The organism is Paenibacillus sp. 19GGS1-52 (assembly GCF_022369515.1).
Classification (GTDB): Bacteria; Bacillota; Bacilli; order Paenibacillales; family Paenibacillaceae; genus Paenibacillus_AQ.
On record NZ_CP059724.1, the window covers coordinates 6,112,824 to 6,170,494 of the forward strand.

A 57,671-nucleotide genomic window follows, 5' to 3' on the forward strand; every position below is an offset into this window, starting at 1 on the left:
GTGTTCTTTATTTTCACAACTTCGGATTCATTGCTGACTCCAGCTTAACTTGTTGTCCTATTCTTCATAGATCACTACGGACTGCGTTTCTGGTTCCCATTTAACAGTAGCCTTCAGAGACTCACTCACAACCCTAACGGGTACAACCGTACTGCCGTTTATAATCGTAGGGGGCACCAGAAGTATGACCTGTTGACCATTAACATAAGCTATCTTTTTATCGATAAAGAGCTTCACTGTAATTCCGTCACGGGTTACGGTAACAGAACGCTCCTCTTTATTCCAGACCACCTCTGCTTGCAAGGCCTCGGAAATTGCCCGGAACGGTACTAAAGTACTGCCGTTCGTGAGGATTGGGGCGACTTCATAGGAAGGCTCTTCACCATTTACGTATAGCTTCACGCCATTATCACCCATTTTTTCATACAGCTTGCCCAGTTTTTTGTAAGAATCCAGATTCTTTACATTCGCTTTGATAGCTTCCTTTTCTACATAAACCGCATCGGTAACGCTTCCATTTTTGTCCAGCATATCCGCAAGTGCTGACAGAGCTGCATCCTTCTCCACGATCGCCTCAAGCTCTGCTTTCATTTCAGCAGTAAGTTGAGTATTATATTGAGTCAACAGAAGCTCGGCAATAACGGCACCAGCTGGTTTATCCTTAACATTCTCAATCGCATTCAAGAGCCCCTTGTATCCATTGTGACCATTATTATATGTAGCGTTGGTTACTGTTTCTTTTCCCTTATCTTTTTCTTTTCCCTTATCTTTCTCGTCTGCTGGTGTGGATACAGTGACCGACTGCTTACCTGTCATAGTTTCCTTCTTACCTTGTCCGTTATCGGACTTTGCCAATACCGCTCCCGACATAAGGGTAATTGACAGCATGCAGCTTGCAAGAATTACAAAACTTTTTCTCATTTCTTATGTGCCTCCCCAGTAGTTGTGTATATCTAACCTTTACTATCGGATGTAAGCGCAAGCTTACTTATAGAAGAACATATTTTCGGTACTTATAGCTCGGGGCAAAGATGGCAACGCTACTATAGTCCTAGTCGATTGCTCAAATCGAGCCTACTCCTTTTTAAGAACGGAAATTACGCTATGCTTTTAGGCGGCGTTTATGCTAGAATAGGTGTGCAATCGCTTCCACAGAGAACCAATAGCTATTTTTGAGCAAACGTTTGCACCTTAGATGAGGCCTACAGCAGTGCTGCATTTCAATCTAATCCGCGATTAGGAGGCTTACCCCAGTGAACCAGAAAAAATTACCGTCAGTAGCCTATTTCAGTATGGAGTTTGGGCTTCATTCCGATTTCAAAATGTATGCCGGAGGTCTTGGGATTCTGGCAGGAGACTACATCAAAGGTGCCAAAGATATTAACGCACCCATTATCCCCATCGGGCTGAAGTGGAAGCAAGGTTATACTGATCAGAAGATTGATGCAAGCGGCAATCCATATGACTCCTACTATAATTATGTTTATGACTTCCTTGAAGATACAGGGGTGAAGGTTACCGTTAAAGTCAGAAAGACGGATGTGGTCTGCAAAGTCTGGAAGACGGATCACTTTGGCAACAACCCATTATATTTATTGGATACAGACATTCCCGAGAATGCGGATGCCTGGATTACGGGGCAGCTGTACGGCTGGTTCGGAGAGGAACGGATTGCGCAGGAAATTGTGCTTGGCATTGGCGGTGTTAAGGCCATGCGAGCTTTAGGAATCCCGATCGACGTCTATCATTTCAACGAGGGCCACGCAGCGCTGGCAGCAACCGAGCTAATCCGCGAGAAAATGTCGAGTGGAGACACCTTTGAAGAAGCCTGGAAAGCGACGCGGGAAGAAGTGGTATTCACTACACATACGCCGATAAAAGAAGGCAACGAAACCCACCCGCTCGATCGGCTTGAGTATATGAGCGCTTTTAATGGTTTAACTCGTGATCAAATGGAGCGGCTTGGTGGGGAACCGTTCAATATGACGGTTGCTGGGTTGCGCCTTTCCCGCATCTCCAATGCAGTTGCCCAGTTGCACGCAGATACAGCTAATAAAATGTGGAAAGAAGTAGCCGGCAGATCGAGTATTATCGGCATTACTAACGCCATTCATACCCCGACCTGGGTGGATGAACGGATGACCCGGGCCTTCGAGGAAGACGGCGACCTTTGGGCAACGCATAAGGAAATCAAAGGAGAATTGATTAGCTTCATCAAAGAGCGTTCCGGCATTTCCTTAAATGTCGACAATCTGCTCATCGGCTTCTCACGCAGAGCCGCTCCATACAAACGCAGTGACTTGATTTTCTCCCAACCGGAGATTATCGAACCTTACCTGGAAACCGGCAAAGTACAAATCGTCTTCTCCGGTAAAGCACATCCGCTCGATGATAACGGCAAGAAAATCGTCAGCAACCTTGTAGCAATGATGAAAAAATACCCCAAGAGTGTTGTCTTCCTGGAAAATTACGATATGACCATTGGAGCACAGCTGACACGCGGCTCCGACATCTGGCTCAACAATCCGCGTAGACCTCTTGAAGCTAGTGGGACCTCCGGCATGAAAGCAGCCATGAACGGCGTCCTAAACTGCTCTATCCTTGATGGATGGTGGCCAGAAGCCTGTATAGATGGCGAGAATGGCTGGCAGATTGGGGATGGATTCGAAACTGCCGATTTTGCGGTTTTGGACCAGCATGACAGCGATGCACTGTACGATACCCTTTTGAAGCGTGTAGTTCCAACCTTCTATGAGAACCAAGAGAAATGGGTGCAGATGATGAAGAAGAGCATCGAAACGACCCGTATTGAATTTGCTACTAAACGTATGCTCGAGGAATACTATAATAGAATGTACATTAAGAACTAAGCGCAGCTTATCCTTTCTCCTGAATTCACCTGCCTCCTTCTATCCCGTCCGCTACTGTGGACGGGATTTTGGGCTGTTCATACTGAATAGACCATTGCGTCCGTTCGCCTTTGCTGAATAAAGTGCCTCATCTGCCATTTTCATCAGCTCAGCAAATTGCTCAGGATCGCTAACTAGACCGGTAGCCGTTCCCAAGCTAACCGTAACATATGGACTAACCGCCGAATATTCATGACTTAATCTCAACTCCAGTATCCGAGATCTGATCCTTTCGCCTAACTGGATTGCCTCCTGCTCATCGGTATTAAACGCTGCAAATACGAACTCTTCACCTCCCATACGGGCGGCGATATCCAAAAAGCTACGCGTTGCCGCATGAATCGTTTGGGCAATTTTTGTAATAACATCATCCCCCTCCGCATGGCCGTAATTATCATTAAACAGCTTGAAGAAATCGATATCCAGCATAATGATTGAGATGACCGATGGTGCAGAATCCGGAGCACTAAGCAATGCCTGCACCCTTTGATCAAAAGCCCGCCGGTTCGGAATCTCCGTCAACGCATCCACAAGCGATATTCTTTGCAGCTCCTCATTCGCTAACTCAAGTTCCTCATGGACACTTAGGTTCGCTTTTATCTCATCCTCCAGCCTTTGGTTACTCTGCTTCAGCAGAATTCTGCTATAGAAATTGCTGCAATAAGTCACATACAGAATTCTTGAAGCCACCCAGGAGAAGAATAGAAAGATTGTCAGGTTAACATAATGGCCGATCAGCACCTCACTGGAGTGTTGAACAAACGGCAGCCCTATAAACAATACGAATGTAGAAATACAATAAAGGAATAGCACTCTCCTGTTATTAAAGTAGAAAATTACCGAGATACTCATGACGTTAACAACAAATGCCATCAATTGCCCATAAAGCCGCTGGTCTGCCAACGTAACAACGCTCCCCCATACCATAAATAAAATCGAATAGAGGAAAAAAGCAGTCTCATATGTACGCAAGTTATGATCTGTACGTTCCTTCCTTCTGTCATATCTGGCCCCTCCCCATAGAACGCAAATATTCAGGAGAATCATGAACAGGTACATCGCAAAATAGAAGCTGAACTGAAAGCTCGCATGCGCTTTTGACAAAGAGCCCACAATATCGGCTGATGCAAGCGTCACTTCAATTCCGATCGTTATCTTCGCAAACAATTTTCCACGGGCAATATTTTCTTCAAGTGTCGCCTTCTGCAACTGCCTTTGCTCTTCAATATTCAGGGTAAACGGTAATGCAATCAATTTATTCAGCATCTGTTTCTCCTTCTTGGGATACTTATAGGTCTATTATCGTCCATTCTAAGGATGAAGCATAAACAAAAAATCCCACAATTATTCCTTATTTAAAATTATTACAAAAAGAAATGGCTTGACCGTTCTTTTGTGGACGGTATCCATGCCTTCGAGAAATATAAGCATAATTTATCGGGTGAAATCTATAAATTTTTATATTTTAAAAAAGATTGCAATTCCCTCGATTATTGTTATTATAGAACTTATACTAAATCTAAAATCAAATCCTAAGAGGTGATTCAATTTATGAATACCAACAACAATAACCATCTTACAACTAGCTCAGGCGCTCCGGTCGGCGATAATCAAAACTCAATGACAGCAGGTTCCCGTGGGCCTACTTTACTTCAAGATGTCCATTTGCTTGAGAAATTAGCACATTTCAACCGAGAACGTGTTCCCGAGCGTGTCGTTCATGCTAAAGGTGCCGGTGCCCATGGATACTTTGAAGTCACACATGACTTGTCCCAATATACCAAGGCCAGCTTTTTGTCCGAAATAGGTAAACGCACTCCGATGTTCATCCGGATGTCCACTGTTGCAGGTGAACTGGGCTCTGCCGATACGGTTCGTGACCCGCGCGGCTTTGCAGTAAAGTTCTATACCGAAGAAGGGAACTATGACCTCGTCGGCAATAACACGCCTGTCTTCTTCATCCGTGATGCAATTAAGTTCCCGGACTTTATCCATACACAGAAGCGCCATCCGCAGACACATTTAAAGAACCCTAATGCTGTTTGGGACTTTTGGTCTTTATCCCCCGAATCGCTGCATCAGGTTACTATTCTAATGACCGATCGTGGCATTCCAGCTACCTTAAGACATATGCACGGCTTCGGAAGCCACACTTTCAAATGGGTAAATGCTGAAGGCTCTGCTGTCTGGGTGAAATACCACTTCAAAACAGAACAAGGCATCAAGAACCTTGATGTGAATCTCGCTGCGCAAATTGCCGGTGATAACCCGGATTATCATACAGAAGACTTATTCAGAGCCATTGAACAGGGTGACTTTCCAGCCTGGAAGCTGCATGTGCAGATTATGCCTGAAGAAGATGCCAATACGTACCGCTTTGACCCGTTTGATGTGACTAAAGTGTGGTCGCAAAAGGATTATCCGCTGATTGAGGTAGGCCGCATGGTGCTTGACCGTAATCCGGAGAACTACTTTGCAGAGGTGGAGCAGGCTACCTTCTCACCAGGCTCATTTGTACCTGGCATTGAAGCTTCTCCTGACAAAATGCTGCAGGGCCGCCTGTTCGCTTACGCAGACGCCCATCGTTACCGTGTAGGTGCCAACCACAACAATCTGCCGATCAACCGTCCACAGGCTGAAGTGAACAACTACCAGCGGGATGGTGCGATGGCCTCGGGAAACAATGGTGGCGGTTCGGTCTACTACGAGCCTAACAGCTACGGTGGACCAACAGAATCCCCACAGAATAAGCCGGCTGCGTTTGAAGTATCCGGATCTGCTGATAGTGTCAGCTATGATCATAACGATCATTACTCACAGCCTGGCGATTTATACCGGCTGCTCAGTGAAGAGGAACGCACACGCCTTGTACAGAACATCGTTGGCGCTATGACACCTGTCGATAGAGACGATATTAAGCTTCGCCAGATCGGCCATTTCTATAAAGCTGATCCCGAATTTGGTCAGCGTATCGCCACCGGATTGGGATTATCCGTACCGGATGGAGTGTAAGAGAGAACTGAAAGAAGGGCTTCCTCGAAATTGAGGAAGCCCTTCTTTTTGACTTTATAGAACCGATTAGTAGTTGATCGTAATATATATGGCGGCTAACAAAAGGCACAGCGTTGAACCTATAGACAGACAAGAAAAGAACATACCCCAGCTATTGCTTCTCATACGTCTTGTAAACGATCAGAATAGTACTTCTCTGATGTTGTACTCCATCACGTGATGCTTTAACAACTGACCCGTAACATACATTCACAACCTGATCCTCTTGTAGCCCCGCCAAGAACTCATTCGCCTTATTTTCTGCATAAGAATTATCCGCATCCACAAATTCTTTCACTTGTATCATCTTAATTCCTCCCGGGTTTTTAATTATTCAGTAGTTCTTAATCCTATATTTGAAAACAATGAAGTGCACATGGCGTATCACCCCTCAGGTAACAATTAATGGTAAATAATATTCCCAAAAACAGAGTAAGGCACCCCGCAGCTTTGCGGAATGCCTATACTTCAGCCAAGCTTAGCATCCAATTCGATAAGAGTCAAACGTTTTCAATTCCATATCTAGAAAATATTATATTCCAGTCAGATTAATACAACTTATCCGGTTGAGATGAGTTCTGATAAATACTCATCCACTGCTCCAACTGTTGCTTTAATTGCTCTCTTGCCGATACTGGCTCTATAATCTCTGCATTAGGCCCATATTGCAGAATCCATTTCATGAATTCTTTCTCATTATTTACTGTAACCTCGAAGTTTAAGCTACCGTCCTCTTCATCCCTCATCCGTGGGTGGACAAACAACTCTTCTTCTTTAATATAGCGGGCTATCTCCGAGCGAAAACGAACCTTGAACGTTATATTTTTACTGCCACGGTCAATAGACCACGTATTTTTCAAATATTGCTTGATATTAAAGGTTCCTTTATCAAAAGCCGAGGATGTAATTTCCACCTGCTGAAATCGGCTAATCCGAAAGGTCCGGATCGCTTGCTTTAAGTGGCAGAAGCCGATTAAATAGAAGCGCTGATCACGCGGAATCAAATAATAAGGATCGATTTCACGTTCTGTTGTCGCATTACGCGACTGTGAATGATAGATCGCACGGATGCTCCTTTGCTCCAAAATAGCCTCAATAATAGGCTGCAGGAAGTTCTGGCTTTCCTTTCGGTAAGCAGGCTTACCCATCTGGATAATATCCGCTATGTTCTCTAGAATATCGTTCTGCTTTGATTTCTCCTTCAGATGTGTACCCAGCACTTTATCGTAAGCTGTATTAAAGCCCTGTGGGATTTTATCTGGAGTCAACACGGAAGGTAACAGTGAAAAAGCTAGCGCCTCCTGCTCAGAGAAATCAAGTGGGTATAAAAAAAACTTACCCATAAACTTATAGCCCATACCTCTACCCTCATTCGTGACCGGGGCAATAAGACTGAGCACTTCCAGGTCTCTATAGATTGTTCGAATATTCACCTCACATTTGAGGGCCAAATCAGCAGCTTTTATTCCTGGATGAGACTGTATGGCACTAATAATCTTGAAGATTCGAATTATTTTATCAGTCATTAAGTATACTCCTTAGTTACGGGATGCTGTAGAATCCATAACTGTACTATACCAGCGCCTAATTCTCCTTGGCTGTCAACAATCGTACAATTCTTATAAACTTATTCACATCAAAAACGCGAGTAGCCTACGCTCTCGCGTTTATAGGATACGTAAATATCGGCTCCCTTAAAATTCCTTCCTACATAAGAGAAGTACAGCCTCCCAGACATCCGAGTTTACCAGCCTATCCTATACTACATAAAAAGAAAGAGCCGTGAAAATCCACGGCTCTTTCTTTTATAACTTAAAGGTGAATCTCCAAGCGGGTGATGGGAATCGAACCCACGCTATCAGCTTGGAAGGCTGAAGTTCTACCATTGAACTACACCCGCAAAAATGTAATATCGGGACGACACGATTTGAACATGCGACCCCCTGGTCCCAAACCAGGTGCTCTACCAAGCTGAGCTACGTCCCGACAGTATAAAGTTAAGATTAATTCCAAAAAATGGTGCGCCCTGAGGAATTCGAATCCCCGGCCTTTTGATTCGTAGTCAAACGCTCTATCCAGCTGAGCTAAGGGCGCATATAAAACTATTGGAGCGGACGACGGGAATCGAACCCGCGACCCTCGCCTTGGCAAGGCGATGCTCTACCGCTGAGCCACGTCCGCAAATAAAAATGGTGCGCGTGGAGGGACTTGAACCCCCACGTCATAGACGCTAGATCCTAAGTCTAGTGCGTCTGCCAATTCCGCCACACGCGCACAAAGCAAAAGAAAATGGTGAGCCATGAAGGATTTGAACCTTCGACACCCTGATTAAAAGTCAGGTGCTCTACCAACTGAGCTAATGGCTCTCAAAATGGCTGGGGATATAGGATTTGAACCTATGGTGACGGAGTCAGAGTCCGTTGCCTTACCGCTTGGCTAATCCCCAACATCAATTAACAAAATGGCGGAACCGACGGGATTCGAACCCGCGATCTCCTGCGTGACAGGCAGGCATGTTAGGCCAACTACACCACGGTTCCATAGACATAAAACATAAGTCAAAATTGGTTGCGGGGGCAGGATTTGAACCTGCGGCCTTCGGGTTATGAGCCCGACGAGCTACCGGGCTGCTCCACCCCGCGTCATTAAGTATAACAGATTTCGAGGCGATTGACCTCTGATCTTTTGGTGACACATGAACTTGTCAAATTCACTATGCCTTTGTTCAAAGCCTTACTAGATAAAAATAAATTGGTTGCGGGGGCAGGATTTGAACCTGCGGCCTTCGGGTTATGAGCCCGACGAGCTACCGGGCTGCTCCACCCCGCGTCATTAAGTATAGCAGATTTCGAGGCGATTGACCTCTGATCTTTTGGTGACACATGAATGTGTTAAATTCACTATGCCATTGTCCAAAACCATATTACATAAAAATAAATTGGTTGCGGGGGCAGGATTTGAACCTGCGGCCTTCGGGTTATGAGCCCGACGAGCTACCGGGCTGCTCCACCCCGCGTCATTAGCTATACAGCTAGATTGTGTAACAATATGGTGGAGGCTGAGGGGTTCGAACCCCCGACCCTCTGCTTGTAAGGCAGATGCTCTCCCAGCTGAGCTAAGCCTCCATGATATGACCCGTATGGGATTCGAACCCATGTTACCTCCGTGAAAGGGAGGTGTCTTAACCCCTTGACCAACGGGCCTTAGTCTTAAAATTTTTGTGGTGGAGAGAGAGGGATTCGAACCCTCGAGACGCTTGTGACGCCTACACGATTTCCAATCGTGCTCCTTCGGCCAAACTCGGACACCTCTCCACATATGGCTCCCCGAACAGGGCTCGAACCTGTGACAACTCGATTAACAGTCGAGTGCTCTACCAACTGAGCTATCAGGGAATATGGTGGGCCCTAGTGGACTCGAACCACCGACCTCACCCTTATCAGGGGTGCGCTCTAACCAGCTGAGCTAAGGGCCCTTCTATCGTATACATATATTAAGGGCAAAAAAAATACCACAAGTAATGTGGTTGTCCGCTTGGCAACGTCCTACTCTCCCAGGACCCTTCGGTCCAAGTACCATCGGCGCTGGAGGGCTTAACGGTCGTGTTCGGGATGGGTACGTGTGGAACCCCTCCGCTATCGCCACCAAACGGGCATTTATAGCTAAATGCACAGGCTTGAATCGCCTGAAAACTGAATCCGAATCGAATCTGCGCTTCTTGCTTGTTTGTGGATAAGCCCTCGACCGATTAGTATTGGTCAGCTCCATGCATTGCTGCACTTCCACCTCCAACCTATCTACCTCGTCGTCTTCAAGGGGTCTTACTAATTGGGAAATCTCATCTCGAGGGGGGCTTCACGCTTAGATGCTTTCAGCGCTTATCCCGTCCGTACGTAGCTACTCAGCCATGCTCCTGGCGGAACAACTGATGCACCAGCGGTACGTCCATCCCGGTCCTCTCGTACTAAGGACAGCTCCTCTCAAATTTCCTGCGCCCACGACAGATAGGGACCGAACTGTCTCACGACGTTCTGAACCCAGCTCGCGTACCGCTTTAATGGGCGAACAGCCCAACCCTTGGGACCTACTTCAGCCCCAGGATGCGATGAGCCGACATCGAGGTGCCAAACCTCCCCGTCGATGTGGACTCTTGGGGGAGATAAGCCTGTTATCCCCAGGGTAGCTTTTATCCGTTGAGCGATGGCCCTTCCATGCGGTACCACCGGATCACTAAGTCCGACTTTCGTCCCTGCTCGACTTGTAGGTCTCGCAGTCAAGCTCCCTTATGCCTTTGCACTCTGCGAATGATTTCCAACCATTCTGAGGGAACCTTGGAACGCCTCCGTTACTCTTTAGGAGGCGACCGCCCCAGTCAAACTGCCCGCCTGACACGGTCCCCGTACCCGATGAGGGCACTAGGTTAGAACCTAGATACGATCAGGGTGGTATCCCAACGTCGCCTCTGCAGAAGCTTGCGCTCCTGCTTCTTAGGCTCCCACCTATCCTGTACAGATCGTACCCAAATTCAATATCAAGCTGCAGTAAAGCTCCATGGGGTCTTTCCGTCTTGTCGCGGGTAACCTGCATCTTCACAGGTATTAAAATTTCACCGGATCTCTCGTTGAGACAGCGCCCAAGTCGTTACGCCATTCGTGCGGGTCAGAATTTACCTGACAAGGAATTTCGCTACCTTAGGACCGTTATAGTTACGGCCGCCGTTTACTGGGGCTTCGGTTCACAGCTTCGGGTTTAACCCCTAACCGCTCCCCTTAACCTTCCAGCACCGGGCAGGCGTCAGCCCGTATACTTCGCCTTACGGCTTCGCACAGACCTGTGTTTTTGCTAAACAGTCGCTTGGGCCTTTTCACTGCGGCCCCCTCGGGCTATTCACCCTACCGAGGCACCTCTTCTCCCGAAGTTACGAGGTCATTTTGCCGAGTTCCTTAACGAGAGTTCTTCCGCGCGCCTTAGAATTCTCTTCTCGCCTACCTGTGTCGGTTTGCGGTACGGGCACCTTCTCCTGGCTAGAGGCTTTTCTTGGCAGTGTGAGATCATGACCTTCGCTACTACAATTTTCGCTCCCCATCACAGCCCAGCCTTAACGATGTGCGGATTTGCCTACACATCAGCCTCACTGCTTAGACGGACACTTCCATCAGTCCGCGTCACTACCCTCCTGCGTCACCCCATCGCTCATAGCGGATTACGGTGGTACAGTAATTTCAAACTGTTGTCCTTCGACTACGCCTTTCGGCCTCGCCTTAGGTCCCGACTTACCCTGAGCGGACGAGCCTTCCTCAGGAAACCTTGGGCTTTCGGCGGATCAGATTCTCACTGATCTTTTCGTTACTCATACCGGCATTCTCACTTGTATACGCTCCAGCACTCCTCACGGTATACCTTCAACGTATATACAACGCTCCCCTACCCCAGATACAATGTATCTAGCCATAGCTTCGGTGGTGTGTTTAGCCCCGTTACATTTTCGGCGCAGAGTCACTCGACCAGTGAGCTATTACGCACTCTTTCAATGGTGGCTGCTTCTAAGCCAACATCCTGGTTGTCTGTGCAACTCCACATCCTTTCCCACTTAACACACACTTGGGGACCTTAGCTGATGGTCTGGGCTGTTTCCCTTTCGACAATGGATCTTAGCACTCACTGTCTGACTCCCGGTAATAAGTATATGGCATTCGGAGTTTGACTGAGCTTGGTAACCCTTGCGGGCCCCGCACCCAATCAGTGCTCTACCTCCACTACTCTCATACCGAGGCTAGCCCTAAAGCTATTTCGGGGAGAACCAGCTATCTCCGAGTTCGATTGGAATTTCTCCGCTACCCCCACCTCATCCCCGCATTTTTCAACATGCGTGGGTTCGGGCCTCCAGTGCGTGTTACCGCACCTTCACCCTGGACAGGGGTAGATCACACGGTTTCGGGTCTACGCCCCCATACTCAAGTCGCCCTATTCAGACTCGCTTTCGCTGCGGCTCCGGCTTCTCACCTTAACCTTGCATGGTAAACGTAACTCGCCGGTTCATTCTACAAAAGGCACGCCATCACCCATAGATAGGGCTCTGACTTTTTGTAAGCACACGGTTTCAGGTTCTATTTCACTCCCCTTCCGGGGTGCTTTTCACCTTTCCCTCACGGTACTGTTTCACTATCGGTCGCCAGGTAGTATTTAGCCTTAGCAGATGGTCCTGCTGGATTCATACGGGGTTTCACGTGCCCCGCACTACTCGGGATCCGTCTCGGAGAGAACACAGTTTAGGCTACAGGGCTTTTACCTCTATCGCGGGCCTTTCCAGACCTCTTCACCTACCATATTCCTTTGTAACTCCATGTGAGACGTCCCACAACCCCTAAGAGCAAGCTCTTAGGTTTAGGCTGTTCCGCGTTCGCTCGCCGCTACTGACGGAATCACTATTGTTTTCTCTTCCTCAGGGTACTTAGATGTTTCAGTTCCCCTGGTCTGCCTCTACATACCCTATGTATTCAGGTATGAGTAACTGCGCATTACCACAGCTGGGTTTCCCCATTCGGACACCCCCGGATCAAAGCTTGCTTACAGCTCCCCGAGGCAGTTTCGTTGTTCGCCACGTCCTTCGTCGGCTCCTGGCGCCTAGGCATCCTCCGTGTGCTCTTATTAGCTTAACCAATGCTCCAGTGTTTCGCTTGTTCACTCATCTTGTTTTGAATGTTGCTACCGGATCACTCCGTTCGCAGGTCATTCAAAGCCAAAAGTCGTTTCACCATCGAAAACCTTCGCTAAGCCATAATACACTTTCGCTCGTTTACACAAGCGACAGATAAAATGTTCTAAAACGCAAATTCGTTTCGGTATCCAGTTTTCAAGGATCAAGGTCCAGATTATTTAACCACATCACGGTTGTGAGGGGGAAATATTCTGGCAAAAGTTTTTGTTCGTCCTTACAGACAAAACAAAATTGAGAGCTTCAACTCTCAAAACTGAGCAACGAGTGAGTGTGTGCAAACCCTAAGGGTTCACTAGAAGCCTTGCGGCTTCTGTTCGAATGTTTCCGTTACAGGAAACGATTCTCCATAGAAAGGAGGTGATCCAGCCGCACCTTCCGATACGGCTACCTTGTTACGACTTCACCCCAATTATCTACCCCACCTTCGGCGGCTGGCTCCCTTGCGGGTTACCCCACCGACTTCGGGTGTTGTAAACTCTCGTGGTGTGACGGGCGGTGTGTACAAGACCCGGGAACGTATTCACCGCGGCATGCTGATCCGCGATTACTAGCAATTCCGACTTCATGCAGGCGAGTTGCAGCCTGCAATCCGAACTGAGACCGGCTTTGTTGGGATTCGCTCCACCTCGCGGTTTCGCAGCCCTTTGTACCGGCCATTGTAGTACGTGTGTAGCCCAGGTCATAAGGGGCATGATGATTTGACGTCATCCCCACCTTCCTCCGGTTTGTCACCGGCAGTCTGCTTAGAGTGCCCACCATAATGTGCTGGCAACTAAGCATAAGGGTTGCGCTCGTTGCGGGACTTAACCCAACATCTCACGACACGAGCTGACGACAACCATGCACCACCTGTCTCCTCTGTCCCGAAGGCCGCCGCTATCTCTAGCGGATTCAGAGGGATGTCAAGACCTGGTAAGGTTCTTCGCGTTGCTTCGAATTAAACCACATACTCCACTGCTTGTGCGGGTCCCCGTCAATTCCTTTGAGTTTCAGTCTTGCGACCGTACTCCCCAGGCGGAGTGCTTACTGTGTTAACTTCGGCACCAAGGGTATCGAAACCCCTAACACCTAGCACTCATCGTTTACGGCGTGGACTACCAGGGTATCTAATCCTGTTTGCTCCCCACGCTTTCGCGCCTCAGCGTCAGTTACAGCCCAGAAAGTCGCCTTCGCCACTGGTGTTCCTCCACATATCTACGCATTTCACCGCTACACGTGGAATTCCACTTTCCTCTTCTGCACTCAAGCCACCCAGTTTCCAGTGCGACCTCAGGTTGAGCCCAAGGTTTAAACACCAGACTTAAATAGCCGCCTGCGCGCGCTTTACGCCCAATAATTCCGGACAACGCTTGCCCCCTACGTATTACCGCGGCTGCTGGCACGTAGTTAGCCGGGGCTTTCTTCTCAGGTACCGTCACTCTTATAGCAGTTACTCTATAAGACGTTCTTCCCTGGCAACAGAGCTTTACGATCCGAAAACCTTCATCACTCACGCGGCATTGCTCCGTCAGGCTTGCGCCCATTGCGGAAGATTCCCTACTGCTGCCTCCCGTAGGAGTCTGGGCCGTGTCTCAGTCCCAGTGTGGCCGTTCACCCTCTCAGGTCGGCTACGCATCGTCGCCTTGGTGAGCCGTTACCCCACCAACTAGCTAATGCGCCGCAGGCCCATCCCTCAGCGACAGATTACTCCGTCTTTCATCCTCTTCCCAGGTGGGAAAAGGAATTATCCGGTATTAGCTACCGTTTCCGGTAGTTATCCCAGGCTATGGGGCAGGTTGCCTACGTGTTACTCACCCGTCCGCCGCTAAATCCTGTTGAAAGCAAGCTTTCAACAAAACTCCGCTCGACTTGCATGTATTAGGCATGCCGCCAGCGTTCGTCCTGAGCCAGGATCAAACTCTCCAATTTGTATTGAAAAGAGCGATTGCTCATTTTGAAACCTCTGACGAGAATTTACATTCTCAACCGACAAGTTTACTCCAGCATAAATGCCGTGAAACTCATCTTCTTTTGGATTTTACTTTCGTAAAATCCCACTCACTCGTTGTTCAGTTTTCAAAGATCAAGTTCTCGTTGTCGGCGTTTAATGTCTCACCAGCAACTCTTATAATATATCACATTCATTCGTGTAATGCAAGCACTTTTTTTATTTCATTTTCGTGCTCGGCGTTGATGTCTCTCGGCCGGACTTAGAATATATCATGATTGGAGATTCATTGCAAGCTTTTTCTAAAATGAATTTCATTTAGCTGCTGCGTTCGCTAACTCAAATAGAAAAGGCAGATACAAAAAAAGTGACCTTGGCATTTCTGCCAAGGTCACTTTTACTACTGCTGGTTAGTCTTTTAGTTGAATACCAAACGTAACTATTTCACAGGGACCTATCTGTATAGAATGCTTCTCCATCTCTTCCTGTACAGACACAGGCATACGCTCTTCTAGAATATTCGTCTTGTATAAATGAACATGTGGCAGCTCCAGGCTCAAATCAAGCTGTGCTGATGAGACGCTCATGTTATACCAGCGCAACAGCAGATCATCTGTGTTCGCGTTCATCTTCAAGGAAGAGAACGCGGCAGAAGGACTCTCCCACTGAATAGGTGCATATCCCGAAGTAAGAGTTCCTGGGTGGACCTCTGTCTGAACTACAGTCCAAGGTATCTGAAATTGATAAGCCTCAGCATAAGCACCAGAGGATATCCCGTCTATGCTATGTGGGATAAGCTTCAGACTTACGGTGTGTTCACCTAGGTACTGAGCTTCTGGTGTCGGGAACCAACCCCAATCCCCAAGCTCGCCTACACTGCGCAGCAGAGTAACTGCGATGGTATTGCGTCCGTCACGCAGAACCTCATACTCATTCAACCCAAGGTTGGCCACAGTAAGACCCGCCTTATCATTGCTGACATCAACAAATGCCTGCTGGTGCTGGGTGTTACTTGGATTCAGCCATTCCGGGGCTGGTACGTTATCCCGCTTGGCAATTTCGAACATCGAATCCACATGGTGAACAGTGGTTTGAAGATCGGTGGGGAACAACATCCGAACCCGGTGATCCTTCGCCTGATTATTTATGGTGGAATCAATTTGCAGCCCTTTACCGGCACGCTCCAGCGAAATAACTGTACGTAGCTTCATGATGACGGTATTCTGGCTCCGCTGTGCTTTACGCTCCGGATAATAAACCAGAGAGCGCTGCTCTGCATCCAGTCTCTCATCCGCTGCTGCCGGGATCTCCCAATCGTGCTGTATCTCAATTGCAGCGCGGAATGGAGTATCTTCCAGTACGTGAATAGCTGCAGCATTTCCTTTGGTAGTCAGTGCAGTTTCTCCTTCGGGCTGCTTGTACATATATTCATTACCGATGTCTCCAGTGTTCTCATAAACACCAAGGTCTAAGTATAAGACACCGTTTTGCTTATCCAGCAGGGTAAATGAACCGTCAGGGTCAATCTCCACTCTGAGGCCAGCATTCTCCATTACGTATTCCCCATTAAATAGGGAGTTGTATTCAGGAACAGCACTCGATGATTCGACCCAAGCATAGGTGCGAAGTCCAAGTGCAGGTACCTGTGCTGCTTCGAATGTTAACCGTATCTTGCGGCACATATATGACTGCCGGAATTTATCATCTGGCAGATCGTAGCCGAATTGCAGACCTAAGTCTTCTATAGAACAAGCCAACATCACACCACTTTCATCCACCAACATACGTCCAGAGAGCTTTATCTCCTGCATTCTGCGGGCGGTCTCTTCCAGCGTATGTCCTTCGCGCAGATATAAACGGGCAACGTCCAGGTCAATAACGACGGTGCCTGTCCGGCTCCAGCCTGTTGTATTCATTACTACAAATGGTACCGCATTGTCCCCATACCTGCTAAAAGCTGACGTATCAACAGTATCCGCAATGAAGCTTACGCTATCTTCTACGATGCTTTCGGCTACATGACGGCTTTTATCGAAACGCGTCACCATCTCGCGATGCACTTCATCTACACTGCATCCACAGATGCTATCATGCGGATGATTCTGCATTAATGTCTTCCAAGCATAAGTGAACAGATGATGAGGGTAAGGCTTGCCTGCAAGATGGGCAATGGAGGCGAGCGGTTCTGCTACTTTTTCGAGTAATGTCTGACCCTGCTGGTTCATCTGTTTCAGGTAGATGCGGGCCGAAGCTGTATTCACTAGGGTGCCCCAACCGTCCGTGCGCTGACTGCGCAGCTCGCCAATCACAGACGAAAGCTTATGATTTCCGGAGGATAGAGGATCTTTCAGATCCGATTCCAGAGCAGTCAGGTAGTCTGGAAAGTTGGAATGGATAAACTCTATATCCGGGTACAATGCTTGTGCCGTGCGAATAGCCGCAGGCAAATCCAGTTGCAGCGGCTGATGGTCACAGCCATTCATGAACAGCAGCTCGCCCGTCGAAGCGTATTTCTCCGCATCAGCCAGCTTGCGATCCCAGAATTCGCGGGCCGCCGTTTCGTCTACAGGAATCTCGTTGCCGTTGGAGTACCAATTGGCAAATAAAATACCGAGAATTCGCGAGCCGTCCGGTCCTTCCCAGATCAGCTCGGAGAACGAGGACTCGTACCCGCCGTCCGAGACGGTATTATTGAAGCCCGTCGGCTTAACTCCCCGTCCGAAGAAAGCATTGGTAATGCCGGATTGAACCATTAGCTGCGGCGTCTGTCCAACCAGTCCGAAGGTGTCGGGGAAATAGCCGATTTTGGACGGTTCACCATATTTAATCGCATCCTGGTGTCCGATCTGCATGTTGCGCACATTGGCCTCGCCGCTTGTAAGAAAGGCATCCTGCAAAATATACCACGGTCCGATCAGAATTCGCCCTGCACGGATATACTGTTCAAGCTTCTCTTTTTTCTCCGGCCGCACCTGAAGGTAATCCTCCAGAATAATCGTCTGTCCATCCAGATAAAAGCTGCGAAAAGCCGTATCACTGTCCAGCTTCTCCAGCAGTGCATCTACAAGCTGAACCAGCCGGACATGATGCTTCTCATAGGGCAAATACCATTCCCGGTCCCAGTGGGTGTGGGAAACAATATGCGCTGTTTTTTTCTTAGTCATAATGCAGTCTCTCCTCTATTATTCAGCTTCTATGAAGTGAAATAGCTACTTCCCCTGGTCTGTATACCGACACCAGCTGTCCAGCCTTATCCGTCGCGAAAAGCACAGATCGTTCTTTTTCCAACCGGAAGGTGTAGCTGATGCTAGTATCTGGATCTCTGACCTCGATCTCTGCATCCCAAGCGTACTCAGATACAAAGATATAGAGTGCTCCTTCCGCAAAGCTCAGCTTGCGTCCATAGACTCCCGGTAAATCCCCACCCATAACCCACTCTAGCTCAGTCTGAATACCGGATGCTTCTGCCGCATAGCGATATAGCTCGGCAATCGGTTCGTCCCGCTCATTTAGCTCCAGTGGAAGTGGGCACCAGATGAGACGTCCTTTACCCAAAGGCATTTCCACTACAGTATCACCAGGTTGAAGATTAGGAGCTAAGTCCGCAGCAGCATGCACCGCCACTTCTTTCACTAGCTCGGCAATTCGGCGCTGTCCATAAGACACTGCGAAGGTGCTGCCGGCAAGATTCAGCAATTCCTCCCGTCGTACATTGCGGAGTTCACGTTGACCCAAGAGGTGTTTCAAGCGGTCGGACGGCTGCCAATAGGCGTTAATCCCTAGGGATCCAGTAACCAGCAGCACCGCACCCGTCTGCTCAACAATTCTGATCAGTTTGTCCATGGCTTCATCATCGAGGTTGTGCGCGCTTGGCAGTAAGATCAGCTTGGGCGGTTGTGCCTCCAGAGCCTCAAGGCCGTATTCCGAAACAGCACGGAACGGCAGATGCAGCTGATAGGATAGGATACGCGTCAACCGTGTGGTGGCATCAAAGGCCAGCTTCCGGTTCGATAGATCATTTGAATAGGGGAAAATAACAGCAATCTCTTCGAGCTTCCGCTCGGCAAACAGCTCTCCAGCTTCACCTATAAAATGACCAAAATCGTAAGAGACTTCGGCTTCCGGTTTCTCGGTACCATCTGCCCGTACAGCTCCGATCTGTGATTCATTAGCATTATCCATATAGAAGTTCGTGTTCCAGATCCACTGGATGGCACCGGCTCCACCTGAAGCAAACGCATATGCATACTTGCGTTCCAGCATTGCCCGCAGCTCTTCTTCGCTGCGTTTCGCCCGCCCGTCCGGTGTCTCCACGTACATAATGCCAGTCTCCTGCACCAGATTAGGCTTGTTTGCTGTTTTGGCAAAAATACCGCTCCACAGCAGGTTATCGTTCAGCCACCAGGTATGGACCGTCGTATAATCGACAGCCTCTTCATAGAAGAACGGCGACGGTCTTTGTGCGCCAAGCGCTTCATCTTGCCCTACGGTAACTAATTGTTTAGGACTCAGTTCTTTGATCGTTCCGTACAGCTCTTTGGCCCAAACGTTATGCATATCCATTGAGAACAAACAATAATCCAGCCAGCGTGTACCACGTTTGCCTTGGTGTACATCCTGTATGCTGAAATTAATCTCTTCCCGCTCAGGAGGCAGGGCTGCTGTGAAGCTCGGCAGCTCAAGTGGCGTCATATTCCAGCGCTCCTGAAGAATGGAGATGCTGACATGCCGAGTCTCCAGCCAAGACGAGAAGGCCTGTTGTTCATATCTATCACTAGCCGTGCTCGGTCCATCCGAGAAAATACGCGGTGGATCAAACATAGAAGGTTCATTGATCAGATCCCAATCTACATGGCTCGTGTTGCGGTGTCGGGAAACAATGGAGCGGATAAAGCGTTTTTGCGCCTCTACGCTGCGTGGATCAAGGTATGGATTACGCCCTTCCCACGTTTCTGGTGTAAAGGAGAAAAAGGTGAAGGTTACCTGCAGGTCATGTCTTTTGGCAGTCAGTAAAAAAGCATCGATCGCCCGCAGTACTTCCTCGGAAGCATGTCCGTCTACCTGCATCACATTCCGGTAAGCGGTCCAAATGCCGGTCCGAATCCAGTTAATGCCGGCCTTCTTCATCTGCGCCATATCCCGGTCCCATACCTGCGCATTCGGCAGGAACAGGAACTTGCGCGCCACATCCGAAGTCATATAGGTCATGCCCACTACCGGCAGCGGCTTGCCTTCTTTTATAAAATAGTCCCGACCAGCGGTGATTGACTCGCCTTGCGCTAACAGATCTGCATCGTAACTCCAGAAGCCCTGACGCAGCACACGCACTTCTCCATCTTCAGCTTTGGCCTGACAGGTAAGGCGGTACAATCCAGCTTGCAGCTTCACCGGCATTGGGAACCGATGGATATTATGTTCGCGAGTTACTGTCAGTTGGCATCCATATTCAAAACATGCTGCGCTCTCCCCATCCTTCTGTAAAGTGAATCTGAGCTTCCACTCCACTGCCTGCACTGAAGACGAATGACGGCTGAGTCGCTGACTTTGCAGGCTGATTAGAGGCTGTTCGCCCTGTTCGTAGGAAGCGTAATTGGGCTTCACCCAAAGCTCAGTCACTCCCTTAGCAATAAATGTCGCTAAGCTGGCCAGCATTTCCGCCCCCCCGTTGCTCCAGAAGGTCTGGTCGAGCGGCTGGCCGACAAAAATCCAGCGTCCACCCACGAAGGGACCGCCAACATGTTCCCACAGAACGACAGGTGCGGAAATCTCGCGTCCTTCTGCTGTAACACCTTTTAAGAGCGGATAAATCCGTGTATCCATCGGACCGCTTGCGCCCATTTGCTCCGGCAAATCACTGCTTTTGGTAACATGCGGCACGAGGTTCCAGGTATCTGCCGGGCTCAGCAGCTGTTCTTGACCAGCGAAGAGCGGGATATCCAACAATGCGGCATAGGAATTGACGCGGCTGCCGTTCACGCGCAGCGCTTCATGAATATGCAGTTGGCGGTGATAGGCGGTCTGTTCGGCTTCTACCTGCCATGTGCCGGACTGCTTCCGTACCGGATGCTTAAATGGTGCGCCGCCGATGCTGAGCAGGCCGCCGCCTTGTTGCAGGAAGGCCACAATAGATGCCCAAGCCTCCTTCGGAAAGTAAGGTGCATGCAGGTTGATAAACACATCACCCGCTTGTTCAGCATCGAGCGCCTGCGCTAATTGCTCCGCGCTGACGACTTCTCCCAAGCTCTTTAGCTGTGCTGCTAACGAATCATTTGTTGTATCGTCTGCAGCAGGGCCGCCTGGGAATGACGGGTCGAAGAAAAGAATCACTCGGCCCGTACTCACAGAATGCCTTCCTTCATCGCCCGGTACACTAGCTGTGAGAACAGACTGTTCGACCACGCGAACCAGCTGCGGGTAAAGACGTTTGGATCGTCGGCATGGAAGCCCTCATGCATAAATCCGGTTCCGGCATCGGTGCTTTCCAGCAGGGCGATCAGCTCCAGCTTCTCTTCCGTTGTCTGTGCCGTAATTCCCTGCATCGACAAGGCCATATGCCAAATGTAATTCTCTGGGGTATGTGGACTGCCAATGCCTTTGGCGGCTTTACCCTCATAGTAGAAGGGATTTTCTGTGCTTAGGGCAAAGCGTCGCGTATTCTGATAAATTGGATCATCTGCAGAAGCGTAACCCAGATACGGAATGGAGATCAGCCCTGGCGTTCCAGCATCATCCATCAGACAGTAGTTGCCGAATCCGTCCGTCTCATAGGCATAGATTGGTCCAAACTGTGGATGGCGGTAGATTCCGTATAGCTTAATCCCGTGATCCACTTCAAATTCCAATTCTTTTAGTTCGGCCAGAAATTCATAGTCGCGGAATACCCACTCGGCAAATTCCTGCATCTGGCGCAAGGCGACAACGGCGAACATATTGCCAGGAATGTTGTAGTGGAAATCGCAGGCATCATCACTGGAACGGAAGCCGGACCAGATCATTCCGGTATAATTCACCGGCATCCCTAGTCCGTTATTGCGCAGCGAATCTTCAGGAATGCCATTATTTCGCGTGAAGCGGTAGGGCGATTGCTCGAAGTGGTGTTGCTCTCTTTTGAACAGGTCAATGATCAGGCGCAGTGCCGCTTTGAATTCAGCATCGAAGAAATCTGTAATTCCAGTTTCTTTCCAATAGGTATAGGCCAGCCGCACAACAAAGCACAGGGAATCAATCTCAAACTTCCGCTCCCACACCCAAGGCGACATGTCCGTAATATCATTGGTGCTCCAGTGCCAGTCACTAGCCCGCTCGTTAAACGCGTTGGCATAAGGGTCGATATGGATATAGTGAATATGCCGTTTGATCAATCCACCGATAATCCGCTGCAAATCGAGGTCATTCTTCGCCAATGGCACATACTGAATCACCTGCTCGACTGAATCACGCAGCCAAGAAGCTGGAATATCTCCGGTAATGACAAAGGTTGTTCCGTCATCAAGCAGCTTTGTTGTGGTCTCTAGCGTATTGGGAAAACAGTTCTTGAACAGCTGCAGCAGCTTGGGACGATGAGCCAGCTTCTCCTCGGCTTCGGCAAGCACCTCTTGTATGGCCTGCGGCAGTTCGAGCTTCGGCATTGCTATTTTGGGTAGTCTGAATTGTTCCAAGAGAGGTCCACTCCTTTATTCATGTATTCATCTCATCTGAGATAGATTGTTTTGATCTCATAGGGTGTAAATTGCAGTTCAAATCCGCTCTCATTATACGTAATAGGCTCCAGTTCTTCCTCCAAGGCATTGGACAAAAAGACTTCACTCAAAGGTAACTTCCAACTGAGCTTTATAGTTTCACGCCCGCCTGAAGATTCGTAGAAACGCAGGACGGTACCCTGGCCATTCTCAGCCGGCTTAATCGTATCCAGCACCACATGCTGTCCACTAAATCCTGCAAATGAGGCTGCAGCTGGCAACTGACCGCGCTTCGCTTCAGCAGCTACTACACAAGGTTCGAGATTCAGCTCGGCTGCTTTGCGTAAAGTATGGGCATGGCGCCAGTCCCCCTGATGCGGATACAAGGAATAGGTGAAGTCATGCTCGCCCAGATCTGCAGTTATATCAGGCCATTTCGGAGCGCGCAGTAACGATAAACGGATCACGCTGCCTTGAATGTCATAACCGTATTTAGAATCGTTTAATAGGCTGACGCCATATCCGTGTTCGGAGACGTCCGCGAAACGGTGGCCGCAGACCTCATACTGCGCCTGCTCCCAGCTCGTATTGCGATGCGTGGAGCGCTCCAGTGTGCCAAAAGGAATTTCATAGGTCGCTTTTTCCGCTACAACATCGATCGGGAATCCCACCTTTAGCAGCTTATGAGCTTCATTCCAGCGAACATGAGTCTTGAAGTCAATCCTAGGGTCCTGATGATAGAGAATAAGATCCTGAGTGATTTCAGATTGATTAAGCTTCCAGCGGAATCTCAGTACATCCTTCACAAGACCTGTGTGTTGGATGCTTGTCTCCATAAGCTCGGCTTCCCCGGCAGGTTGTGCTTCATAACGGCTATCGATATCCCAAGCATCCCAAAGTGTTGGACGGTCGTGGAAAAAATGAAAGCGATTGGCACGTTCTCCAGGCTGCACGATTTCGCGATCTACTTTTTTGTCGAACAGGCTGACGATTTCTCCCCGCTCATTAAATGTGATTCGGTAGTATTCCGTCTCCCATCCATCTGTAAGCATAGCTGTGCCAGGAGTTCTCTTAAGTACTTCTGTGCCCCGCGCAGCCACAATGTCCTGACTTCTCAGCCAAATGGTCTTATAACCAAACGCTGGAACCGCCGGAACCCGCACGGATGCCACCGTACTGCCGGAGCTGTCTACTAGAAGATCTGCAGAAAGGGAAACTCCGTTCTCCTCAACAACAGCTGGAGGAATAGTGTCTGTGAACTCACCATCTCTTATGGGAAGCTCAACTGCAACATCCCTCGCCCAGCCTAGACTATTGAACACAATGTAGGGTCTGCCTTCTCCCAGCGTAGTCACTTGAGCCGCCAAAGCCGTAAGACCCGGCTGCAGCCCGGAATGGCCGTATTTAAAAATCTCCTGATATTCTTTCTCCGAGGTCTCATAGGCTTCAGTAATCGCCGAGCCAGGAATAATATCATGAAACTGGTTAAGCAAAATTAACTGCCAGCCTTTATGCAACGGTGCGGCATTCTCCAGCCGCTGCTCTTGACTCATATAATTAGAGGCCATGACCTGCCATAGCTCCGCTTCACGATAGAGAATTTCTGCCTTGCGGTTGTTCCATTTATTGCGGCTATGCGTGGTATAGGTTCCACGGTGCAGCTCAAGATACAGATCTCCCCGCCACTCTGGAAGCTGAGGCTGCTGCTCTGTTATCCCTGCAAAAAAATCACCCGCATTGCTGTACTTACTAGCTGGCTCTCCGACCATTAGATCAGCCCGCTGAATATACTCCAGCATCTCGCGGGTCACACCGCCACCTCCGTCACCGTGTCCGTACAGCAGCATTTGTTCGTTATGCTTGCTCTTCTCGCGGAAAGACAACCAATGATCATGCACATCAATCGGCAGAGTGTTCTCATTGACACCGTGATTCAAATAGGACAACATCGAGGTTCCATCAATCCCAACCCAATGAAACAGATCGTATGGAAATACATTCGTATCATTCCAGCCAAGCTTGGTCGTCATAAAGTAATCTACACCGCCATGCTTCAGAATCTGCGGTAGTGAGGCACAATAACCAAAGGTATCTGGCAGCCACTCTATGTTCGAAGTACGTCCAAATTCTTCAAGGTAAAAGCTCTGCCCGTAGAGCATTTGCCGCATCAGCGACTCCCCGCTCGGAATATTCAGATCAGGTTCAACCCACATTCCGCCAACTAGCTCCCAGCGACCTTCCCGAATTCGCTCCTTCACTTTCGTATAGAGAACCGGATCATTCTCCTTCAGGTAGGCGAACAGCTGCGGTTGGCTCTGGGCGTACTGATAATCCGGGTATTCTTCCATTAAGGCGTTGACGGTAGAAAAGGTGCGGCTGGTCTTGCGGACCGTTTCACGTGTCGGCCACAGCCAGGCGATATCGATATGCGATTGGCCAACCATATGAATGGTGCCTTCCGCATTACCACCGATTTCCCTGATGTTATTTCTCAGCTTCTCTTCTATAGAAGAGACCACGCTGCCCTCACGAATCTTTGCCTCTCCTATATAGAGGAATTCATCCATCGCTAGATATAGAGCTTCCAGCATCCGAGTACGACGCAGATCCTGCTCTGGGAGCAGGATTGCCGAGTCACGGATGACGGTAGCCGTATACATTAAGCTCTGCACCGGCTTGTTCACCAGTACCAGCTGACTGCGAATCGCCCGGATCGGGGGTTGAATGACTGCCTGAGCGTTCAAAGGATCGACCGGTTCGGGAATGGGATCAAACAGTTCAATTTCCAGCTCCAGTGAACGTCCAACCTGATTCCCTTCCAGCGTAACGAATGTATGATTCCGATCGAGCCCTTGGCGGGATTCCCCATTTACACGCAGTAATCCCTCCCCACCGGATTCGAAAATCAATCCAGTCTGACCCGTCGCCCACGCAAGCGGAATCTCCAAAGAGCGGCGAAAGAAATAGGTTGTTCCCTGTACACTCGGAAATAAAGCGAAGTTGCCACCCGCTGTATAAGGCTGTAAATGGTCATATTGGCCTGGCACAACATAAGTAGAAGACTGAATATCCCAATCCCCCAGCTCGCGCTGCTCCAGCCATTGATGCTCGGACAGCTCGCGAATAAACCGTTTAATTCGTTCCATACGAATCCTCCCTAACCTGCAAGTCCGCGCTCAGTGTGTCATTTACCTGCGGGCCTACCCGAATGTTGAAGGCACCCGGCTCTACCACCGGCTGATAATCAATGCCGATATATTGCAGTTGTTCCGCACCTACCTTGAACTCTACCGTCCGTGATTCTCCTGGAGCCAGTTTAATTTTGCTGAAGCCTTTCAATTCTTGGGCGGGTCTTGTCACTTTACTGGCGATGTCGGTAATATATAGTTGCACGACTTCGGCGCCTTCACGCTCACCGGTATTCGTCACCTCAACAGAGACCGTCGCAGTTTCGTCCGCGGCGATCACTCCAGGCTCCACGGTTAAGGCGGAGTAGCTGAAGTTGGTATAACTGAGTCCGAAGCCAAAGGGATAACGAGGCTGTGAATCCTCCTCCAGATATCTTTTGCCACGGGATCGCTTGCCATTGTAATATACCGGCAGTTGCCCAACATGCTTCGGTATGGAAATCGTCAGATGTCCCGACGGGTTCACATCGCCAAACAATATGTCGGCAACCGCATGACCACCTGCCTGTCCTGGATACCAAGCTTCTAGAATGGCATGAGCATGCTCATCAATCCAAGGTTCGGTGACCGGACGGCCATTAATATAGACCACAATTACAGGCTTGCCGAGTTTGTATATTTCCTGAATAAGTTCAAGCTGCACGCCGGATAGCTCCAAAGACATCCGGTCTATGCCTTCCCCACAATCCATATCACTCCAAGAATGCTCTGTTACTTTGGATGCACCTGTCTTGAGGTCAATGCTGCCTTCGCCAAAATCACGCGCACTGGAGCCGCCAACGACCATCACGATGGTATCAGCCTGCTCCGCACAGGATATAGCGGCAGCAAAACCTTCTTTTGAATCGCCTTTAATCCGGCAGCCAGGGGCATAAAGCACCCGTTCCGGTTCCTGCTTCAGTTTGCTGAGAATACCACCTAGCACAGTGGTCACCTTGGAACGCTCCTGTGGAGAGGTATAATCTCCGAGCTGATTATAGCCTGCATCCGCATTGGGGCCGATAACAGCTAGGGTTCCGGAGGTTGCGGACAGCGGCAGTAGGCCTCCTTCATTCTTAAGCAGAATGATGCTTTCCCCAGCCATCTGGCGGGCAAGCTGTTGATGCTCTTCACAACCGATGACCTCTTGTGCTCTCTCAGGATCTGCGAACGGCTGCTCGAACAAACCCAGCCTGAACTTCAGTGTCAATACCCGCCGTACTGCACGGTCAATAACGCTTATATCCAGTCTGTTGATCTCTACAGCTGCTGCTAAATGCTTGCTGAACATTTCGCCGGACATTTCCATATCTATCCCTACTGAAATGGCCTGTATAGCTGCATCCAGTCCGTCCTCAGCCACATCATGACCTGCTGCCAGCATCTCAATGGCCCCGCAATCGGTAATAATTAAACCGTCAAAACCCCAAGCCTGGCGGAGAATATCCTCCAATAACACATTATTCGTCGTACAGGGAACTCCGTCTATTTCGTTATAGGCGGGCATCACAGATGCTGCACCGGCCTCTACTGCTTTCCTGAATGGCAGCAGATCTACTTCATACAATTCGCGCCAGCCCATATGTACAGGCCCGGCGTTACGGCCCCCTTCGGAGCTTCCATAACCTACAAAATGCTTCACTGTAGCAGCCACACTCGCCTGACTGTTCAGTGATTCTCCTTGTAGACCTTCCACCGAAGCCACGGCCAGCTCGCTGATTAAATACGCATCTTCACCAAAGCATTCCTCGGTCCGTCCCCAGCGCGGGTCGCGTACCACATCAAGCACAGGAGAATAGGTTACTGCACCGCCTTGGCTGCGCGTTTCCAACGCAACCGCCCGGCAGACCTCCCGGTATAGATCCACATTCCATGAGCTGCCAATAGATAGCGGCACTGGAAATACCGTCGCGCCGATCGCCATATGGCCGTGCGAGCACTCTTCCCCAATCAGGATCGGAATCCCGAGTCGGGAATGCTCCATCGCATACCGTTGGACTTCATTGACAGCCTCAGCACCCTGTTTGGCAGAAAGGCCATTAGCTAGCGTCACACCTGTCCAAGGATCTGCACGAAGCATGCCATACAATGAGCCAATACCTGCTTGTTCAATCTGTTGCTTGAAATTCTCAGTAAGTGAAATTACTCCATCTTTATGCTCATAGGCCTGCCAGCCAAAAGGCTGGATCAACTGACCGACCTTCTCTTCCAAAGTCATCAGTCCGAGCAGATGATTAACCCGCTCTTCAGTTGGTTTCGTCTTGTCTTTGTAGATCAGCATCTCCACTTCTCCCCCTCATTCTAGCGTGATGTTGTTATTATTCCTTGACGGCACCTAAGGTGAGACCTTGAACAAAATAACGCTGGAAGAATGGATAAGCGAAAATAATCGGCAACGTCGCCAAAACCACCATCGCCATGCGGGTAGTATCCTGCGGTATGGTTTGAAGTGCAGCCATGCTGAGCGAGCTGTTCTGTGAGTTTTGAATAAACTGGATACTCGATTCGATCCGCATCAACATGGATTGCAGCGGCACCAGATTCGGATTATCGATGTACAACAAGGCGCTGAACCAATCGTTCCAATAACCGAGCGTACTGAACAAACCAATGGTTGCAAGGCCCGGTAGCGACAACGGCAGTACAATTCGCAGAAAAATATAGAAATCGCCTGCCCCATCAATCCGACCTGATTCGATAATAGCTTCCGGAACACTGGTAATATAAAACGTACGCAGAATCATAATATAAAAAGCATTCATAGCCAGTGGCAGAATCAAGGCCCAAAGCGTATCCTTCAGACCCATCAGTTGGGATACCACCATGTAGGTCGGAATCATTCCGCCGTTAAACAGCATAGTCACGATTGCAAACACAGAGAAGAATCCTCGGTAACGGAAACTCTTCCGCGAAATGGCATAGGCGTACAGAGACATGAGAATCAAGCTGAATATGGTGCCTATCACTGTGACCAGAATCGTCACTCCGTAAGCCCGATATAGCGTATCCCCACTTTGAAATACAAAACGGTACGCCTCCAAACTCCACTTGGCCGGAAAAACCCGATATCCGTCCGTTGCCAGTGTTTTCTCATCGGTAAGGGAAATAATCACCACGAACAAAAAAGGAAAAATACACATGAAGGCAAATGCTGCCGCAATAATATTCAAAACGATATTCCAGCCACGTGAAACATGATGAAAATCTCGTATTTTTCTTTTTACCTCTGCCATAAACTGACACTCCTTTCAGCTTTTCTAGAACAAGGCGCTGTCTTTATCCATTCTGCGTACAATGAAGTTAGAAATCATAACGAGTATAAATCCGACAACCGACTGGTAAAGGCCGGCAGCCGTACTCATGCCGATTTCCCCGGTCGTTTTGAGACCACGATATACATAAGTGTCAATTACGTTGGTTACGGAATAAAGTGTGCCTGAATCTCGGGGAACCTGGTAGAACAAACCGAAATCGGCGTAGAAAATCCGCCCCACTGCAAGCAGTGTCATAATAATAATGATTGGAGAAAGCAGCGGGAGCGTAATGTTAAAGATTTGTTGCCTTTTGCTGGCACCATCAATCATGGCCGCTTCATAAAGCGATCTGTCGATTCCCAGAATGGAGGCCAGGTAAATAACGCTGTTGTAGCCGATAGCCTTCCACAGATTGACGAAGATCAAAATATAAGGCCAGTATTTAGGATCGGAATACCACTGTACTCGCTCGACACCGAACCAGCCAAGGATTTGGTTGACCATGCCGCGGTCCATACTCAGGAAGCTGAAGGCAAAGTATCCGACAATAACCCAAGAAAGAAAATACGGAAGAAACATTCCGGTTTGATAAATCTTAGCCAGCGTTTTGCCGACCAGCTCGGACAATAAAACAGCCATCGCCACGGATAGCACTAATCCGATCACAATAAAAGCGATGTTGTACAGCAACGTATTTCGCGTAATGACATAAGCATCACTTCCGTTAAACAGGAACTTGAAATTGTCCCATCCCACCCACTTGCTCGTTACGATACTAGCCCAGAAGCCTTCTCGGTTGAAGCGGTACTGCTTGAAGGCCACCACGGTGCCAAGAAGAGGCAGGTAAGAAAAAAAGAAAAACCAAATGGCACCAGGCAGCACCATGAATAGCATGACTTTGTTTCTGACAAGGTTTTTGAATAACGCGGCCATAGTGTTTCCCTCCTGAAATGTAATGAAAAAGGATCGGGCGCAGCTATCACCCGCCCGATCCCAAAAATGTTACTAATCTCTATTATTTGTTACTTGTTATTCGCAGCTCTCCATGCATCAAGTTGAGTTTGGGCTTCAGCAATTACCTTGTCGAGACCAGCCTCTTTGAATTTTTCGATCGCTTTCGGCAGATACTCTTCAGGATCTACGGTTCCGGTCATCAGCGATGCCCAGAATTGCTCCTTCACGTTCTGCACCGCCGCCATCTCGGTTGCTACTTTTGTGCTATCAAAGTTGAAACTCAAGATTGGGGAATCTACGCCTTCTGCATTAAACTTCTTGAATTGCTCCCATTTGTCGCTCTGGTCATTTGGGTTAAGATACAACAGCATGTTGTTTCCCAAGGAATAAGAAGGCATATCATAACTTTTTGACGCTGGCAGATTTTCCATATGGGTATCATCAATCTTCTTGTAATGCTCTCCTTCAATACCGGAGTCAACCATATTGCGAAGTACAGGATCCGTATTGAGCAGGTTCAGAAATTCCATAGCTTTTTCTGGATGCTCGGAATTGGCAGAAATCGCCATGATCGAACCTTGAACGGAGTTGTTATTAATGATTGAATTACTTGCAGGTGTGGATACTACTGGATATCCGTAACTTGCTGACCATAAATTATCGGCAAGCGGCTGAGTCTGCGCCATGTCAGTGAACCAATTGCCAGAGGTTGTCAGATCATTCGTCGAACCCGTTGTTGCCGCTTCAGGAGCGATATATCCGGCTTCATAATATTTATGCATTGTAGTAAGGGCTTGCTTCATTTCAGGAGTTTCGAGAATATTTACAATCTTATAATCCGTCGTGTCCAGCTTAACAGCCATTGGCAGATTTTGAATAACGTAATCAAAAGGAAGATTCGGAAGGAAGTTTTTGTCCATACCAAACGCAGTTACATTAGGTTCTTTTTCCTTAATTGTCTTCAGTAGAGGCTCCAAGCTTTCCAGGGAGCGCACATTAGAAATGTCTAGATTATATTTATCGACGAGATTTTTATTGAAGCGCCACACATTTTCCTGTGGGAGTTCCTTATTAGCCGGAATACCGTAATTGTGTCCGTCAACCTTGGAGCCTTCCAGGAAAGCAGGATCAATCGTGTCTTTGATGCCCTTGCCATATTTTTCAAGCAAGTCATCCATTTCCATGAATGCGCCTTTTCTGGCGTTCTGTACATAGTCGAATCCACCCGAGGCTGTAAAAATAATATCCATAGGTTCGCCGGAGGCTACGTTCACTTGCATCTTCTGTGGATAGTCGCCCCAGTCAACCATTTTCATCGTAATTGTGGCATTGATTTTCTCTAGCGTATACTTGCTGACTGCTTCCATAACCTTGTCAACGTCTTGTTGCGGCGTACCAATTGTGTACCAAATCAGGTTAACAGGTGCTTCTGCTGCTGGTTCGTTGCTGTTGCCTTCAGCATTGTTCTTACTGCCACCGCAGGCGCTCAGAACGAGCACAAAAGCCATAAGCATTGCAAGCACGAACGAAAAACTTCTTCTACTCTTAATCATGTGTGTTCCCCCTTTTAAATGCCTTCACTTACTTTGACTTCTGTTATTCTCTTGATGTATTAACTACCTTAACCTTACCGGATGTAAGAGTTTTCAAATAGAAGATAAACTTAATAAATCGAGGTACAAATTAAAGAAAAGGATGAACGCCTTGGATGAAACTGTTAATTATCGATAAAACGTTTACATCGGTTGTTATCTCTATGTTATTTGTGTGCCTTGCTCAGACAGACAAGAAGACTCCCTAACCCAAGGAATGGTTTTAGGAGTCAAATTTAGGTCTTTCTTAGTATTCCATTTTAGCCAAGTGCTTTATAATCTGTTGGGGAAATCCCCACATATTTTCTGAATTGCTTATAGAAATAACCTGTTTCCCAATAGCCCACATTACGAGCGATTTCATGTACCTTCAAGTTGGTATTCTTCAACTGCTGTTTGGCCTTTTCAATACGATATTTGTTGATATATTCCGCAAAGGAATCTCCGGTCTCCTTATGAAACAGCTGACCCAGGTACACGGGGTGAATATGATACTGGGCCCCCAGCGTCTTCAGCGAAAGCTCATTAGCATACTGGCTGTGAATATAACCAAGCACCTGATTCACAACCGGGTTCTTGATATCCTGCAGCAGCGAACCGACCGTTTCTTTCGCCACATTCTGGATAGACTCTACCAAGTCGGCTATCTTTGCACTGCTCCGGACACTGGTAAGACCTCTCTTGAAGATGTCCGATTCGTCCGTATATTTGATATGCTCCAATTCCATTTTGAATCTTACTACAAGCTCTATCGCCGCATTTTGCAAATCCTCAGGCTGAACGCCTTCAACCTTTTGCATCTGCTCAAAATCGTTCTGGATTCGATTCGTCAGACCTTCCTGATCCTTGGCCAGAATCAGCTTGGCATATTCTTCCCACTGGATAGGGTATTCGCGGCCTATGCCGCCGTCTGCCTCAAACGACTGATATTCGATGATTTGGCGATCGGGGTGAATCATATAGTATTCCAGCGCCCGTTTGGCTTCGTTATAGCTGAGAGAGGCTTCTTCGGGCAGCTGACCTACACTTCCGATCCCAATTTGAACGAACCGGTTCGCTTCCGCCAGCTCACGGGACAGTTGCTCAAGCAATACAACAAATTTTCTTTTTCCTTCGGCCCAGTTCTGTAATGAACTAATCATGACCATTTCTCCGTCAACATCGCGAAAAAGTGTAATCTCCTGCTCATCAATGAGCCGCTGACGAATCCATTCAAAGCTTTCCGTCGGATCACCTTCCGCCCGAAGAACGGCAACCACAATATAAGGCCCGTTTAACAAGAGTCCGATCAACTCTGCCCGCTCCGCAAACTCAGCGGCGGCGATCTGCCCGGTCAACCAGCGATACAACGTATTATCCTTTAGGATCTGAACGTCAAATGCGCTGTACAGCTCTTCTGACCTTACACTGTCCAGCTTCTCCACCGTATTGCGCAGCGTAGATTCCAGCTCTTCGATATTAATGGGTTTCAGAAGATAGTTCTCAATCCCCAGCTTCATGCCTTCTTTAAGATAATCGAATTCATTGAAGCCGCTAAGGATAATGACCTTCAGCTCCTTATGTAGTTTCCGAGCTTCGGAGATCAGGGTAAGACCGTTCATGATTGGCATAGATATATCGGTAATAAGCACATCTACAGGAGTAGAGGCCAATGAATCCAGCGCCTGCCGTCCATTCTCCGCATGCCCGACAATTTCCAGACCTAGCGATGGCCAATCCAGGATATCGTATAAACCTTCAATGATAAATGGCTCATCATCAACAATAAATATTTTATACATCTTCAGCATCTGTTCCTTCCCTTACCGGATAACGTACTTTGATGGTTGTCCCTTCGCCAAGGCTGCTCTCTATCTCAATCCCGTAAGACGGGCCGTACAAAAACCGCAACCGGCTGTGAACGCTGCGAAGTCCAAACATTTGGCCCGTCTCTTCTGGTTTCTCCAGTTCCTCAAGGATTTCCGCCATTCTTTCCGGTTCAATACCTGCTCCATTATCGGTAACCACGGCCACCAGTGCATCTCCCTCTTCCGTCACATCAATCGCCAATTGGTTGTCAAACCGCTCCGTTTTGATGCCGTGGACGATAAAATTCTCGATAAGAGGTTGAAGCGAAAGCTTGATGACCGACTTGCTCTCCAGCTTTGGATCGGCTGTAATGGTGTAATTGAATTTATCCTTGTAGCGGATTCTGAAGAGCTCCAGATATAAACGGCAAGCCTCCAACTCGTCTTTCAGCGTATATATCTTTTTCTGCTGCACCAGGCTTTTAAACAGCACAGATAAGCTATAGATCATTTCGCCTACATCCTTCGCCCCTTGGGAGATTGCCCTCATCCGGATAACCTCAAGCGTGTTATATAGAAAATGCGGACTAATCCGTGCCTGCAGCGCTACAAGCTCTGTCTGCTTCTGCTTAATTTCTGCTTTATAGACCCTTTCAATATACAAATTAAGTTCGTCCAGCATATCGTTGAAGCTCTTGGAAATCTGTCCAAGCTCATCCTCCCGCACATCGGTAATCCGCGCTGCTAAATCCCCGTTTCTCACCTTTCTGGTAAAACGGATAATTCCATGCGTCCGCTTGGCGAAATTGCTGATGAACAACGAAGGAATCAGAATGGCAAACAGGATACAAATCGAGCTTATCGTCAGAATTGTATTCTGCAATCCACGATACGTCTTAGCGAGATCCCGCTTGGGCACCGCGCTCAGCACCGTAAATCCCCCTTGGCTTTGGGTCAGCTTGGTATAAGTCATCCCTTCCTCTTTGACGCCATTATCATAGACGGAATTAACCTGCTCGATATACGGGTATTTTCGCCCATAATAAGCGCCTGAAGAATCAAACAATACTTCACCGTCTCCCGAAAGCACAAGGATCGATCCTTTCAAGTCTTCTTTATAACTAGCCAGGCTATTCCATATCTTCTCCGTATCAAAATAAATGACCAATTGGCCGATATTACGCAGCGACTGCTTGCTATTAATCGGCACGCGAATGGAGTACATCGGCAGATCGGGCAATCCGACCGTTTTCCGTACCCAAATGTTCGTACCGGAAACGGTGGAGCTTTCCTGCGGATACATAACGTCGGGCACAAAAGACCGGGCCGCGTTGGTGGAGATGATTTTAAACTGCTTCCTGCTGTTGTAAGCATACAATTGCTGTTGATCGGCGCTGTATAAGATTAAGCTGCGGATATCAGAATCATCCTCCACTTTATTCTGAAAGTAGGTCACCGTATCAGTTGGTGAACTGTTCTCCTTATAGAAACGGTCTAATCTGTAGTTTACATAGTCTTGGTACGGATGCTCCAGAAAATAGGATGTGTTGGCTGCGAGTTCACTGTCTCTGTAAATATCCCGCATCGTCGTCTGCACCGATTCATATTTGCCTCCGATGTAATTGCCGACGCTCTCAATCGCCCGCTTCTGCACATCCATTTGTCTCTGCACCGCCGCCTCCGACATAACCTTAAACATCAAATAGGAGAACGTAATAATCGTTACCACTGCGATGGCTGAGAACAGCAGAATGATTTTCATAAATACATTGTGTTTAAGATATTTTCTATAAATATTCCCCGGGAGCATCAGAAGCCTCCTTTCCTCGTTGGTGTAGTCTTGCGAATACTATACTGATCGTACAGCTCAGTCGTCCCTTTCGTAGTTGTTGTATACGCTTGAAAGGAGAGCTCTTCGTCCGTAACGGTCACACCCGTGAACATCTCCTTGTCCGTCTGACCATATTTAGCAGCAAACGGGAAAGTCCCGTCGGCTATGGTATATCTCTTATTGCCTGCTGCATTGGTCAGCAAATACAAAGTACCTGCGGGATTAACTACTGTCCCCCTTGCATCTGGAACAATATCCGTCAACGGCTTATTATTGTACATTTGGTAGCTTCTGGAGTAGGTGTGATCATGCCCGCTAATGACCATATCAATCCCCAGTTCATCAAACACCTTCGTTAATTGCGCTCGGAAATATAGTACATCGGCATCTTGTGTATGGAGAGCGACCGAATAAGGCGATTTGTGCAGAAAAACAACCTTCCATTTCTTATCCGAGGTTGCTACTTCACGGCGGAGCCACTCCACCTGTTGCTTATAGACCACAGCAATCTCTGCATCGGAACTGCCACCATAATATTCGGTATTCATAACCATAAAATGTGCTGGCCCATAGTCTAGCGAATATACAGAGCCATCCGGTTTTGCACCTGTATTCGATCCATTCGGCAGGTTAAAATGGGCGCTGAAGTTCGTATAGCCGCTACTTTCGTGGTTGCCCACCAAAGGAACCAGCGGGATATTCGCCAATATCCCCTGCGGTTTGTTAAAAAACCACGACCACTGCTCTTCAATATCTCCGCTATCTACCAGATCACCAGCGACGAGAATGAACTTGCTCTCTGGGAATTTGGCCATTCCTTGTTGAAGGGTATGATTCCAGATTTCGAAGTCCTTCTCAGTAGTTCCTTGGGAATCAGTGGTATACAGAAATTGAAAGGCTTTAGTAGCTGGACTCTCTGTTTCAAATGTACCAATCGCACTCCAATGATCCGCTTGTCCATCGCCGGCACGGTAAGCATACAACGTTCCCGGCTGTAGATGATCCGCGATAACCTTATGGTTTCTCTGTATTATGACACGGCCGGCAGCTTTATCTGCCTTTGACCTATAGACGCTTGTCGTGTCTGCTATTCCTTCATAGGATTGAATTCCGGCTGTCGGAAACTCAGCGTTAATTAATTTCGCCGCTGCAATGACTTCCAGCCTGGTTCCTGTAATCTTGTCTGGAGCAATCCAAGTAAAGGCCATACGGGTCTGCGGACTGCCATTAAAGGTTAATGCTATGGATTCAGGTTTCCCATCTTCTTCTGTGCGAACCCTAAATTCCACAGCCACCACGAGTCCCATTATAACGAGTACCAGAACTATCTTCATGGAGCCAAGCTTTCTAAATAACTCAAACATGTTCGTTTCCTTTCCTGCTTATCTTTAGTTGAATTGATTATACACTTCTCGGCCGACACATGTTTCATGCATGCATGAATTTAAGCAGAAGTGGTTAAAGTAACAACAAGGTTCTGAATCTAGGAGGTTGAACATGGACGATACTCATAAATTTGTAGAGAAATTACACGATACCCAAAAGAAAGATGAAAAAAATAGACAGAAGCATGATGAACCCGACAATGAAAAGCTCCCCACCAAGCAGCATGGGACGAATAAATAACAACAAAAACAGCTCGGCTATCCGTAATGGACAGCCGAGCTGTTTTTGAATTATTCAGAATCTGGATTAGTTACTCAACTTCGCTACACTTACCGCTACCTTCTCCAGCTGTGCCTTGCTCAAAGCCTTATCCGGCGAGCTGATCGTTACGAAACGGTCCGCCAATTTGAAAGTCAACATCGTTGTACCTGTGGAAGGACTGTACCATTTTGCCTCAGTTCCGTTCGAAAGCTTCACAGTTTCTCCAGTATAGCTGTAAGAGTAATCCCGTGGAGACACGTTAACATTCATATGATTGAATAGGAAGCTTACACCATCCTCGCCGCCGGCTACCTTCAAGAAGGCATCTCCACTAATCATTTGAGCTGGTGCATAGGCGGTTTCGAACCCTTGGAAGTTGGCAAAAGCTTTAGTGATCGCTTCTTTTTGTGCAGCACTGTATTGAATAGTGGCTAAAGTGATAGAACCAGAGGCTGGAGTTGTGCTTCCTGAGCTAGTCCCGAGAATGACCTGATTAGTGGCAGCATTGAAGGTTACCGGAACCTTTAATACGTCAGCCAACGCACGAACAGGTAGGTAAGTCGTATCATGATAGGTGATTGGCGCTAATGTCTTTCCGTTATTGTCTACTGGCGTATATGCTGCTCCATTTACTTTGAATCCAATGCCGTGGTTGAGATAAGCGCTGATCTTCTCCAGATTAGTTCCTGCATATACACCCGCTGATCCTGTAACTGCCATTCCGAATACCATTGTTGCTATGATCATTTTTTTGCTTTTCATTACTATCGTCTCCTTGTAGTTTCATGTATTGTTCTTGCTGTAGTTCTATTTAACCATTAACTTGTTTCCAACTTATCTCCAGATTGTAAAGAACTATCTCTGTCGCTCACGCAGCAGTTTATAATAAGAACTGCAACAAACTCTGATCTGGGACGTCTATTATACTGGAAACAATTACTGCTAGGCGTGAACGTGTAATGATCTACTCAAATATGTAACAACAGGAGCGAATGCACATGACTACACTTTTTCACAAAACAATGAGAATCACAGCCCTGGCTGCGGCAAGCACGATTATTCTGGCAGGTACGCAGGGTCCACAGGTGCAGGCCGCCTCGCCTGACAATGAAACCTCAGCAATTGTTCCAATCCGCATTGTATCCCAAACCCCGGTCTTGGTTCCTGCAATAGTCACTACCCAAAAAGTAACGGCCAGCGACGACACCTATAAAGCGGATCTGGACCTTCCGGTCATTTCTGGGATGCTCGATACACAAGCCCAAGCGGAATGGAATACCTTAATTGAAGCGAAGGCCTCTCAGGAGCTGGAGTCATTAAAGGTGACCGCTGCCGAAAACAAAAAGTATGCAACCGCACAGGGGTTTCCTTTTCATGCCTCCGAGCTGAGCAAGACCTTTGAAGTAACCTCAAATGGAGTTGGCACTGGTGGTATTCTTTCCCTTCACATCACCACTTACACCTTCAGCGGAGGCGCTAACGGGATCACTAGAATAGATACCTATAATATAAAAAATGAAGCTACAGCAGCACGCGTAACGTTGAAGACCCTATTTGGCGACAAGTATCAGACGACCATTAATGCGCAGATCAAAGCGGCTATGGCTAAAGATGCGGCTAACTATTTTGCAGAGGATTTCAAAGGAGTAAATGAAGACAGTTCATTCTATATAAAAGGCAGCTATGTTTATGTGGTCTTCCAGCAGAACGAAATCGCTCCACATTCTACAGGCAACCCGGAGTTCAAAATTGCGCTGCCCTCTAATTCTACAACTGGGGATCTTAGCTCCATGCGCCTAGTAGTCAATGGCAAAGCTCTTACAGGAGTAAAGCTTAGCCTCAATAACGCTGGAGTCGTATTGGCACCGATCCGCGCGATTAGTGAAGCCTTGGGTTACGAACTGTCCTGGAACAAAGAGACCCGCTCGCTCGAACTCATCAAAGGTGTTCATTGGACCCTTGTCACTAAAAATAAAGACAGCTATATTTACAACCGGATGGCCCCGATCTCACTTGGCACTGCTCCCGTCATCAATCCAGAGGGCAACATGTATGTGCCGATGTCCTTCTTTACCGAAATTCTAAAAGCCAGCGTCCAATATGAATCTGGCAGCGTCAGCATTTCTTCAGAGTCTTAAGCCGAATTGTTCCTGAACAAATAGAATAGCCCGCTATATCCGTAATGGATAAGCGGGCTGTTTCTTTCGATTAACTCTTATATGGCACGTTGACCTTATATACTTCTGTGTACAATATCTCCCTGAAAAGCTGAAACTCCTGCTCCTGCAACAGTCTTGGGTAAGTCATTATCAACAGTGGCAAATCGGCTTGTCCTTCACGCAAAGGGGGCTGGACGTAGGGATACGAATGAAGGTGGAAGCCCAGCCGCTCATAAAATCCGACTCTCCGTTGTTCCAGTACACCGCTAGGCGGTTCTACCTCCAACAGAACAGGCTTGTCCGACTGCCTGATATAATCTTCCATTAACTTTTTTCCAATGCCGCCTCCCCTAATGCCCTGATCGACCGCGATATGCTCCACGAACCGGAATACAGGAAACTCCCAGCAGGCCAGAAAAGCTATGGTTCTACCGCTGGCGTCCTTCTCCACAATTAGCCGATACTGCGGGAGGTCTAGCAATCTCCGCTGCCCGGCGTAGGTCCTGATCTCACATACTGGAAAAGAAGCTTCCATTAGAGCAAATACTTCATCAAAGGTTGACTCGTTCATAACTTGCTTCTCACTTTCTTGAATACCTTATTTAAGATTGGACAAGTTGTTTGCCGTATTTGCTATATGCTCGAAAGCACGGCTTAAATCCTGCATGGACTGCCCTTGATGCTGAGAAAAACCCATGATCTGCTGGATGGATTGATCCATCTGCACAATCGCCTGCTTCATACCAGCCAGCTGGGAGTGAATATTCTGCACTAAATCATGGCTGTCGTTGGCTAATTTACGAATCTCTGTAGCTACAACACCAAAGCCCCTGCCTTGTTCGCCTGCTCTGGCAGCCTCAATGGCGGCGTTTAGACCCAGCAAGTGTGATTGATCGGCTATCCGCTTCACCGAAGATAGGATCTCAAAGCTGCTCTCAATATCATGGACCATGGAATTGGAATGACTGACAAGCTCATTCAAGCGTTCGGTTATCCCTAGGGTGGACTCGGCAACTTCCTGTGAGGTGGCTGTCATCTCCTCTACAAGTGAAGACAACTCCTGGGCACCATCCTGAAGCGCATCATTGCGTTGCGTGGATACCATCGCAGCAATAACTCCAATAACCTCATGATTCTCAATAATAGGCACAGCCGAAGATAGGTAAGAAACACCAAAAGCTTCACTGCCACGTTCCTCACGCTGAACTTGTCCTGTCTCTAACGCATTATAGGACACCGTTCCTTTAAATTTCTCAATCGGTGCACCCACTGGAACTTTCAAATCAATGACCTGACCAGGCAGATAGGCGATAACACGCTCTCTATTAGCTAGTACCAGCGCAGCGTCCTCAGGGTAAGTATTTTGAATCAAGTCAAGCACGTCCTGCAACTTTTGAAGCTTGTCCATGAGAGATCAGCCGCCTTTTATAATAGAGTAAATAGTTAGGTCTAATTATATGTATTGAGCATTTAAGAAACAATTAAAAACTACGCTGCGGAGCTGGTACATGCTGTGCGTAACCAAATGACTCTACGAATCTTTTTTCCAGAACAGCATAATATTCGGGTGAGACGACCGGCTCTGCTCCACGCAAAATTTCCCTCATATAATGCTCGGGTGGTGCCAGTTCGCTTTCTTTGTTTACCACCACAAAGGTTACGGCTTCTCTGTGAATCCCATCCTCGCCTAGAATATATATGACAGCGGGGCGGTATACCCCATCTTCAACACCTTCTCTTTCGAACAGATAGCTATCCAGACATTCCGGCACAATTCGATAAAGCTTGCCTTCGGTCCTGCCCTCACCTTCAACAAGATCAGCACGCCCACCGTCCGCAGCCTGCAGAGTAAACTCTACATTGAAACCCTCCAATACGGCGCAGCCCTCAACGTTGTCGAACCATTTGCCGGCTCCTGCTAACTCAATTCTTTCCAGGTCCATACAGCTGCCATAAGCAAAATAAAACAATTCTTCTTCCTGCTTCAATCGGTAAAGCTTCCAATCCCCCTCGGGGATGGGTAGATATTGCTGTGAGAGCCTGTACACATAGACCCAAGCCCTAACCGTTCCCTGGTCAGTCACCACTTTCGTAAGGACCCGCTCATATTCATTACTGGCACAGCCAGGCCCATTATAACCCTCCAGTTCATCCAGCTTTCCCAGAATCTCTTCCGTCACTTCATACAGCTCACCGGCCACTCGGCCGTCATGCTCCAGCAAAACCGGATAACCAAGACCCGTATCCTGGAGTGTTCCCTTTACCTGCGCTAGCGCATATAACAATCGGCTGTCACCCAATAAGGTGTGGTATCGCTCTCCCTGACGCAAGGTGCCATACACAAATACAAATTCCATAATTCCCCTCCTGAATTGCTGCATACAACGCTAGTGGCGAGGCATATTCTAAGCTTCCTGCCGTTGCTTATCCTCTGTTCTATGCATTATACCAAAATAGTCACAGAACATTCTCGAAAGTGAAGGGGTCTACTTAGCATCTGGTACTAGGAGAACGTGCTATACTATACTAAGCTAAGTAAGATAAACAGCTACACTCATCTTGATCATATAGGAGAGGTTCATTTTGGATAATCAGCATTGGATCGCACCTGAATACTACAATCTCACTTCGGAAATGGAACATCATCCTTCCGGTAAGGTTGCACTTAAATTTGTGAACGAACAGGATCATTGCGAGGAGATCAGCTACGGCGAACTGCTGCAGCAGGCTAACCGGCTGGCCGGAGGACTCCACAATCTTGGACTTCAGCAAGGTGACAAGGTTCTGGTCATGGTTCCACGCAGAATTACTGCATATGCCATCTATCTAGCTTGTCTGAAGCTTGGACTGGCTGTTATTCCTTCCTCAGAGATGCTTCGTGCCAAGGATTTATCCTATCGTCTCCGACATTCCGAAGCACGGGCGGTCATTGCCTGGTCTAAGGTTGTTAATGAAGTAGATAAAATCAGCGACGACCTGCCCTCTTTGGATTTCCGCATTGCCGTTTCTGAAGATGGTTCTGCAAGTACTGGTTGGCTTGACCTGGAGGACCTTATGATTGGACAGCCGGATCATCGGACTGCAGTAAACACCCACCGCGATGATATCGCAATTCTGGCTTATACCTCAGGAACAACCGGTAATCCAAAGGCCGTCGTGCATAGTCACGGTTGGGCATATGCTCACCTGCGGATCGTTTCTTCCCTTTGGCTGGATATCCGTGAAACGGATATCGTCTGGGCGACCGCTGCACCTGGCTGGCAAAAGTGGATCTGGAGCCCCTTCTTAACCGTACTTGGAAATGGAGCCACCGGATTCGTCTATACAGGTGCCTTCCATCCGGATCGGTTTCTGCAGCTGTTGCAGGATCATTCCGTTCAGGTCTTATGCTGCACTCCTACGGAGTACCGTCTAATGGCCAAGACCGAAGGATTACATCAGCACGACTTGTCTAAACTACGCTGCGCCGTTTCCGCTGGAGAACCTTTGAATCAGGAAGTTATCGATACCTTCCAACGCAATTTCGATATCACCATTCGGGATGGCTACGGGCAGACAGAAAGTACACTGATCATCGGAACACTTAAGGACACTCCTATCCGGGTCGGCTCCATGGGTAAATCCATTGCTCCAGGACTTGTAGAAGTCGTAGACGAAGATGGCATTCCGGTCGCTCCGGGCGTGGTTGGAGATATTGCTGTACATTTGAGCATGCCAGCCTTGTTCCATGCCTATTACAAAGACCCTGGGCGCAAAGAAAACGGCTCACATGGAGAATTCTTCGTAACCGGCGACCGGGCACGCAAGGATGAGGATGGCTATTTCTGGTTCGAAGGCCGCGGCGATGATATCATCATCAGCTCAGGCTACACCATTGGCCCCTTCGAAGTAGAAGAAGCGCTTATGAAACATGCTTCCGTGAAAGAATGCGCAGTTGTAGCCAGCCCGGATGAAATCCGCGGCCATGTCGTTAAAGCATTTATCGTGCTTAAAGATGAAATAGCCGGATCTCCCGAACTTGTGAAAGAGCTGCAAGCACATGTCAAAGAGTGGACAGCGCCTTATAAATACCCGCGCAAAATCGAGTTTATCAGCGATCTCCCGAAAACAACCTCGGGCAAAATTCGCAGAATAGAGCTGCGCGAGCAGGAAGACAGAGCTGCGCAGGAATAAACGGCTGAGTAATGCCGTAATTTAAAAGATAAACGTAAAGAGCAGCCCCAAATGGAGCTGCTCTTCTTTTCGTATTATAGGAATGGTTCCTCCCTTATTTTCAATCGGATGGTTTCATTCCGCCCAATATTTCGCATCCGGGTTCAGGGCCGTTCCCACTTCGCCCTCCAGCACTAAATCACAATCCAGATACCCCTCTTCATCGAGAAAATAAACGTCCTGCTTATAGAATTCACACAGTGTCTCCAGAAATTTCTCCGGCGAATGATACATAACAACCAGGTCACCATAATCATGCAGCAAATCACATATCTGCTCTACACCGTCCGCTGAACGATAATAACATATAAAATCACTGCCATAATTCGTTAGGATCGGTAGAATAATCCCTCCGGCACTATAACCCTTCTCTTCCAAAATTCCTGTTAGTATCTTCATTTCCTGCTCATATTCATCGATATGGATCAAGCGGTACCCCGGTATGAACTCAATCAAACTCGGTTCTTCTTCATCACTGCCTGTTCCAGAAACCGTACTATAAATAGCGGTTAGGAGCTCTGGCGCTTCAGGCAAAATTTCGCTAAGCCGTGTGCTTCCGTCGTCAACTGCACCTAGACTCGCAATATAATTGGGGCGTAAGTTGGCAGACAGCAATAGATATTCCTGAAATTTACTTGTTAAACTATGAGTTAGCATGTTTTCATCCTTTGTATTTCTAATATTTAGGCTCTATGCCGATCATACCACTCTTTACCGTCAGTACCAATGGGTCTATACTGTATAAGTCTTGAACAAGCAATGATTAGCGAAGCAGAGTAAGGGAATCGAAAGCAGCTGCCGGGTATCGGCAGCTGCTTTTTTTATGGGTCATTTTAGCTTAAGTACTAGTTGGGGAATACAGCTGTAAATTTTAAAATATGGAATGATAGAGTTCTTCCCGCGAAATATACATCCTTAGGGATAGCTGGCAAAGTAGATCATCTACTTTGTGAATCAGATGGCAAAGCTGTGTGATTTTCATATAGCGAAATAGGGAGAAGTCAGTATACTGTACAAAAAAATGAATAGAAGAGACGAACAACGCAAGATCTAATTCAGATGTGCCCTCGGTACTCAGCAGCAGAATCAATTCTTCCAACGTCAAAACTTGCGGAGGAAACAACGAGTTATGTTCTTGAAGGGCTAGTGCGCGGATCATGCAGGTTAAAGCTCTGTCACTAAGGATCAGGCAAGGAACGATATTACCCTCATCAAGCAATAGCGGGATAAAGTCCATGTAGGTTTGACAGAGATTATGGGATTTCAGGCTTTCGATTTCGTGCTGATTATTGATATTAGACACGTTATCAGCCTCCATGCTGTTATATTCCTCTTTGAAAAATGTATATATTTCTCTATTTGTTGAGTACTTTATCTGTAGTGGTTAGTATAACAGATTGATAATGGTCCTAAAAGGAGATTTTCCGTTGAGCCAGCAGCCAATTATCATCAAACAGATTATCGGAAAGACAGTTAAGGCTCTACGCATCAGACAAGGTTTAACTCAAGAAGACTTGGCCTATGAATGCAATGTAGATCGCTCCTACATCTCGATGATCGAGGTTGGCAGAAATGAGCCTTCGGTGAGCAAGATCTTCGAGCTTTGTCTTGGCCTCAGAATCAGGCCTTCTGACTTTTTCACTCTTGTCGCTATAGAGTATGACAATATATTGCAAGACAGCAACAAATTAAGAGCAGAGTAATAAGGTCTTCACCTTATCGCTCTGCTCTTTAATTTAATTTATATCAGTGACTACATTCACACTATGCACTTATTTGCCGTCCCCACCATCCCCGCAGGCAGCTCTTCTCTTAATCGCCAGACGAAGCTCATCGCCAGAATCCCCTCTATTTTGATGGCTCAAAACCAAATTAACGGTTGGCTAATTCGAGCGAACGAACAATGAGGCGAAATACAAAGCCTGAATAGTTGAAGTTCAACCTTGGCGGACTGTATAGCTGCTATTTCACTTTGAGGGGATATTGAGAGCATGAAGCGGACTCAGGAGACGTTATTGAAGCAAAAAACGGTTCTTCCGGGAAGAAATTTGGTCAATAGTGTCTCTGGAGTCCGTCAAACTCGCCAATCGCCTGATTTCGAGCAAATAGGAGCTTCTGAGTCCGGTTCACGAATTTCACCCTTTTTATGGGTCAACAAACCACATTAGCTCTTCCTATGAGGTCCATTGGCTCAGTTTCTGATTTGGAGATAGAGCCATAAAATTCCGGTTTTATTTATAAATCCTCCCGCCACCCTCCTTAAACTCCGCCGCCTTCTCCCGCATCCCAGCAGCGATAGCCGACCGCCCCAGTTTCTCCCCATGCTCTTGAGCCTGCGTCACTTCCAAATCCTGCCCCACCTCATCCTGCCGCCGTGCCGTGTCCCGGATCTCCTGCGAGATGCGCATGCTGCAGAACTTCGGACCGCACATCGAACAGAAGTGCGCCGTCTTGGCCCCTTCAGCCGGAAGGGTCTCATCGTGATATTCGAGCGCCCGTTCCGGATCTAGCGCCAAATGGAATTGATCGCGCCAGCGGAATTCGAACCGCGCCTTAGAGAGGGCGTTATCCCGATCCTGGGCACCTTTGTGGCCTTTGGCCAAATCAGCGGCATGCGCAGCAATTTTGTAGGTAATGACACCTTCGCGCACATCCTCTTTGTTTGGCAAGCCAAGGTGCTCCTTCGGGGTCACGTAACAAAGCATAGCCGTACCGAACCAACCGATCATCGCCGCTCCAATGGCCGAGGTTATGTGATCGTAGCCAGGGGCAATATCCGTAGTCAGAGGACCCAAGGTGTAAAAAGGCGCTTCATGGCACAGCTCCAGCTGCTTATCCATGTTCTCCTTGATTAGATGCATCGGCACATGGCCCGGGCCTTCTACCATTACCTGAACATCATGCTTCCAGGCAAGTGTTGTTAGTTCCCCAAGAGTCTCCAGTTCAGCAAACTGAGCTTCATCGTTGGCATCGGCAATGGAACCCGGGCGCAGTCCGTCACCCAAGGAGAATGCCACATCGTAAGTCTTCATAATCTCGCAAATATCCTCGAAATGCGTATAAAGAAAGTTCTCCTGATGATGTGCGAGGCACCATGCTGCCATAATGGAGCCACCCCGGGAGACGATGCCCGTCATCCGACCCGCAGTCAGAGGAATATAGCGCAGCAAGACACCAGCATGAATGGTAAAATAGTCCACACCCTGCTCCGCCTGCTCGATCAACGTGTCGCGATAAACCTCCCACGTCAGGTTTTCGGCTTTCCCGTCCACTTTTTCCAGTGCCTGATAGATCGGCACCGTACCGATTGGCACTGGAGAATTGCGCACAATCCATTCCCGTGTCGTATGAATATGGTTGCCAGTCGACAGATCCATAATATTATCCGCGCCCCAGCGCGTGGCCCATCTCATCTTCTCTACCTCCTCTTCAATCGACGAAGAGACAGCAGAGTTTCCGATGTTCGCATTGATCTTCACCAGAAAGTTCCGGCCAATAATCATCGGCTCGCTTTCCGGATGGTTGATATTCGCTGGGATAATAGCGCGGCCACTGGCCACTTCTACTCGCACAAACTCAGGAGTGACATTTTCGCGAATCGCAATATATTCCATCTCCGCAGTAATGACGCCTTGGCGTGCATAATGCAACTGGCTGACATTGTGGCCTTTCCGGGCTCTTAACGGAAGCCGCTCCAACCGTGGAAATACTTCTACAGGGGTTTTACCCCAGGTCTTCCCATTATCCTCCGCTTTAATCCCTCTACCTTCATAGGCTTCCGAATCTCCGCGCGCGGCAATCCAGCATGAACGGTGGGGCAATAATCCCTGGCGAATATCCGTGTACGCTTCGGTGTCGGTATAGGCACCACTCGTATCATAAACACGCAGAGGTGCATTCACTTCTTCTAAAGCGGTCCCCGAGGTATTGCTTAAAGTGATCTCCCGCATGGGGACCCTTATATCCGTCCGCGAACCCTCTACATATACTTTACGACTTGCTGGAAAAGCAGACAGATTCACATTCCCCTTCTTCTCTGAACTCGGCATCTTGATTCCTCCTAAAAGTTTTGTAAAGCATACACTTCACTGTTTTCGCTTCGTACAAAACTACTTCGAAAGCATAGGCTAAGTTTTGTAAAGCATACACTTCACTGTTTTCGCTTCGTACAAAACTTGGTGGTGGTTGTAAACAAGAGCGCAGCAAAAAAGCCGCTCCACAATGGAGCGGCTTTATCTATGAACAGCCAAGAAGGCTATACTTGAAAAAGTCCGACTCCACTTTCCTACGCTGGTATGATCCAGATCAGGTTCAAGGGTCCAGGAATTTAATTTTCCCGTCTCAGCCAATTCAGGCTCCCCTAGTGGGTATCTTATTTAGTTAGTTATTAAACTACAGGTATTGGATTCTTTTGTCAACCTGATTACTTCTTCTCAGCAGTCCACATTTTTGACAACCAGCTGTCAAATTCAGGGCCTTTTTCACCCTCGTAAGCATCGTAAATATCCACTCGCATCTTCTTCAGCTTCTCTTTGAACTCTTCAAACGAATGATCCTGGGGCAGACTCTTCTTGATTCTAATAAGAATCTTGGATACGCCCTTCACCAATTCCGGTTTGTTCTTGGAAGGTGCTTTCACATCCTCGCCAAAAGCCTTGAGTTTCAAGTAAGCAGCTTCTTGTACGGTATAGACAGGATCGCTGGTCATTAAACGTGTCAGGATATCAATGATCTTGGAGTGCTTAGTTTGACCTAGCTCTTCAACAGCAGCGAGACGCGCTCTCCAATCTCCGGAGCGGTTCGCCTCTCTTTTTAATTCTTCATAATTTTCTGGCAATTCATTTACTATTTCTTCGTTACTCAAATGACACAATCCCTTTCTTTGTTCAATCTATTGTAAACAACCGATCAATTCATTCAACACCTTAAGACGAGCCTTAGAACCGATAAGTCAATTTTACAGTACTGTTCTCCATCATTTCAATCTTTTCGGCAAAACAAGTGATAAATTGGAGACATTTTCTTATTCCAGCCTTTGTTATGACAGAAAAAGGGTCTATCCCTTAACAGTTTTTCCGACTGCCGGCAGGATAAACCCTTTTGAAGTGAATTAACTATCGTAAAATGTTGATTTACTTACTCTGCTGCGCCAGCATCTTCAGCAATACGGTTATCGCTTCGGCTCTGGTCGTGTTACCGGCTGGATCGAATTGATTCAGGCCTTTGCCTTCGATTAGGCCCAGTTTCTTCACTGCGGCTACCGCACCCTTCGCCCATGTCGGGATGTTCAAGTCATCAGCAAAATTTGTTACCGCATTGGTCTCAAGCGTAAGCTTCAGCGCACTGGCAATCATCGAAGCCATCTCCGCACGTGTGATCGGGGCATTCGGACGGAAGGTACCGTCCTCATAGCCATGGATGATCCCCGCTCCTATAGCTTGCGCCACTGCCTGCTTAGCCCAAGTGCCAATCTTCGCGCGATCTGTGAATCCCAAATCTGCTCCGACTTCCTCTGACTGCAAGGTATTCATCAGCATCACCGCAAATTCCGCACGGGTCACACTGTTTCCCGGCTTGAACGTTCCGTCCAGGTAACCCTTGACGATGCCGTCAGCTACGGCTTGCTTGATACTGGCTTCCGCCCAGTGTCCCGCGATATCACTGAACTGTGTTTCTACGGTAGTTGGCGCTGCTAGATCTACGGCGAATACCGCATAATATTTGTTGAAATGATCGACACTCACCGTGATGTGATTACCGTTCACTGTACCCCCGGCAACCTCCACCCAAATTTTCTGCAATTCGTCATAGTAGAACACTGCTGCTCGTTGACTGCTGTTCACTTTGACCGGATCGAACGTAAAAGTTAAGATGACCGGATTGATGAAGTTCTCGGTAAAGTTCTTCAGAAGTTCAAACACCGGACTGACCAATACCTGCTGGTTCGTGAGCAGGTCTAACGTATCCAACACTTTCGCAATCGTTACGCGCAGGACTTGGTTGGTGGCATTGGAAGGAATCGAAAGAGTGATCTCATCGTTCAGACTCACCTTTCCGGCTATACCTACGGGAAGGGTCAGCTTGCCATCTGTTGTTGTTATGAGGGTTGGGGGCGGAGTTGCTGTCGGCTGCTCAGCCGCTGCCCGTGTTACCATCACTGTATAAGTCTTAACAGTACCATCCTGCGCTGTCACTGCAACAGAAATGGAGTTGCTGCCCACACTTAAAGGAATTGCGCCGCTTGCCTGACTGCTGGTCACCGAAATCCCATTCACCTTCAATGCCGCATTACTGTCATATACACTCGCCGTTACCGCTAAGCTGGATACCCCATTCGCTACAGTGGATGTGTAACCTGTAGTCTCCGCGGAAAAATCAGGACTTAGCGTTCCGCTGGATAAAGTCAATTCGCCGAGGTCCGCATTGCCGCTTAGGACGGGTGCAGCGGCCCGGGTCACATTCACCGTATACCTATTGCTGGTTCCATCCTCTGCCAGCACGGTTACCTGTACGGGATTCACGCCTACATTCAGGCTGGCGTTATAGGTATAGACATCATTCGTTACCGTACTATATACAGCACCGGTCACTGAGATCGTTTGTGTCGGGTCTCCCTTACTGAAGGACAACTCTACATCGGATACAGCGTTAGCCACAGCCACCGTATAATTAACCTTACCTGACAAGAACGTTGGAGATAACGCCCCCTGACTCACAGCCAAGTTGGATAGTAATGCATTATTGCTCAGTCTTGTGACATGGAGCCTATAGGCCTTCGTTGTTGTTCCATCCATCGCGGTGACTTTAACCGTAATGACATTGACGCCCGTTTGTAGAGGAACTGTGTGCGTAGTCACGTTTCCTAATACGGAGCCTGCAGCCGCACCATTGGCAGCCGTTACCTCTACGGTCGCCAGAGGATCAGCAAGTTTGGTGGTAATCGTTAGGTCAGCCATGTCAGCAGCGACCGTTGCCGTGTAAGGAACTGTGTTGTCCGCTGTAACCGAAGGGCTAAGTGTACCCGCCGAGAGCGTAAGATCCGTGACATGCGTATTATCATTCGGCGAGAATATACGAACATTGGAGGCATCCTGCATATAGAGCTTCCCACTCGAATCGAATGTAATTGCACCAACGAACTCTGTATCTCCACTATTATCGTTATTCCACTCTGACAGATACGTACCCTCTGCATCAAACTTTTGAATGCGGTTATTAACGCCATCCACCACATAGACGTTCCCGCCCTCATCTACGGCGATTCCCCTTGGAAAACGGAACTGACCCTTATCGTTGCCATAACTGCCCCACTGCAACAAGTAGTTACCATTCGAGTCAAATTTCTGAACGCGGTTATTGTCGTGATCCAATACGTACACAATCCCACTATGATCTATGGTAATGTGTAAAGGAGTGTAGAACTGACCATTACCGCTGCCCTGACTCCCCCACTTGGTCAGGTAATCACCCTTTAAGTTGAATTTTTGGATGCGATTGTTATTACTCTCTGCCACATACAAATTACCACTATCATCTATAGTAATTCCAAAAGGATAATTGAACTCGCCGTCACCGCTGCCGTACCTCCCCCACTGTGCGAGATACTCACCGTTCGAGTTGAATTTTTGAATGCGATTATTACTACCATCTGCTACATACACATTACCAGCATCATCTACAGCAATTCCATAAGGATTGTCGAACTCGCCATCACCACTGCCGTATCTCCCCCACTTCATGATGAGATTCCCATTGGCATCAAATTTTAAGATCCGGTTGTGATTAGTATCTGTAACATAGATGTCCCCATTGCTAAGAGCTACGTTTACATTGGAAAAGTAAGATGTGCTTGAATAACTGCCCCATTGGGTGAGGTAGTTACCGTTCGAGTCGAACTTTTGGATGCGGCTATTATCACTATCCACCACATACACATTACCATTATCATCTACAGTGATTCCGAAAGAATAGGAGAACTCACTCTCGCCACTGCCCTCACTCCCCCATTGTGTTAAGAACACACCATTTGAGTCAAATTTCTGAACGCGATGATCACTATCAAATACATACACATTACCGCTAGAATCTACGGTGATTCTACCAGAGATGTTGAATTCACCCTCACCACCGCCATAGTTTCCCCACTGCATCAGGTAGGCACCATTTGAATCAAATTTTTGAATGCGGTTATTATTACTATCCGCCACATATACATTACCGTTATCATCTGCAGTAATTCCATATGAAAGTGAAAACTCACCGTTACCGCTACCAGCGCTTCCCCACTGTGTGAGGTACGCACCACTGGTATCAAACTTCTGAACGCGGTAATTATATGTATCCAACACATATACGTTGCCGCTAGAGTCTACGGTGATTCCTTGAGGATAGTTGAACTCACCATCACCACTGCCCGCGCTCCCCCACTCTGACAGGTAGACACCATTCTGATCAAACTTTTGGATGCGGCTATGCTGCATTTCCATCACATACACGTTTCCGCTATCATCTATCGTAATGCTTTCTGGATAGTAGAACTGCCCCTTGCCAGTTCCCTCCTCACCCCACTGCATGAGGTAAACCCCATTCGAATCGAACTTTTGAATGCGGTTATTATTACGATCTATCACATAAATATTACCATAGGAGTCTACTGCCGCTCCTGCAGGACCATAAAATTCCCCCTCGCCAGACAGTTTGAATTTCCCGCTTGTAGGTAATTCATGAATACCACTTGATGTCGGGCTGGCATACGCTTTAGCAGAGAACTGTACGGATAGCGTTCCCAAGAGCAGCACCACAACCATAAACCAGGATAGCTGCTGTCTTAATCCTTTGGACATATTTACTCCCCCAATTAATTGTTTAATTTTGTATAGTATAGTTTATATTAATCAAATTTGTATCTAAAAAGATATATAATTCGAGATAAAGTTGAAATTATAGTGTGGAACATATCATCCTTACATTAAAAAAGCCAACAAGCAGGTCTATAACGACCGAATTGTTGGCTTTTGAACAACTATCATCCGCAAATTGCTATTCCACTAATTGCAGCTCGCGCGCACGGGAGATCGCTTGTGAACGGCGCTTGACCCCTAGCTTCCCGTACAGTCGGAATACATGACTCTTAACGGTTCCCTCTGTAATCCCAAATCGATCAGCTATTTCCTTGTTGGATAACCCATCGGACAGGGAGTATAAGATCTCGGTTTCACGCAGAGTGAGCGGATCGACGAGCAGCTTGGAAGTTTCAGTAGTGGCTGTCAGTTCATCAGAAATCATTCCTATGCGGGATTCCTGAAGCGATTTCTGGTATACCATACGGGTAATCATGAAATTCAACACTTCCAGACCTTCCTTGGTAAACGCTCCTACTATAAGGTTATTCTCCAAATAAAGCACAGAGGGCAGCACACTTCCCGGAAAAAGCACCGGCATGCACAGAATCGATTTCGACAGATTGCGTTGAATAGACGGATCAGCGGCATAAGAGCTGTGTGAAGCATTGGCAAGTAAGATCGGCTCGCCAGTCATAATGACATATCTAACAATCGATTCCGCAAACCCTAGCTCTCCTGGCAGAACCTCGTTACTCCCACTTTGAGCTTCAATGTGAAATACTTCTTCCTGACCATTCAGCACATACCCATGAACTGCCCCCGAATAACGAAGCGCTGATGTCAGGAAGGGAGTGAACATATCCTGATCGTCTGCTGAACCTGCCCACTCGGAAATTCGTCCTAAGAATACTTTTCCATCATCCACAAAAGCTACTCTGTCGGGATGGACTTGGGTCGGCTTCGCTTCGAGTGCTCCCTCAGCAACTTTTCGTTCTTCTTTCAGCTCTGAAGTGGATAAAGGCAGCCCCGGATAATCCTTCTTAAGCTGCTCTACTTTGACGGTAGCCCCCCATTGCGCATAAGCATTACAAGCATCTGCCATTAATATCTCTGCTCCGCCAACACTTCCGGCTTCCTTGTAAAACCTTGAAGCCAACTCGTAGGCCATAGCCTCCATCATGCCATACCCTTCTGTTCGTGCGGAATTAATAGCAAGCTCATAGCCTTTTGCCGCTCCTGCCCATTGTCCATCGATTCGCTCTAATTCAGCCATAATGAGCAAATAAGCCGAAGACCCCTGTCCAAAATAACCAGACCATTGCTGCATAGAACGCAGTTGCTTACCAAGTCTCTTGCGAATACTTTTACGTTCTTCTTGCGGTGCCTCTGCATACAGGGCAGCAAGGGATAGTGACTGGTAGACATGTTGTTTACGAACTTGCATCCGTGTCTGTCTAAACGTATTAAATTCCCCTTGCTCTGTCCATTCAAGAGCTTCACGATACCGTCCAGCTAGATAAGCAATTTCGATTTGGCAGGTACAGTTATAATAAATCTCGTTGTTCAGCGTCCCCTTGGAACGATTGCTCAGCAGTGGAATAACAACTTCATCGTTGTCAGGAACCTCGCCCTGTAATTGGGCCACATACCGTCTCGCAATGCGAAATATGTTCAGCGTCACCTCGTCTACAAGCTTCTGGGACCTAGCTTCATACTCTGCAATCCGTGCAGACAACGCATATAAATTCCCAGTATGAGTGGTTGTACACGTTAGCATCGCAATACTAACAAACGTCAAATTGGCGGATTCCATCCCATAGTGTATAGATTGCTCAAAATGCTCTAATCCTTCTTTTGGATTCTGCTGCAGTCTAGAAAGGCCTCGGATGTAGTACAGTCGGCAGTATAAATCCGTGCTTTCAAAAGAGGATGCGAGTAGAAAAGCCGTATCAATATAATGAAGCCCTAATCGAGTGAAGGAGATTTTATTTCTAAGAATCACCAAGCCATAACTTGCCAGAATATACGCAAATGCTTCGTTATTCCCATGCTTCAGACCGAAACGAACGAACCTCGAGAACAATATAGCAGATAATTCCAGGCTTAACGTAAATACCGAGGTCGCTATCGCCATGACCAGATCCGACAAGGCTTTGTAATGGGGGTCGTTATTTAAGGGTAAATACGGAAGCTCTTGACGCATTCTGTACAAAGCTGTTTGCGTCATGGCTACTTCCTTCAAGATCCCTGCCTTAGAATACTTTACTGGCAGCTTCCAGCCAAATTCTGCAAGTGCTTGCCGTCCGACGTTCACCGCCAGTTCATCTTTTGCTAAAAAGGTGTACATCGAAATCCGAATAAGATAGATCCGGGAACGCTCGACCAGGTCAGTTGTCCGGGCCATCAACCGCTCAAGTAATATTGACGCACGTTCTGTATATCCACACATATACTCACATTCAGGCAGTTCCAGCATCAATTGATAGGCAAGTGAGCCAGGTACCGCATCATTCTCCCCAATTAGATACAGTCCTGTTTCCAGAAAGTATAGTGCTGCTGCATAAGCTGTCGTTGCTTTCGATTTCAGACCTGCTTGTAGATTAAATTCAGCCAGCTCTATTCTCATCGCCGGATCTGTCATTATCTTGGAGCCCAAGTTCAAGTGATATACCTTGTCAAAGATGGAATATACCTGCTCGTTCTCGCTCCCACTCTGATGCATCATACGCCCAATCGCTAGATGTAAGCTGGCATGTTCTGCTTCAGAAACGGTCTGATACGCAGCCTGCTGCACCCGATCATGCAAAAAAGCATATTCAATATCCTCCGTCTCTCCCTCCACAAAGCCATCCTCACGGCTTATTAAGCCTTCATCCTCGGCGCCCTGCAAGAAATCCAATGTATCCAGGAAGGAGTACCCGCTCACAAGAGCAACCGTTGCTAGATGGAAATGGCTGCCAAGAGCAGCTGCAATCCCCAGTAAACTTATGGTTCTCTCCGGAAGCATCCGAATTCGCCGCTCAATGAAATGAAGAATGTCGGGATCTTCAGGCTGTTCTGTAACTGCAGCCATATCCCATGTCCACATGGCTTGCTCCTCATCAAAAAGCAGCTTATGCTCACGGTATAGGCTATCCAGAAACTGATGCAGATATAGCGGATTCCCCCCGGTCCGGTGGTATAGTGATTCAGCCAGCTGCCGGACGCGAGCCGTATTCTCGTTAAGGATATGTGATAGAAACCGCCTTACATCAACATAGGACAGAGATGTAAGCTTAATATGCTGCACCCGCAGTGCCCTATCTGCCAACTGACGAGATAACATCTGTTGCACCCATAATGCTGCAGCGTCATCTTCATCCTCATTGTCCATTCGTCCCTGCGTCGTTTCCAACCGGAATGCAGCTATCACTAATAAACCATGCAGCGCACCATCATTGGCTAACACTTGCAGGACATCTAGTGTATCTGGGTCAGCCCATTGCAGATCATCCAGAAACAATACAAGCGGATGCTCCCTACCCGCAAAAATCTTGATGAAAATAGGCAGTAGGCGGCGAAAACGAACGGCGGCTTCAGCCGGAGGTAGAGGCTCGACTGAAGGTGAAGCACCGAGAAGCTTGGCTGCCTCTGGTAGAAACTCTGTGATCACACCCGCCCCGCTCCCCAAAGCTTCTACCATTTGAAGCCTTAGTTGGGCAATTCTTTCCGGTGATTCGCTCCATACCTGCCGAAGCAGTCGGCGAAGCGCCTGCAGAATCGGTGAGAAGGGTATCTCCCGATTCATCAGGTCGCATTTGCCAGTAATAAACTGACCGCCTTCTCTTCTGATCGGCATTTTAAGTTCACTAATTAATGCTGTTTTCCCACTGCCCGCATGGCCTGTGACCAATACAAATGCCGAAGCCCCAACACAAGCCAACTCAAAAGCATCTTGTAGAGCTCCCACTTCCTGTTCACGTCCAAAAAGCATGCGGGGCAGTCGAAACCGACTAGCCTTATCCGAAGAAGCAATCTCAAAAGGGTGAAGCTCACCCGCTTCATTCAAAGACAAAACGCAGCGCTGCAAGTCAGCTAATAACCCGTAGGCGCTCTGATAACGTTCTTCGGGCGATTTTGATAACAGCTTCAGTAACATCTCATCCAGTGGTCCATCCAATTCAGGACGTTGTTCGCGTATAGGCTTTGGCAATACGGCCATATGTACATGAATCCATTCTTCAGCACTCTGTGCCTGAAACGGTAGCTGCCCTGCAAGCATTTCATAGAAAATAATTCCGAGGGCATACAGATCACTGCGCTCATCCGGCGCTCGATTGATCCTGCCCAGTTGCTCAGGAGATAAATAGGCATAATCCATTTTACGATTTTCTGTAAGAACCGCCTGCAACAAATCCGATTGAAAGCGAACACAAGCCAGACTTAAATTGCCAATGATTGTGTTTCTTTTATGAGCAGACTGAACCAGCTTCGTCAATGCTACTGCTCTATGTAAAAAGGATGACAGCTCCATATGCGTTCCATTCAGCATTCCCTTCAGCTTGAAACTGTCTGCTAGTGACATGTTGTCATTCCTCCATGTGATTCTATCAGCTACCCATCACGGTTCAGAAAACTCTTGATTATTCCTATTCTACCACCATTCCTATACGAATGAGACAAATTTAATTGACACAGTGGTACTCTTTAGACAAAGGGAGCTTTGTGAGAAGATATTAGAGTTCGGAACATAGGAAATAGGAAGCTGCCTGATCGCAGCTTCCTATGTATGTAAACGTGGATTTATACTTACTGACGATCTGCTTGGAACCATCTGCCGCATGGCGATAAACTCAAGCTATCTCAACTTCTCAGAAGAGCGACTAACGCCTGCAATTATGTATTTTTAAATATAGATTTGTAGACAGTCCCACTATCGGCAATTACCTTGGGGGATGACTGAAATAACAAGTTGTCAGCTCTATGTATTAAGCGTTGCAGTTGGAAGCTCGTTATATTTTGGATAAGCTGTGAATTGGCAGGTTCTATTGAAAGGAAATGGATGGACTCTAGGAAACAGATATCTTCCAGGGCCGCATCAGACTCTTTAAAAAGATCATACGTTTCTTCCAATGTCCGTGTGTAAGAGGTAATTATTACTGCTCCTCTCTTCATTAAGAGTGCTTTAAGCATAGTTTCTATAGCTTGATTTATAAAGGTAAGACAAAAGAATGGGGAGTTGTACTGCAGGAATTGAACGGACATATCCATTAGAAACTGCGAACGATTATGAAGCTCTTGAATTGTATTCCCACCATTCTCATAGCGAGTTGATGACATCACATTGTCCCCCTAAATCCTATTGTATACGTTAATGCGTACCAGAACAAAATATATTATATGGTACGTTATTGCGTATAGTCAAACCGAATAGGAGCCTACTTCTATGCCCAAAAAAATCATTATTAAAATACCGAATCTGCTTCACAGCCGTGGTATCTCGCTTAGGGAACTTTCTCGCCTTTCCGATGTGCGCCACGCTGCTTTAAGCGAGCTTTCCAATGGCAAGCGAGGGAATATCAACTTCTCCCATATAGAAAAAATCGCCGATGCCTTAGGCATCAGCGATATTCGTCAGATTATTGATTTGGTGGAGGGTGGGGAGTGAGTGGGTGATTGAGTACTTCATGCTCTCCGCTCAAAATGAACATGCAGACGGTACAAACATACTTCTTCCGTCCAATGGTACAATATTTCCCTATCCTCTTCTGCAATCTCAACATCAAGAAAGAATAGTCCGTCCTCAAATTTCGTTTGACTGCCTTTCGCATTTGCCCATTTAGACATTGGCATTTCTGCAATTAACGAGGTTACTTTAGCTTCCGTTTTATCGCTCCACTCCCACAGTCTAATGGACTCCTTGTCAGAAAAATCAATCTGGCGGCGATACTCCTTGCTACTA

35 protein-coding genes, 16 tRNA genes, 3 rRNA genes and 1 riboswitch (1 of these 55 only partly in view) are annotated in these 57,671 nt (G+C 47.7%); of the genes, 8 read left to right on the forward strand and 46 right to left on the reverse strand.

Translation table 11 applies throughout. The features are described 5' to 3' along the window. Nucleotides 1-57 precede the first annotated feature (57 nt). Nucleotides 58-921: a copper amine oxidase N-terminal domain-containing protein gene (locus H1230_RS28215; RefSeq protein ID WP_239713111.1), complete on the reverse strand. Its 864-nt coding sequence runs from the start codon at nt 919-921 to the stop codon at nt 58-60. A gap of 332 nt (nt 922-1,253) precedes the next feature. Here H1230_RS28215 and glgP point away from each other — a divergent pair, with 332 nt between their 5' ends. After that, nucleotides 1,254-2,870 carry an alpha-glucan family phosphorylase gene (gene glgP, locus H1230_RS28220; protein ID WP_239713112.1) on the forward strand — a complete coding sequence of 539 codons (1,617 nt, stop codon included), beginning with the start codon at nt 1,254-1,256 and terminating at the stop codon, nt 2,868-2,870. A 51-nt stretch (nt 2,871-2,921) separates the two neighbouring features. On the opposite strand, the gene H1230_RS28225 is transcribed toward glgP, so the two are convergent. Next, nucleotides 2,922-4,175, reverse strand: a complete 1,254-nt coding sequence (locus tag H1230_RS28225) for a GGDEF domain-containing protein (protein WP_239713113.1) — start codon at nt 4,173-4,175, stop codon at nt 2,922-2,924. Nucleotides 4,176-4,460: 285 nt separating this feature from the next. On the opposite strand from H1230_RS28225, the gene katA reads away from it, so the two are divergent. Then, on the forward strand, nt 4,461-5,921 hold the full coding sequence (gene katA / locus H1230_RS28230) for a catalase KatA (RefSeq protein ID WP_239713114.1): 1,461 nt from the start codon (nt 4,461-4,463) through the stop codon (nt 5,919-5,921). 151 nt (nt 5,922-6,072) lie between these two features. Here the strand turns inward: katA and H1230_RS28235 are convergent, their stop codons facing one another. The 32 genes from H1230_RS28235 to H1230_RS28390 form a co-directional block, all read right to left on the reverse strand. Further along, nucleotides 6,073-6,267, reverse strand: a complete 195-nt coding sequence (locus H1230_RS28235; protein WP_154115953.1) for a sporulation protein Cse60 — start codon at nt 6,265-6,267, stop codon at nt 6,073-6,075. 241 nt (nt 6,268-6,508) lie between these two features. Continuing rightward, complete coding sequence (locus H1230_RS28240) at nt 6,509-7,486, reverse strand: helix-turn-helix transcriptional regulator (protein ID WP_239713115.1); 978 nt, start codon at nt 7,484-7,486, stop codon at nt 6,509-6,511. Nucleotides 7,487-7,789: 303 nt separating this feature from the next. Further along, nucleotides 7,790-7,860: transfer RNA gene (locus H1230_RS28245), tRNA-Gly, on the reverse strand. Nucleotides 7,861-7,872: 12 nt separating this feature from the next. Next, nucleotides 7,873-7,946, reverse strand: a tRNA-Pro gene (locus tag H1230_RS28250). A 31-nt stretch (nt 7,947-7,977) separates the two neighbouring features. Further along, nucleotides 7,978-8,054: transfer RNA gene (locus H1230_RS28255), tRNA-Arg, on the reverse strand. A gap of 12 nt (nt 8,055-8,066) precedes the next feature. Continuing rightward, nucleotides 8,067-8,141 (reverse strand) — tRNA-Gly (locus H1230_RS28260). A gap of 9 nt (nt 8,142-8,150) precedes the next feature. Beyond that, a tRNA-Leu gene (locus H1230_RS28265) sits at nt 8,151-8,234 on the reverse strand. Nucleotides 8,235-8,250: 16 nt separating this feature from the next. Further along, nucleotides 8,251-8,326 (reverse strand) — tRNA-Lys (locus tag H1230_RS28270). Between the two features lie 6 nt (nt 8,327-8,332). After that, nucleotides 8,333-8,406 (reverse strand) — tRNA-Gln (locus tag H1230_RS28275). 16 nt (nt 8,407-8,422) lie between these two features. Continuing rightward, a tRNA-Asp gene (locus H1230_RS28280) sits at nt 8,423-8,500 on the reverse strand. A gap of 25 nt (nt 8,501-8,525) precedes the next feature. After that, nucleotides 8,526-8,602, reverse strand: a tRNA-Met gene (locus H1230_RS28285). Between the two features lie 110 nt (nt 8,603-8,712). Beyond that, nucleotides 8,713-8,789 (reverse strand) — tRNA-Met (locus H1230_RS28290). Nucleotides 8,790-8,899: 110 nt separating this feature from the next. Next, nucleotides 8,900-8,976 (reverse strand) — tRNA-Met (locus H1230_RS28295). A gap of 33 nt (nt 8,977-9,009) precedes the next feature. Beyond that, nucleotides 9,010-9,085 (reverse strand) — tRNA-Val (locus H1230_RS28300). A 6-nt stretch (nt 9,086-9,091) separates the two neighbouring features. Further along, nucleotides 9,092-9,163 (reverse strand) — tRNA-Glu (locus H1230_RS28305). An 18-nt stretch (nt 9,164-9,181) separates the two neighbouring features. Next, a tRNA-Ser gene (locus H1230_RS28310) sits at nt 9,182-9,274 on the reverse strand. 5 nt (nt 9,275-9,279) lie between these two features. Next, nucleotides 9,280-9,355, reverse strand: a tRNA-Asn gene (locus H1230_RS28315). A gap of 3 nt (nt 9,356-9,358) precedes the next feature. Beyond that, a tRNA-Ile gene (locus H1230_RS28320) sits at nt 9,359-9,435 on the reverse strand. 57 nt (nt 9,436-9,492) lie between these two features. Then, nucleotides 9,493-9,609: ribosomal RNA gene (rrf, locus tag H1230_RS28325) — 5S ribosomal RNA — on the reverse strand. A 79-nt stretch (nt 9,610-9,688) separates the two neighbouring features. Further along, nucleotides 9,689-12,619, reverse strand: a 23S ribosomal RNA gene (locus H1230_RS28330). Nucleotides 12,620-13,028: 409 nt separating this feature from the next. Then, nucleotides 13,029-14,586, reverse strand: a 16S ribosomal RNA gene (locus H1230_RS28335). Together the 16S, 23S and 5S rRNA genes with 16 tRNA genes alongside form the textbook arrangement of a ribosomal RNA operon. Nucleotides 14,587-15,015: 429 nt before the next feature. Beyond that, nucleotides 15,016-17,769: an alpha-mannosidase gene (locus tag H1230_RS28340; RefSeq protein ID WP_239713116.1), complete on the reverse strand. Its 2,754-nt coding sequence runs from the start codon at nt 17,767-17,769 to the stop codon at nt 15,016-15,018. 22 nt (nt 17,770-17,791) lie between these two features. Beyond that, nucleotides 17,792-20,947 (reverse strand): alpha-amylase family protein, encoded by a 3,156-nt coding sequence (locus tag H1230_RS28345; protein ID WP_239713117.1) that lies wholly within the window; start codon nt 20,945-20,947, stop codon nt 17,792-17,794. Beyond that, entirely contained in the window at nt 20,944-22,263 is a 1,320-nt protein-coding gene (locus H1230_RS28350; RefSeq protein WP_239713118.1) for a glycoside hydrolase family 125 protein, read from the reverse strand. The genes H1230_RS28345 and H1230_RS28350 overlap by 4 nt, the downstream gene beginning before the upstream one ends. Before the next feature lie 32 nt (nt 22,264-22,295). Beyond that, complete coding sequence (locus H1230_RS28355; RefSeq protein ID WP_239713119.1) at nt 22,296-25,430, reverse strand: alpha-mannosidase; 3,135 nt, start codon at nt 25,428-25,430, stop codon at nt 22,296-22,298. Next, nucleotides 25,417-27,732 carry a glycoside hydrolase family 3 N-terminal domain-containing protein gene (locus H1230_RS28360; protein ID WP_239713120.1) on the reverse strand — a complete coding sequence of 772 codons (2,316 nt, stop codon included), beginning with the start codon at nt 27,730-27,732 and terminating at the stop codon, nt 25,417-25,419. Before H1230_RS28360 ends, H1230_RS28355 begins: the two co-directional genes overlap by 14 nt. A 37-nt stretch (nt 27,733-27,769) precedes the next feature. Beyond that, complete coding sequence (locus tag H1230_RS28365; protein ID WP_239713121.1) at nt 27,770-28,684, reverse strand: carbohydrate ABC transporter permease; 915 nt, start codon at nt 28,682-28,684, stop codon at nt 27,770-27,772. A gap of 24 nt (nt 28,685-28,708) precedes the next feature. Then, nucleotides 28,709-29,638, reverse strand: a complete 930-nt coding sequence (locus H1230_RS28370) for an ABC transporter permease (RefSeq protein WP_239713122.1) — start codon at nt 29,636-29,638, stop codon at nt 28,709-28,711. Between the two features lie 89 nt (nt 29,639-29,727). After that, a complete protein-coding gene (locus tag H1230_RS28375; protein WP_239713123.1) occupies nt 29,728-31,212 on the reverse strand; it encodes an ABC transporter substrate-binding protein in 1,485 nt (494 codons plus the stop codon). Nucleotides 31,213-31,511: 299 nt separating this feature from the next. Then, nucleotides 31,512-33,032: a response regulator transcription factor gene (locus H1230_RS28380; RefSeq protein WP_239717613.1), complete on the reverse strand. Its 1,521-nt coding sequence runs from the start codon at nt 33,030-33,032 to the stop codon at nt 31,512-31,514. Further along, nucleotides 33,025-34,848 (reverse strand): sensor histidine kinase, encoded by a 1,824-nt coding sequence (locus H1230_RS28385; RefSeq protein ID WP_239713124.1) that lies wholly within the window; start codon nt 34,846-34,848, stop codon nt 33,025-33,027. The genes H1230_RS28380 and H1230_RS28385 overlap by 8 nt, the downstream gene beginning before the upstream one ends. Beyond that, nucleotides 34,848-36,233: a purple acid phosphatase family protein gene (locus H1230_RS28390; protein ID WP_239713125.1), complete on the reverse strand. Its 1,386-nt coding sequence runs from the start codon at nt 36,231-36,233 to the stop codon at nt 34,848-34,850. Before H1230_RS28390 ends, H1230_RS28385 begins: the two co-directional genes overlap by 1 nt. Nucleotides 36,234-36,366: 133 nt before the next feature. Between H1230_RS28390 and H1230_RS28395 the strand changes: the two genes are divergently transcribed. Then, nucleotides 36,367-36,495, forward strand: a complete 129-nt coding sequence (locus tag H1230_RS28395) for a DUF4023 family protein (RefSeq protein WP_239713126.1) — start codon at nt 36,367-36,369, stop codon at nt 36,493-36,495. Between the two features lie 66 nt (nt 36,496-36,561). On the opposite strand, the gene H1230_RS28400 is transcribed toward H1230_RS28395, so the two are convergent. Continuing rightward, nucleotides 36,562-37,278, reverse strand: coding sequence for a copper amine oxidase N-terminal domain-containing protein (locus H1230_RS28400; RefSeq protein ID WP_239713127.1), 717 nt, complete (start codon nt 37,276-37,278; stop codon nt 36,562-36,564). Between the two features lie 236 nt (nt 37,279-37,514). Between H1230_RS28400 and H1230_RS28405 the strand changes: the two genes are divergently transcribed. Beyond that, entirely contained in the window at nt 37,515-38,654 is a 1,140-nt protein-coding gene (locus H1230_RS28405; protein WP_239713128.1) for a stalk domain-containing protein, read from the forward strand. 70 nt (nt 38,655-38,724) lie between these two features. Here H1230_RS28405 and H1230_RS28410 read toward each other — a convergent pair whose 3' ends face one another. The 3 genes from H1230_RS28410 to H1230_RS28420 all read right to left on the reverse strand — a co-directional run bounded on the left by H1230_RS28410 (nt 38,725) and on the right by H1230_RS28420 (nt 41,032). Then, the gene (locus H1230_RS28410; RefSeq protein ID WP_239713129.1) at nt 38,725-39,246 is read right to left on the reverse strand and encodes a GNAT family N-acetyltransferase; all 522 of its coding nucleotides are present in this window, start codon (nt 39,244-39,246) and stop codon (nt 38,725-38,727) included. Nucleotides 39,247-39,273: 27 nt separating this feature from the next. Then, complete coding sequence (locus H1230_RS31470; protein ID WP_275591012.1) at nt 39,274-40,083, reverse strand: methyl-accepting chemotaxis protein; 810 nt, start codon at nt 40,081-40,083, stop codon at nt 39,274-39,276. A gap of 73 nt (nt 40,084-40,156) precedes the next feature. Then, on the reverse strand, nt 40,157-41,032 hold the full coding sequence (locus H1230_RS28420) for a gamma-glutamylcyclotransferase family protein (RefSeq protein ID WP_239713130.1): 876 nt from the start codon (nt 41,030-41,032) through the stop codon (nt 40,157-40,159). 223 nt (nt 41,033-41,255) lie between these two features. Between H1230_RS28420 and H1230_RS28425 the strand changes: the two genes are divergently transcribed. Next, nucleotides 41,256-42,848 (forward strand): acetate--CoA ligase, encoded by a 1,593-nt coding sequence (locus H1230_RS28425; RefSeq protein ID WP_239717617.1) that lies wholly within the window; start codon nt 41,256-41,258, stop codon nt 42,846-42,848. 114 nt (nt 42,849-42,962) lie between these two features. Here H1230_RS28425 and H1230_RS28430 read toward each other — a convergent pair whose 3' ends face one another. Together H1230_RS28430 and H1230_RS28435 are read right to left on the reverse strand one after the other, a co-directional pair. Beyond that, entirely contained in the window at nt 42,963-43,544 is a 582-nt protein-coding gene (locus tag H1230_RS28430; RefSeq protein WP_239713131.1) for a hypothetical protein, read from the reverse strand. Between the two features lie 214 nt (nt 43,545-43,758). Continuing rightward, nucleotides 43,759-44,190: a hypothetical protein gene (locus H1230_RS28435; RefSeq protein WP_239713132.1), complete on the reverse strand. Its 432-nt coding sequence runs from the start codon at nt 44,188-44,190 to the stop codon at nt 43,759-43,761. 124 nt (nt 44,191-44,314) lie between these two features. On the opposite strand from H1230_RS28435, the gene H1230_RS28440 reads away from it, so the two are divergent. Then, nucleotides 44,315-44,590, forward strand: a complete 276-nt coding sequence (locus H1230_RS28440; protein ID WP_239713133.1) for a helix-turn-helix domain-containing protein — start codon at nt 44,315-44,317, stop codon at nt 44,588-44,590. Between the two features lie 288 nt (nt 44,591-44,878). Beyond that, nucleotides 44,879-45,055 (forward strand): hypothetical protein, encoded by a 177-nt coding sequence (locus tag H1230_RS28445; RefSeq protein WP_239713134.1) that lies wholly within the window; start codon nt 44,879-44,881, stop codon nt 45,053-45,055. Between the two features lie 63 nt (nt 45,056-45,118). Here H1230_RS28445 and thiC read toward each other — a convergent pair whose 3' ends face one another. The 5 genes from thiC to H1230_RS28470 form a co-directional block, all read right to left on the reverse strand. Then, nucleotides 45,119-46,936: a phosphomethylpyrimidine synthase ThiC gene (gene thiC / locus H1230_RS28450; protein ID WP_239713135.1), complete on the reverse strand. Its 1,818-nt coding sequence runs from the start codon at nt 46,934-46,936 to the stop codon at nt 45,119-45,121. A 216-nt stretch (nt 46,937-47,152) separates the two neighbouring features. Next, nucleotides 47,153-47,259: riboswitch (TPP riboswitch) on the reverse strand. A 51-nt stretch (nt 47,260-47,310) separates the two neighbouring features. Beyond that, entirely contained in the window at nt 47,311-47,751 is a 441-nt protein-coding gene (locus H1230_RS28455; protein ID WP_154121776.1) for a HEAT repeat domain-containing protein, read from the reverse strand. A gap of 268 nt (nt 47,752-48,019) precedes the next feature. After that, on the reverse strand, nt 48,020-51,730 hold the full coding sequence (locus H1230_RS28460) for a 6-bladed beta-propeller (protein WP_239713136.1): 3,711 nt from the start codon (nt 51,728-51,730) through the stop codon (nt 48,020-48,022). Between the two features lie 196 nt (nt 51,731-51,926). Then, nucleotides 51,927-56,294 (reverse strand): AAA family ATPase, encoded by a 4,368-nt coding sequence (locus H1230_RS28465; protein WP_239713137.1) that lies wholly within the window; start codon nt 56,292-56,294, stop codon nt 51,927-51,929. A 311-nt stretch (nt 56,295-56,605) separates the two neighbouring features. Next, entirely contained in the window at nt 56,606-57,049 is a 444-nt protein-coding gene (locus tag H1230_RS28470; RefSeq protein WP_239713138.1) for a hypothetical protein, read from the reverse strand. A 106-nt stretch (nt 57,050-57,155) separates the two neighbouring features. Between H1230_RS28470 and H1230_RS28475 the strand changes: the two genes are divergently transcribed. Continuing rightward, on the forward strand, nt 57,156-57,377 hold the full coding sequence (locus tag H1230_RS28475) for a helix-turn-helix domain-containing protein (RefSeq protein WP_239713139.1): 222 nt from the start codon (nt 57,156-57,158) through the stop codon (nt 57,375-57,377). A gap of 17 nt (nt 57,378-57,394) precedes the next feature. On the opposite strand, the gene H1230_RS28480 is transcribed toward H1230_RS28475, so the two are convergent. Beyond that, nucleotides 57,395-57,671 carry the 3' end of a DEAD/DEAH box helicase family protein gene (locus H1230_RS28480; RefSeq protein WP_239713140.1) on the reverse strand. The gene runs 2,156 nt beyond the window's last position, so 277 of the gene's 2,433 nt are visible here — the last part of the coding sequence; its start codon lies beyond the right edge, outside the window; its stop codon occupies nt 57,395-57,397.

What these genes read in the sequence shown, in the direction of transcription:
- H1230_RS28465 (WP_239713137.1), bottom strand. Translation starts at nt 56,294, where the DNA reads ATGTCACTAGCAGACAGTTTCAAGCTGAAGGGAATGCTGAATGGAACG.
- H1230_RS28475 (WP_239713139.1), top strand. Translation starts at nt 57,156, where the DNA reads ATGCCCAAAAAAATCATTATTAAAATACCGAATCTGCTTCACAGCCGT.
- H1230_RS28240 (WP_239713115.1), bottom strand. Translation starts at nt 7,486, where the DNA reads ATGACTGATAAAATAATTCGAATCTTCAAGATTATTAGTGCCATACAG.
- H1230_RS28430 (WP_239713131.1), bottom strand. Translation starts at nt 43,544, where the DNA reads ATGCTAACTCATAGTTTAACAAGTAAATTTCAGGAATATCTATTGCTG.
- H1230_RS28445 (WP_239713134.1), top strand. Translation starts at nt 44,879, where the DNA reads ATGAAGCGGACTCAGGAGACGTTATTGAAGCAAAAAACGGTTCTTCCG.
- H1230_RS28385 (WP_239713124.1), bottom strand. Translation starts at nt 34,848, where the DNA reads ATGCTCCCGGGGAATATTTATAGAAAATATCTTAAACACAATGTATTT.
- H1230_RS28460 (WP_239713136.1), bottom strand. Translation starts at nt 51,730, where the DNA reads ATGTCCAAAGGATTAAGACAGCAGCTATCCTGGTTTATGGTTGTGGTG.
- H1230_RS28365 (WP_239713121.1), bottom strand. Translation starts at nt 28,684, where the DNA reads ATGGCAGAGGTAAAAAGAAAAATACGAGATTTTCATCATGTTTCACGT.
- H1230_RS28375 (WP_239713123.1), bottom strand. Translation starts at nt 31,212, where the DNA reads ATGATTAAGAGTAGAAGAAGTTTTTCGTTCGTGCTTGCAATGCTTATG.
- H1230_RS28380 (WP_239717613.1), bottom strand. Translation starts at nt 33,032, where the DNA reads ATGTATAAAATATTTATTGTTGATGATGAGCCATTTATCATTGAAGGT.
- H1230_RS28410 (WP_239713129.1), bottom strand. Translation starts at nt 39,246, where the DNA reads ATGAACGAGTCAACCTTTGATGAAGTATTTGCTCTAATGGAAGCTTCT.
- H1230_RS28395 (WP_239713126.1), top strand. Translation starts at nt 36,367, where the DNA reads ATGGACGATACTCATAAATTTGTAGAGAAATTACACGATACCCAAAAG.
- H1230_RS28420 (WP_239713130.1), bottom strand. Translation starts at nt 41,032, where the DNA reads ATGGAATTTGTATTTGTGTATGGCACCTTGCGTCAGGGAGAGCGATAC.
- H1230_RS28235 (WP_154115953.1), bottom strand. Translation starts at nt 6,267, where the DNA reads ATGATACAAGTGAAAGAATTTGTGGATGCGGATAATTCTTATGCAGAA.
- thiC (WP_239713135.1), bottom strand. Translation starts at nt 46,936, where the DNA reads ATGCCGAGTTCAGAGAAGAAGGGGAATGTGAATCTGTCTGCTTTTCCA.
- H1230_RS28400 (WP_239713127.1), bottom strand. Translation starts at nt 37,278, where the DNA reads ATGAAAAGCAAAAAAATGATCATAGCAACAATGGTATTCGGAATGGCA.
- H1230_RS28360 (WP_239713120.1), bottom strand. Translation starts at nt 27,732, where the DNA reads ATGCTGATCTACAAAGACAAGACGAAACCAACTGAAGAGCGGGTTAAT.
- H1230_RS28215 (WP_239713111.1), bottom strand. Translation starts at nt 921, where the DNA reads ATGAGAAAAAGTTTTGTAATTCTTGCAAGCTGCATGCTGTCAATTACC.
- H1230_RS28370 (WP_239713122.1), bottom strand. Translation starts at nt 29,638, where the DNA reads ATGGCCGCGTTATTCAAAAACCTTGTCAGAAACAAAGTCATGCTATTC.
- H1230_RS28470 (WP_239713138.1), bottom strand. Translation starts at nt 57,049, where the DNA reads ATGTCATCAACTCGCTATGAGAATGGTGGGAATACAATTCAAGAGCTT.
- H1230_RS28225 (WP_239713113.1), bottom strand. Translation starts at nt 4,175, where the DNA reads ATGCTGAATAAATTGATTGCATTACCGTTTACCCTGAATATTGAAGAG.
- H1230_RS28405 (WP_239713128.1), top strand. Translation starts at nt 37,515, where the DNA reads ATGACTACACTTTTTCACAAAACAATGAGAATCACAGCCCTGGCTGCG.
- H1230_RS28355 (WP_239713119.1), bottom strand. Translation starts at nt 25,430, where the DNA reads ATGGAACGAATTAAACGGTTTATTCGCGAGCTGTCCGAGCATCAATGG.
- katA (WP_239713114.1), top strand. Translation starts at nt 4,461, where the DNA reads ATGAATACCAACAACAATAACCATCTTACAACTAGCTCAGGCGCTCCG.
- H1230_RS28340 (WP_239713116.1), bottom strand. Translation starts at nt 17,769, where the DNA reads ATGACTAAGAAAAAAACAGCGCATATTGTTTCCCACACCCACTGGGAC.
- H1230_RS28390 (WP_239713125.1), bottom strand. Translation starts at nt 36,233, where the DNA reads ATGTTTGAGTTATTTAGAAAGCTTGGCTCCATGAAGATAGTTCTGGTA.
- H1230_RS31470 (WP_275591012.1), bottom strand. Translation starts at nt 40,083, where the DNA reads ATGGACAAGCTTCAAAAGTTGCAGGACGTGCTTGACTTGATTCAAAAT.